This window comes from Tardisphaera saccharovorans, from assembly GCF_046635845.1.
In the GTDB taxonomy this organism is placed as follows: Archaea; Thermoproteota; Thermoprotei_A; order Marsarchaeales; family UBA168; genus UBA168.
On record NZ_JAQQXN010000002.1, the window covers coordinates 202,053 to 257,529 of the forward strand.

Annotated in this window: 64 protein-coding genes, 2 tRNA genes and 2 pseudogenes (2 of these 68 only partly in view); 48 read left to right on the forward strand and 20 right to left on the reverse strand. The window is 49.3% G+C overall.

Going from position 1 to position 55,477, the window contains the following annotated elements; translation table 11 throughout:
- Nucleotides 1–1,913: the 5' portion of an elongation factor EF-2 gene (locus PRZ02_RS04460; RefSeq protein ID WP_449464636.1), read on the reverse strand. The gene continues 292 nt to the left of window position 1, outside the view; 1,913 of the gene's 2,205 nt are visible here — the first part of the coding sequence; it begins with the start codon at nt 1,911–1,913; its stop codon lies off the left edge, out of view.
- Nucleotides 1,914–2,127: 214 nt separating this feature from the next.
- Here PRZ02_RS04460 and PRZ02_RS04465 point away from each other — a divergent pair, with 214 nt between their 5' ends.
- The 14 genes from PRZ02_RS04465 to PRZ02_RS04530 all read left to right on the forward strand — a co-directional run bounded on the left by PRZ02_RS04465 (nt 2,128) and on the right by PRZ02_RS04530 (nt 12,684).
- A complete protein-coding gene (locus tag PRZ02_RS04465; RefSeq protein ID WP_449464637.1) occupies nt 2,128–3,138 on the forward strand; it encodes a hypothetical protein in 1,011 nt (336 codons plus the stop codon).
- Nucleotides 3,139–3,208: 70 nt separating this feature from the next.
- Nucleotides 3,209–4,669, forward strand: coding sequence for an MFS transporter (locus PRZ02_RS04470; RefSeq protein ID WP_449464638.1), 1,461 nt, complete (start codon nt 3,209–3,211; stop codon nt 4,667–4,669).
- 73 nt (nt 4,670–4,742) lie between these two features.
- On the forward strand, nt 4,743–5,447 hold the full coding sequence (gene psmA, locus PRZ02_RS04475) for an archaeal proteasome endopeptidase complex subunit alpha (RefSeq protein WP_449464858.1): 705 nt from the start codon (nt 4,743–4,745) through the stop codon (nt 5,445–5,447).
- Between the two features lie 15 nt (nt 5,448–5,462).
- Nucleotides 5,463–6,158: a ribosome assembly factor SBDS gene (locus PRZ02_RS04480; protein WP_449464639.1), complete on the forward strand. Its 696-nt coding sequence runs from the start codon at nt 5,463–5,465 to the stop codon at nt 6,156–6,158.
- 10 nt (nt 6,159–6,168) lie between these two features.
- Entirely contained in the window at nt 6,169–6,870 is a 702-nt protein-coding gene (gene rrp4 / locus PRZ02_RS04485) for an exosome complex RNA-binding protein Rrp4 (RefSeq protein WP_449464640.1), read from the forward strand.
- Nucleotides 6,863–7,600 carry an exosome complex exonuclease Rrp41 gene (gene rrp41, locus PRZ02_RS04490; protein WP_449464859.1) on the forward strand — a complete coding sequence of 246 codons (738 nt, stop codon included), beginning with the start codon at nt 6,863–6,865 and terminating at the stop codon, nt 7,598–7,600. Before rrp4 ends, rrp41 begins: the two co-directional genes overlap by 8 nt.
- Nucleotides 7,601–7,603: 3 nt before the next feature.
- Complete coding sequence (rrp42, locus tag PRZ02_RS04495; RefSeq protein WP_449464641.1) at nt 7,604–8,440, forward strand: exosome complex protein Rrp42; 837 nt, start codon at nt 7,604–7,606, stop codon at nt 8,438–8,440.
- Nucleotides 8,437–8,676: a hypothetical protein gene (locus PRZ02_RS04500; protein ID WP_449464642.1), complete on the forward strand. Its 240-nt coding sequence runs from the start codon at nt 8,437–8,439 to the stop codon at nt 8,674–8,676. Before rrp42 ends, PRZ02_RS04500 begins: the two co-directional genes overlap by 4 nt.
- A gap of 1 nt (nt 8,677) precedes the next feature.
- Nucleotides 8,678–8,905, forward strand: coding sequence for a hypothetical protein (locus PRZ02_RS04505; protein WP_449464643.1), 228 nt, complete (start codon nt 8,678–8,680; stop codon nt 8,903–8,905).
- Nucleotides 8,905–9,264, forward strand: coding sequence for a prefoldin subunit (locus tag PRZ02_RS04510; protein WP_449464644.1), 360 nt, complete (start codon nt 8,905–8,907; stop codon nt 9,262–9,264). The genes PRZ02_RS04505 and PRZ02_RS04510 overlap by 1 nt, the downstream gene beginning before the upstream one ends.
- A 5-nt stretch (nt 9,265–9,269) precedes the next feature.
- A complete protein-coding gene (locus tag PRZ02_RS04515; RefSeq protein WP_449464645.1) occupies nt 9,270–10,241 on the forward strand; it encodes a DHH family phosphoesterase in 972 nt (323 codons plus the stop codon).
- Between the two features lie 45 nt (nt 10,242–10,286).
- Nucleotides 10,287–11,132, forward strand: a complete 846-nt coding sequence (locus tag PRZ02_RS04520; RefSeq protein ID WP_449464646.1) for an energy-coupling factor ABC transporter ATP-binding protein — start codon at nt 10,287–10,289, stop codon at nt 11,130–11,132.
- The gene (locus PRZ02_RS04525; RefSeq protein WP_449464647.1) at nt 11,129–11,944 is read left to right on the forward strand and encodes an energy-coupling factor ABC transporter ATP-binding protein; all 816 of its coding nucleotides are present in this window, start codon (nt 11,129–11,131) and stop codon (nt 11,942–11,944) included. The genes PRZ02_RS04520 and PRZ02_RS04525 overlap by 4 nt, the downstream gene beginning before the upstream one ends.
- On the forward strand, nt 11,941–12,684 hold the full coding sequence (locus PRZ02_RS04530; protein ID WP_449464648.1) for an energy-coupling factor transporter transmembrane component T family protein: 744 nt from the start codon (nt 11,941–11,943) through the stop codon (nt 12,682–12,684). Before PRZ02_RS04525 ends, PRZ02_RS04530 begins: the two co-directional genes overlap by 4 nt.
- Here PRZ02_RS04530 and PRZ02_RS04535 read toward each other — a convergent pair.
- Nucleotides 12,667–13,131: an NfeD family protein gene (locus PRZ02_RS04535; protein WP_449464649.1), complete on the reverse strand. Its 465-nt coding sequence runs from the start codon at nt 13,129–13,131 to the stop codon at nt 12,667–12,669. The two genes, PRZ02_RS04530 and PRZ02_RS04535, sit on opposite strands and share 18 nt — an antisense overlap.
- Nucleotides 13,124–13,609, reverse strand: coding sequence for an inorganic diphosphatase (gene ppa, locus PRZ02_RS04540; RefSeq protein ID WP_449464650.1), 486 nt, complete (start codon nt 13,607–13,609; stop codon nt 13,124–13,126). Before ppa ends, PRZ02_RS04535 begins: the two co-directional genes overlap by 8 nt.
- A 103-nt stretch (nt 13,610–13,712) precedes the next feature.
- On the opposite strand from ppa, the gene PRZ02_RS04545 reads away from it, so the two are divergent.
- Nucleotides 13,713–14,309, forward strand: coding sequence for a hypothetical protein (locus PRZ02_RS04545; RefSeq protein WP_449464651.1), 597 nt, complete (start codon nt 13,713–13,715; stop codon nt 14,307–14,309).
- Here the strand turns inward: PRZ02_RS04545 and PRZ02_RS04550 are convergent.
- Both PRZ02_RS04550 and PRZ02_RS04555 read right to left on the reverse strand, forming a co-directional pair.
- Nucleotides 14,284–14,481 (reverse strand): RNA-protein complex protein Nop10, encoded by a 198-nt coding sequence (locus PRZ02_RS04550; protein ID WP_449464652.1) that lies wholly within the window; start codon nt 14,479–14,481, stop codon nt 14,284–14,286. The two genes, PRZ02_RS04545 and PRZ02_RS04550, sit on opposite strands and share 26 nt — an antisense overlap.
- Before the next feature lies 1 nt (nt 14,482).
- Nucleotides 14,483–15,283 (reverse strand): translation initiation factor IF-2 subunit alpha, encoded by an 801-nt coding sequence (locus tag PRZ02_RS04555; protein WP_449464653.1) that lies wholly within the window; start codon nt 15,281–15,283, stop codon nt 14,483–14,485.
- Between the two features lie 203 nt (nt 15,284–15,486).
- On the opposite strand from PRZ02_RS04555, the gene PRZ02_RS04560 reads away from it, so the two are divergent.
- The 12 genes from PRZ02_RS04560 (at nt 15,487) to PRZ02_RS04615 (ending at nt 25,974) form a co-directional block, all read left to right on the forward strand.
- A complete protein-coding gene (locus PRZ02_RS04560) occupies nt 15,487–16,227 on the forward strand; it encodes a DNA polymerase sliding clamp (RefSeq protein ID WP_449464654.1) in 741 nt (246 codons plus the stop codon).
- 9 nt (nt 16,228–16,236) lie between these two features.
- On the forward strand, nt 16,237–17,286 hold the full coding sequence (locus PRZ02_RS04565) for a hypothetical protein (protein ID WP_449464655.1): 1,050 nt from the start codon (nt 16,237–16,239) through the stop codon (nt 17,284–17,286).
- A complete protein-coding gene (locus tag PRZ02_RS04570; protein ID WP_449464656.1) occupies nt 17,252–18,253 on the forward strand; it encodes a DNA primase small subunit domain-containing protein in 1,002 nt (333 codons plus the stop codon). Before PRZ02_RS04565 ends, PRZ02_RS04570 begins: the two co-directional genes overlap by 35 nt.
- 325 nt (nt 18,254–18,578) lie before the next feature.
- The gene (locus tag PRZ02_RS04575) at nt 18,579–19,034 is read left to right on the forward strand and encodes a hypothetical protein (RefSeq protein WP_449464657.1); all 456 of its coding nucleotides are present in this window, start codon (nt 18,579–18,581) and stop codon (nt 19,032–19,034) included.
- The gene (locus PRZ02_RS04580; RefSeq protein WP_449464658.1) at nt 18,994–19,251 is read left to right on the forward strand and encodes a 50S ribosomal protein L44e; all 258 of its coding nucleotides are present in this window, start codon (nt 18,994–18,996) and stop codon (nt 19,249–19,251) included. Before PRZ02_RS04575 ends, PRZ02_RS04580 begins: the two co-directional genes overlap by 41 nt.
- A 1-nt stretch (nt 19,252) precedes the next feature.
- On the forward strand, nt 19,253–19,453 hold the full coding sequence (locus tag PRZ02_RS04585) for a 30S ribosomal protein S27e (protein ID WP_449464659.1): 201 nt from the start codon (nt 19,253–19,255) through the stop codon (nt 19,451–19,453).
- Complete coding sequence (locus PRZ02_RS04590; protein ID WP_449464660.1) at nt 19,450–20,070, forward strand: exosome complex RNA-binding protein Csl4; 621 nt, start codon at nt 19,450–19,452, stop codon at nt 20,068–20,070. The genes PRZ02_RS04585 and PRZ02_RS04590 overlap by 4 nt, the downstream gene beginning before the upstream one ends.
- Nucleotides 20,071–20,204: 134 nt before the next feature.
- A complete protein-coding gene (locus PRZ02_RS04595; protein WP_449464661.1) occupies nt 20,205–22,676 on the forward strand; it encodes an STT3 domain-containing protein in 2,472 nt (823 codons plus the stop codon).
- 31 nt (nt 22,677–22,707) lie between these two features.
- Nucleotides 22,708–23,382, forward strand: a complete 675-nt coding sequence (locus PRZ02_RS04600) for a hypothetical protein (protein ID WP_449464662.1) — start codon at nt 22,708–22,710, stop codon at nt 23,380–23,382.
- A gap of 54 nt (nt 23,383–23,436) precedes the next feature.
- Nucleotides 23,437–24,123, forward strand: a complete 687-nt coding sequence (locus PRZ02_RS04605; RefSeq protein WP_449464663.1) for an ERCC4 domain-containing protein — start codon at nt 23,437–23,439, stop codon at nt 24,121–24,123.
- 37 nt (nt 24,124–24,160) lie between these two features.
- A complete protein-coding gene (locus PRZ02_RS04610; RefSeq protein ID WP_449464664.1) occupies nt 24,161–25,048 on the forward strand; it encodes a nitrilase-related carbon-nitrogen hydrolase in 888 nt (295 codons plus the stop codon).
- Nucleotides 25,045–25,974 (forward strand): NAD+ synthase, encoded by a 930-nt coding sequence (locus PRZ02_RS04615; protein ID WP_449464665.1) that lies wholly within the window; start codon nt 25,045–25,047, stop codon nt 25,972–25,974. Before PRZ02_RS04610 ends, PRZ02_RS04615 begins: the two co-directional genes overlap by 4 nt.
- On the opposite strand, the gene PRZ02_RS04620 is transcribed toward PRZ02_RS04615, so the two are convergent.
- From PRZ02_RS04620 to PRZ02_RS04630, 3 genes are all read right to left on the reverse strand, one after another.
- A complete protein-coding gene (locus PRZ02_RS04620; protein ID WP_449464666.1) occupies nt 25,948–26,340 on the reverse strand; it encodes a hypothetical protein in 393 nt (130 codons plus the stop codon). The two genes, PRZ02_RS04615 and PRZ02_RS04620, sit on opposite strands and share 27 nt — an antisense overlap.
- Nucleotides 26,341–26,390: 50 nt before the next feature.
- Nucleotides 26,391–26,885 (reverse strand): CDP-2,3-bis-(O-geranylgeranyl)-sn-glycerol synthase, encoded by a 495-nt coding sequence (locus PRZ02_RS04625; RefSeq protein ID WP_449464667.1) that lies wholly within the window; start codon nt 26,883–26,885, stop codon nt 26,391–26,393.
- Nucleotides 26,886–27,121: 236 nt separating this feature from the next.
- Complete coding sequence (locus PRZ02_RS04630; RefSeq protein WP_449464668.1) at nt 27,122–27,727, reverse strand: hypothetical protein; 606 nt, start codon at nt 27,725–27,727, stop codon at nt 27,122–27,124.
- 124 nt (nt 27,728–27,851) lie between these two features.
- Between PRZ02_RS04630 and PRZ02_RS04635 the strand changes: the two genes are divergently transcribed.
- Nucleotides 27,852–29,105: a UbiD family decarboxylase gene (locus PRZ02_RS04635; RefSeq protein WP_449464669.1), complete on the forward strand. Its 1,254-nt coding sequence runs from the start codon at nt 27,852–27,854 to the stop codon at nt 29,103–29,105.
- Nucleotides 29,102–30,685, forward strand: a complete 1,584-nt coding sequence (locus tag PRZ02_RS04640) for an aconitase X (protein WP_449464670.1) — start codon at nt 29,102–29,104, stop codon at nt 30,683–30,685. The genes PRZ02_RS04635 and PRZ02_RS04640 overlap by 4 nt, the downstream gene beginning before the upstream one ends.
- 29 nt (nt 30,686–30,714) lie before the next feature.
- Here the strand turns inward: PRZ02_RS04640 and PRZ02_RS04645 are convergent.
- The 3 genes and pseudogenes from PRZ02_RS04645 to PRZ02_RS04655 form a co-directional block, all read right to left on the reverse strand.
- A pseudogene (locus tag PRZ02_RS04645) lies at nt 30,715–31,911 on the reverse strand (HD domain-containing protein); the annotation flags it as partial.
- A gap of 65 nt (nt 31,912–31,976) precedes the next feature.
- Nucleotides 31,977–32,663 (reverse strand): ribose-5-phosphate isomerase RpiA, encoded by a 687-nt coding sequence (rpiA, locus tag PRZ02_RS04650; protein ID WP_449464671.1) that lies wholly within the window; start codon nt 32,661–32,663, stop codon nt 31,977–31,979.
- 34 nt (nt 32,664–32,697) lie between these two features.
- Complete coding sequence (locus tag PRZ02_RS04655; RefSeq protein ID WP_449464672.1) at nt 32,698–34,110, reverse strand: aminoacyl--tRNA ligase-related protein; 1,413 nt, start codon at nt 34,108–34,110, stop codon at nt 32,698–32,700.
- Nucleotides 34,111–34,203: 93 nt separating this feature from the next.
- On the opposite strand from PRZ02_RS04655, the gene PRZ02_RS04660 reads away from it, so the two are divergent.
- Genes PRZ02_RS04660 through PRZ02_RS04670 form a run of 3 tightly spaced genes read left to right on the forward strand, consistent with a single transcriptional unit; the run spans nt 34,204 to nt 36,745 of the window.
- Nucleotides 34,204–34,962: an SAM hydrolase/SAM-dependent halogenase family protein gene (locus tag PRZ02_RS04660; RefSeq protein ID WP_449464673.1), complete on the forward strand. Its 759-nt coding sequence runs from the start codon at nt 34,204–34,206 to the stop codon at nt 34,960–34,962.
- Nucleotides 34,949–35,476 carry a nicotinamide-nucleotide adenylyltransferase gene (locus PRZ02_RS04665; RefSeq protein WP_449464674.1) on the forward strand — a complete coding sequence of 176 codons (528 nt, stop codon included), beginning with the start codon at nt 34,949–34,951 and terminating at the stop codon, nt 35,474–35,476. Before PRZ02_RS04660 ends, PRZ02_RS04665 begins: the two co-directional genes overlap by 14 nt.
- Before the next feature lie 33 nt (nt 35,477–35,509).
- The gene (locus PRZ02_RS04670) at nt 35,510–36,745 is read left to right on the forward strand and encodes an MFS transporter (RefSeq protein ID WP_449464675.1); all 1,236 of its coding nucleotides are present in this window, start codon (nt 35,510–35,512) and stop codon (nt 36,743–36,745) included.
- On the opposite strand, the gene PRZ02_RS04675 is transcribed toward PRZ02_RS04670, so the two are convergent.
- The 5 genes from PRZ02_RS04675 to PRZ02_RS04695 are packed head-to-tail and all read right to left on the reverse strand — an operon-like array spanning nt 36,714 to nt 39,226.
- Nucleotides 36,714–37,520 (reverse strand): signal recognition particle-docking protein FtsY, encoded by an 807-nt coding sequence (locus PRZ02_RS04675; RefSeq protein WP_449464676.1) that lies wholly within the window; start codon nt 37,518–37,520, stop codon nt 36,714–36,716. The genes PRZ02_RS04670 and PRZ02_RS04675 overlap by 32 nt on opposite strands.
- Complete coding sequence (gene pfdA, locus PRZ02_RS04680; protein WP_449464677.1) at nt 37,502–37,927, reverse strand: prefoldin subunit alpha; 426 nt, start codon at nt 37,925–37,927, stop codon at nt 37,502–37,504. Before pfdA ends, PRZ02_RS04675 begins: the two co-directional genes overlap by 19 nt.
- Nucleotides 37,860–38,168 (reverse strand): 50S ribosomal protein L18Ae, encoded by a 309-nt coding sequence (rpl18a, locus tag PRZ02_RS04685; protein ID WP_449464678.1) that lies wholly within the window; start codon nt 38,166–38,168, stop codon nt 37,860–37,862. Before rpl18a ends, pfdA begins: the two co-directional genes overlap by 68 nt.
- On the reverse strand, nt 38,053–38,919 hold the full coding sequence (locus PRZ02_RS04690) for a translation initiation factor IF-6 (protein ID WP_449464679.1): 867 nt from the start codon (nt 38,917–38,919) through the stop codon (nt 38,053–38,055). Before PRZ02_RS04690 ends, rpl18a begins: the two co-directional genes overlap by 116 nt.
- Nucleotides 38,894–39,226, reverse strand: a complete 333-nt coding sequence (locus PRZ02_RS04695; RefSeq protein WP_449464680.1) for a hypothetical protein — start codon at nt 39,224–39,226, stop codon at nt 38,894–38,896. Before PRZ02_RS04695 ends, PRZ02_RS04690 begins: the two co-directional genes overlap by 26 nt.
- A 45-nt stretch (nt 39,227–39,271) precedes the next feature.
- On the opposite strand from PRZ02_RS04695, the gene PRZ02_RS04700 reads away from it, so the two are divergent.
- Nucleotides 39,272–39,562, forward strand: coding sequence for a zinc ribbon domain-containing protein (locus PRZ02_RS04700; RefSeq protein WP_449464681.1), 291 nt, complete (start codon nt 39,272–39,274; stop codon nt 39,560–39,562).
- A 453-nt stretch (nt 39,563–40,015) separates the two neighbouring features.
- Nucleotides 40,016–40,099 (forward strand) — tRNA-Gly (locus PRZ02_RS04705).
- Nucleotides 40,100–40,148: 49 nt separating this feature from the next.
- On the opposite strand, the gene PRZ02_RS04710 is transcribed toward PRZ02_RS04705, so the two are convergent.
- Together PRZ02_RS04710 and upp are read right to left on the reverse strand one after the other, a co-directional pair.
- Nucleotides 40,149–40,222, reverse strand: a tRNA-Val gene (locus PRZ02_RS04710).
- A gap of 36 nt (nt 40,223–40,258) precedes the next feature.
- Nucleotides 40,259–40,915: a uracil phosphoribosyltransferase gene (gene upp, locus PRZ02_RS04715; protein ID WP_449464682.1), complete on the reverse strand. Its 657-nt coding sequence runs from the start codon at nt 40,913–40,915 to the stop codon at nt 40,259–40,261.
- 371 nt (nt 40,916–41,286) lie between these two features.
- Between upp and PRZ02_RS04720 the strand changes: the two genes are divergently transcribed.
- On the forward strand, nt 41,287–41,847 hold the full coding sequence (locus PRZ02_RS04720; RefSeq protein ID WP_449464683.1) for a uracil-DNA glycosylase: 561 nt from the start codon (nt 41,287–41,289) through the stop codon (nt 41,845–41,847).
- Here PRZ02_RS04720 and PRZ02_RS04725 read toward each other — a convergent pair.
- Together PRZ02_RS04725 and PRZ02_RS04730 are read right to left on the reverse strand one after the other, a co-directional pair.
- Entirely contained in the window at nt 41,789–42,439 is a 651-nt protein-coding gene (locus PRZ02_RS04725) for an endonuclease III domain-containing protein (protein WP_449464684.1), read from the reverse strand. The two genes, PRZ02_RS04720 and PRZ02_RS04725, sit on opposite strands and share 59 nt — an antisense overlap.
- 1 nt (nt 42,440) lies before the next feature.
- On the reverse strand, nt 42,441–43,166 hold the full coding sequence (locus PRZ02_RS04730) for a HesA/MoeB/ThiF family protein (protein WP_449464685.1): 726 nt from the start codon (nt 43,164–43,166) through the stop codon (nt 42,441–42,443).
- A 791-nt stretch (nt 43,167–43,957) separates the two neighbouring features.
- Here PRZ02_RS04730 and PRZ02_RS04735 point away from each other — a divergent pair.
- The 13 genes and pseudogenes from PRZ02_RS04735 to PRZ02_RS04795 all read left to right on the forward strand — a co-directional run.
- Nucleotides 43,958–44,218 (forward strand): annotated as a pseudogene (locus tag PRZ02_RS04735) (transposase); the annotation flags it as partial.
- A gap of 380 nt (nt 44,219–44,598) precedes the next feature.
- Nucleotides 44,599–44,955, forward strand: a complete 357-nt coding sequence (gene ndhC / locus PRZ02_RS04740; protein ID WP_449464686.1) for an NADH-quinone oxidoreductase subunit A — start codon at nt 44,599–44,601, stop codon at nt 44,953–44,955.
- Between the two features lies 1 nt (nt 44,956).
- The gene (locus PRZ02_RS04745; protein ID WP_449464687.1) at nt 44,957–45,538 is read left to right on the forward strand and encodes an NADH-quinone oxidoreductase subunit B; all 582 of its coding nucleotides are present in this window, start codon (nt 44,957–44,959) and stop codon (nt 45,536–45,538) included.
- Entirely contained in the window at nt 45,507–46,004 is a 498-nt protein-coding gene (locus PRZ02_RS04750; RefSeq protein WP_449464688.1) for an NADH-quinone oxidoreductase subunit C, read from the forward strand. The genes PRZ02_RS04745 and PRZ02_RS04750 overlap by 32 nt, the downstream gene beginning before the upstream one ends.
- Complete coding sequence (locus PRZ02_RS04755) at nt 46,001–47,221, forward strand: NADH-quinone oxidoreductase subunit D (protein ID WP_449464689.1); 1,221 nt, start codon at nt 46,001–46,003, stop codon at nt 47,219–47,221. Before PRZ02_RS04750 ends, PRZ02_RS04755 begins: the two co-directional genes overlap by 4 nt.
- Nucleotides 47,221–48,246 carry an NADH-quinone oxidoreductase subunit NuoH gene (nuoH, locus tag PRZ02_RS04760; protein ID WP_449464690.1) on the forward strand — a complete coding sequence of 342 codons (1,026 nt, stop codon included), beginning with the start codon at nt 47,221–47,223 and terminating at the stop codon, nt 48,244–48,246. Before PRZ02_RS04755 ends, nuoH begins: the two co-directional genes overlap by 1 nt.
- Before the next feature lie 6 nt (nt 48,247–48,252).
- On the forward strand, nt 48,253–48,807 hold the full coding sequence (locus PRZ02_RS04765; protein WP_449464691.1) for a 4Fe-4S binding protein: 555 nt from the start codon (nt 48,253–48,255) through the stop codon (nt 48,805–48,807).
- Complete coding sequence (locus PRZ02_RS04770) at nt 48,804–49,289, forward strand: NADH-quinone oxidoreductase subunit J (protein ID WP_449464692.1); 486 nt, start codon at nt 48,804–48,806, stop codon at nt 49,287–49,289. Before PRZ02_RS04765 ends, PRZ02_RS04770 begins: the two co-directional genes overlap by 4 nt.
- On the forward strand, nt 49,286–49,606 hold the full coding sequence (locus PRZ02_RS04775) for an NADH-quinone oxidoreductase subunit NuoK (protein ID WP_449464693.1): 321 nt from the start codon (nt 49,286–49,288) through the stop codon (nt 49,604–49,606). Before PRZ02_RS04770 ends, PRZ02_RS04775 begins: the two co-directional genes overlap by 4 nt.
- Nucleotides 49,603–51,063: a complex I subunit 4 family protein gene (locus tag PRZ02_RS04780; RefSeq protein ID WP_449464694.1), complete on the forward strand. Its 1,461-nt coding sequence runs from the start codon at nt 49,603–49,605 to the stop codon at nt 51,061–51,063. The genes PRZ02_RS04775 and PRZ02_RS04780 overlap by 4 nt, the downstream gene beginning before the upstream one ends.
- A 6-nt stretch (nt 51,064–51,069) precedes the next feature.
- Nucleotides 51,070–53,073, forward strand: a complete 2,004-nt coding sequence (locus PRZ02_RS04785; RefSeq protein ID WP_449464695.1) for an NADH-quinone oxidoreductase subunit 5 family protein — start codon at nt 51,070–51,072, stop codon at nt 53,071–53,073.
- A gap of 6 nt (nt 53,074–53,079) precedes the next feature.
- Nucleotides 53,080–54,468 (forward strand): NADH-quinone oxidoreductase subunit N, encoded by a 1,389-nt coding sequence (locus tag PRZ02_RS04790; RefSeq protein WP_449464696.1) that lies wholly within the window; start codon nt 53,080–53,082, stop codon nt 54,466–54,468.
- A 382-nt stretch (nt 54,469–54,850) separates the two neighbouring features.
- Nucleotides 54,851–55,477, forward strand: partial view of a class I SAM-dependent methyltransferase gene (locus tag PRZ02_RS04795; protein WP_449464697.1) — the 5' portion only. Its footprint extends 147 nt past the window's final position; the window shows 627 of its 774 coding nt (coding positions 1–627); it begins with the start codon at nt 54,851–54,853; its stop codon lies beyond the right edge, outside the window.

Genomic DNA, 55,477 nt, shown 5'->3' on the forward strand with positions numbered 1-55,477 from the left:
TACTCTGTAGATACCCTTATGTCGACCTTCTGCCAAGGCTCAAGGAGTGTTGGGTTAGCACTTAGGAATGCTGCCATAACGGCATTCTTTATTGCCGGCATTACCTGAGCAGGTCCCCTATGAGCTGGGTCTTCGTGTATCAACGCATCGACCAGGACGGCCTTGACGCCCCTCATGGGCTCCTGCGCAAGTGGCCCCGCCTCAGTGCTCCAAAGAAATGCCTGAATAATGGTCTCCTTGATCTCCCTGAGATGCTGTAACCCCTTGGTTCTATCAACAAATATGTTCATGCGTTCATCGATGGTCCATATGTTCCTTGCCTCGTCAGCATCCCAGCCAGCCTCTTCCCTTAGGATTTTTGCCCTTTCCCTGAAGTCTTGACTGTCGTAAACCTTGCCTTCCTGTATCAGCTGAAGGGTTTTTTCAGAAAGTGGTTCTACTGCTACGTAGAAGCGGTTGTGCTTATTGGGAGACTTACCCTCTGCCGGCCCGCCGTTTGCCTGAATGGATTCCCTGTAAACCACAAGTGGCGGGCTGGTAACCACGTCAAATCCCCTTTGCTGCAAGTCCCAGAGCGCGATCTCCAGGTGAAGCTGACCCATGCCGCTGAGCAGGTACTCACCAGTGTCTTCCCTCACCTTGACTTGCAGGTTCGGGTCCTCTATGCTCATCTTATGCAGCGTGTCTATGAACTTCGGTAGATCGCTAGTGCTCTTTGGCTCTATTGCCACGGTGACCACGGGCTCACTTATGTAAGCCATCTTCTCGAAGGATCCCTCTTTCTGGTAGTTTGGATCGATTGCCGTTTCACCAGCTCTGGCCTGCTCCAACCCCAGGAGGGCTACCATGTTTCCAGCTGGTATCTTGTCCGCGACCTCCCTGGTTTGACCCATAAATAAGCCAACCTGAAGGACGGTCTGCGTGGTACCGGCGTTAACAAGGTAAAGCTGATCTCCGGTTTTGACCGTGCCAGAGAACACCCTTCCGGTAGCCACAAGGCCTGCATGTGGGTCAACCACCACGTTGTTTACGGCTACAACCGTGGGCCCTTTCTCATCACATTCCAGAAGCGACTTAGTGAGCGGCGAATCAGAGCTGCCCTGCCAGATCTTTGGAATCCTGTACTTCTGGGCTTCAACGGGTGAGGGAAGGTGATCGACGACCATGTCGAGTATGGCCTCGTAAAGCGGGACCTTTTGAACTAGCTCATCGGGAGATCCTGTAGTGTAGGCCGTTACTACATCCGAGAACTTAACGCCTCTCTCCTTCGCCATGGGGAGCGTGAATCCCCATTTGTCCTTAGCGGCTCCAAACGCGACTTGCCCCTTGTTTGGGTTTACCTTCCATGCATCCTTGTACTCAGGGTCGGCATATTCCTCTATAAGCTTGTTGAAGTCCTGAATGATCTGCAGGAGCCTGTTCTGGACCTCCTGCGGCGATAGCCTTAGCTCCTTGACTAGCCTATCAAGCTTGTTTATGTATAAAACGGGTTTTACCTTTTCTTCAAGAGCCTGCCTTACCACGGTCTCGGTTTGCGTCATGACCCCTTCAACGCAGTCAACCACAACGACCGCCCCATCCATAACCCTTAAAGAGCGCGTGACCTTTCCGGTGAAGTCTACGTGGCCAGGAGTATCTATGAGGTTTATAACGTAACTTTTGCCGTTTCTCTCGTGCAGAAGGCTCACGTTTGCCGCCTTAACGGTCATCTGTCTCTTTTGCTCTATCTCTAAATAATCCATTGCCAAAGCCGTTCCGGCAACCTTGGGCGATATTATTCCAGCAGCCATAAGGAGGCTATCGCTCATGGTTGTTTTTCCGTGGTCTACATGCGCTATTACACCGATGTTTCTTATCTGCTCCTTATTTTCCATTAATTTTAATATTTCCTCAGTTTGTCTATATTTTGGCAACTTAACACGTAAACCGTTTAAGGAGCTTTAAGCTTTTTGAGATCAAGGGGCTTTGTCCATTTGAAGTGCGCGTTATTTTCGGCGAGGAATGCTTGGCGCTTTGGCAGGGTGCGCTAGAAGCGCTTGAACGTATGCTCAATGGTACCCGCAAAGCATATCCAATTAATAAGCGTTTCAGCACAATACTTTTAAACGCGTTAGAGCAGCAATATTCATGAAAATTAGCTTTAGCATAGGCTTCTTTGCACTTATAATAATATTCTTAGTTGGGTTCGGAGCGGGCTTTGGCGCTTATTATGCGATGTATTACAGGCCGCTTGATGCCTCTTATGAGCTGGAAAAGCGGATTAACCTATCCCTATCGGAGTTAGTAACTCAGTACAGCGAAAAAATCTCGCAGCTGAACCAAAATATTTCTAGGATAAACTCAAGTTACTATAATGCCATGCAATCACTCAACGCAGTCGAAGAGGAGAACCTGAGGCTTCAACAGCTAATATTAAAACAAGTTCAGACAAATCAAGCGCTTAGCAATTACTATGAATGGAAGGCGCTGGGATTGCCGTCCCTTCTTCAGGTGTGGTACTCGCGTGCTTTATCGTTGATGCCTCAAGGAGGCAGTTACGGCTATACGCAAAGCGCCCTTTCTTCGGCGGCTTTTCTAACGACCATTGACTGCGGCAATGCTGCCTGGGCGGCCAAATCAATGTCGTACTTAGGCCTTGGGAGTTACAGCTACGATTATGCCCTTTTCTCAAACATATCTCAATGGGCTGAGCCAACGCTCTCCGTATATGATAGGCAGGTACTTAACATACCCAGCGGAGATGAGCTTTATGCGGTATCCATGGTCCTTGATGCAACTTCCTCCATGACGTTTACGAACTCCACATCTGGAGCGCTTTTGTCCCCACTGCAAACACTCATATCTGGCGGAGGCAATCAGCTTGAAGCCTGCGAGCTTGCAGCCGCCTTGCTCAAACTCGAAAATATTAACGTTGCGATTGCGCTTTTGTCAAACAAGGTCAATTCAAGTCAGTTCCTGTTTGTTGTATTGATACAGCTTCCAAACCTAACCAACGTTTACTACTTCCCGAGCCTTTTGACCTATGGGTTAATGGGAGCGTCTTGGGGTTTAATTCAGCCGCAGCTTCCCTTGCGCGCGCAGAACAGCGCGAGCTGGGCGTCGTCGTGGTCAGTTGTAAGTGTTGAGGAGGTTCAGTAAGGATACGCCAACTCTCTCGTTTAGCAGATAACTCGCGAAATCTTAAAACGCTGCAACCCGGTTTTCTGTTATGTCAGTAAATTACTCGAGGCGCTGGACCGTAGTTTCGGTCACGACCTTGGGCACGCTGATGGCTGCTATAGACTCGACCATAGTTATTCTTGGAATACCGGTCATAATGCAGGCACTTCACGCCAACCTGATAGAAATGGCTTGGGTCATAATGGGGTACATCCTCATGAGTACCGCGCTGGTCCTGACCATAGGAAGGGTTGGAGATACGTTTGGGAGGATTAGGGTTTACGAGGCCGGTTTCCTCATCTTCGCGCTCGGCTCGGCTCTCTCGGGCCTTTCCACTAGCGGTTGGGAGATCGTCATATTCAGGTTTATCCAAGGCATAGGTGGAGCCATGATGGTAGGCAATTCGTGGGCACTTATATCGGAGGCTTTCCCGGAGAACGAAAGGGGAAAGGCTTTTGGCATAAACTCCATAGCTTGGGGCATTGGAGGCGTCGTCGCGCCAGTCCTTGGCGGTCTTATAATAACGTACTTGGGATGGAGATATATATTTTATGTGAACGTTCCAATCGGCATCTTTGCGGTGCTGTGGGCGCGCATAAGGTTGAGCGGATTTGTGGAAAGCAAAAGAAGGGAGAGCTTTGATGTAGCCGGGGCAGCGCTTTTCACGGCATTTGTGGCTCTTCTGCTAGTGGCCATAACCATGAGCATTGGCGTTGGGTGGGATGCCCTAAGCCTGACCGTCTTAACGTTATCGCTCATCGCGCTGGCCGCGTTCTTTGCAGCCGAAAAAAAGGTGAGCTCTCCAATATTTAAGTTCAGCCTGTTTTCAAACAGGGTTTACTTGGCATCGACTCTTGCATCCTTCCTTCAATCGCTTGCCATGTTTGCCATAATGTTTTTGGTTATATTTTACCTAGAAGCAGTAAAGGGCTACAGCGTGATTGAATCGTCAATCCTCCTTATACCAATGCCCCTGCTTTCGAGCCTTCTTGCGCCGTTTGGAGGACTTTTGTCAGATAGAATAGGCGCCAGATTACCTGCTACCATAGGGATACTGATACAGGGAATTGCTTTGTTTCTATTGTCAGAATTAACCGTACGCTCATCTTATCTCTTTGTCGCGTTGGGTTTGGCCGTAATGGGGATAGGAAGTGGTCTCTTTTTCTCACCAAACGCGAGCGCAGTGATGTCGTCGACCCCAAGGGGGTATTACGGTGTAGGGTCAGGTATGATGACCACGCTTAGGAATACTGGCCAAGTGATAAGCATAGCCTTGGCCCTTGCGGTTGCCGCTGGTTCGATGCCGGAATCTGCTGTTTTCGCACTTTTTCTGGGTACCAGCACGAACCTTAGCAGTTCAATTTTATCATCATTTGTTGGAGGTATGGATAACGCGTTCAGGCTTTCGATAGCACTGGCGCTTGTCGCAGCCGTTGCCTCTGCTGTCAGAGGGAAAGAGCTCAGGAGATCTCTTCAACAGGAGAAGGGTATTCGAATTGAGCTTGGCTAGGAAAGCTCCTAACAGAAAAGCATATTATCGACGGCGAGGTATTTTTGATAAGAATTTGTACTCCCCTGCATCGATGGGATATGATAGGGTTCCAACCACGTTCTCTCCCGATGGAAAGCTTTACCAAGTGGATTATGCCCTAGAGGCCGTGAAGAAGGGGTGGATAACCTTAGGAATAAAGGCCTCTGACGGCATAGTCTTGGCAGTGGAAAAGAAGAGGTATACGAGGCTTATCGATCCAGCTTATACAGAGAAGATCTTCAAGATCGACGATCACATAGGTGCGGTCTTTGCCGGCTTATCTCCCGATGCTCGTTTTCTCATAGACCAGGCCAGGGTCTACGGCCAGATTTACAAGCTAGTTTACGATGAGCCAGTGGATGTGGAAACCCTTACGAGGTACATCTGCGATATAATGCACGACTACACGCTTCATGGGGGAGCTCGCCCATTTGGAGTATCTCTTATGATAGGAGGTGTGTTCAGAGGGCAACCCAAGCTTTATGGCACCGATCCAGGGGGAGCTTACGCCGGTTACTTCGCTAACGCCATAGGATCTGGTTTCAGCACGGTCATGGATTACCTGGAGAAGAACTATGATGAAAAGGCGCTGCTTGACGATGCCATAGTGCTAGCCCTCAAGGCGATGGCCCCGGTCGTTGAGGGAGGCCTAGCTTCGGGGAACTTCGAGCTTGCGGTCGTGCCAGTTAAAACCGGCCTTTTCGAAAAGCTGAGCCAGGAAAAGGTAATGAGTTACGTGGAAAAAGCTAAAAGCTGAGCGTGGTGGGCGCAGTTGGACATAGGTAAAAACACCATAGTAAGGCTTGAGTTAAAAGGGCAAAAGTTTGAGGTCGTAGTCGTTCCCGAAAAGGCGTGGAAGTACAAAGAAGGAGAACAGATCCCGCTTAAGGACGTATTTGTGACCGAGGAGGTTTTCAAGGACGTTGGAAGGGGAGAAAAGGCATCTGCGACGAATCTAGTTCAGGTTTTCGGAACTGACGACGAGTCAAAAGTGGCCCTAGAGGTGCTTAAGCGGGGAGAGTTGCTCCTCACGACGGAGCAGAGAAGGGAGATGGTGGAAGCAAAACGCAAGCAGATAATAAATCTCATAAGTAAAAGCGCCGTTGACCCAAAAACTAAACTTCCGCATCCCCCGACAAGAATAGAGCTTGCTCTCAATCAGGCGCGCTTTGCTGTTGATCCTTTCAAACCGGTGGAAGAACAGGTTAATGATGCAATTAAGGTCCTGAAACCCATATTGCCGATTAAGATTGTGCAGTTCAGTTTTAAGATAAGGGTGCCAGCGACCTATGCGTCAAAGACGTATAAGCAGATAACCTCGCTTGGCCAACTCAAGAGCTCTCAATGGGGAGATGATGGTTCCATAACCGTAACTATAACGGTACCCGGAGGGGCCAGGTCAGAAGTCATGGAGAAGATAAACAGCTTGACTCATGGCTCTGCAGAGGTCACGGTAGAGGAGGCTTAGGTGACTGTTTTTGTCAGAAAGAATAGAGAAAGTTCGTGAGGTTGTGGTCCCGGGCGAAAGGCTTTCTGATGAAGGCGCAAGGGCAGGAGAAGGTTGTTATCGTGATGACGGTAATGTCTTCTCCAGCTTCCTAGGTGTGGTAGAGAGAGACGAGCAGCGTGGCGTAAGAGTTAGGCCGCTGAGGGGTAAGTACATGCCCAAGGTCGACGATTTCGTCGTTGGAAAAATAATAGAGGTAGGCCTGACTGACTGGACCGTCGACATAAACTCTCCTTACGTCGGTAGGCTCGACTCAAGGGATGCTGGCATTGAGGTTGATCCCATAACCATCGACCTAAGGAGGTATTTTGATGTTGGAGATTATATAGGTGCTAAGGTGATAAGTTTTGACAGGGTCACTCCTCCCTCACTTACCGTTAAGGAAAGGGGGTTGGGAAAGATAAGGGGAGGCATACCCATATCCATAATACCCTCTCGCGTTCCCAGGGTCATAGGAAAGAAGGGCTCTATGATAAGCATGCTTGATAAAATGCTTAAAACCAAGTTAGTAGTTGGCCAGAACGGTTACATAATAATTCAGGGAGGGACGCCCGAGGACGTCTCCTTTACGATCTCGGTTTTGAGGAAGATCGAGGAGGAAGCCTATACCTATGGGCTTACGGATAGGATAAAGGAGCTTTTGATAAAGAGGTATGGAAATCAAAATGGCTAGACTATCACAAGAAGAGTTGCTTACGGATGAAGGGATAAGGAGCGACGGCAGAAAAATAGATGAGGCGAGGCCTTTCGAAGTTGAAGTTGGAGTGCTTACGCAAGCTGACGGCTCGGCGCTTGTAAGGCAGGGCAAAAACCTCATTTTGGCCGGTGTAATGGGCCCATATGAGGCTGAAAGGCACTCTCAGTACCTTGACAGAAGCTCGTTGAGGGTACGCTATCACATGCAGCCCTATTCTACCAACGAGAGGAAGTCACCCACTTATTCTAGAAGAGAGATAGAGCTGAGTCGCGCTATCAGGGAGGCTCTAGAACCAGCGGTCATACTTACGGAGCTGCCAAGGACGCAGATAGATGTGTTCGTGGAAGTACTTCAGGCGGATGGTGGAACGCGCTGCGCTTCGGTTAATGCCGCAAGTGTGGCTTTGGCCGATGCGGGTATTCCCATGCGCGATTTGGTAACGGCTGTGGCCATAGGCAAGGTAAGGGATACGTTGGTTGTTGACATAAATGATTTGGAAGACGAGAACGGACAGGCAGACTTTCCAATTGCCATGATGCCCAATAAGGGAAAGATAACTTTACTTCAAATGAATGGCCTTTTGACTCAAGATGAGATAAAGAGATCAGTTGATATGGCCAAGCGCGTTATTGACTCGCTTTACGCGGTTCAGGTAAACGCTTTAAAGAAGAAATATGCCCCGCTGGCGGCTCCTAACGAGGGATAGAAGATGCGTAGACCAAGTTTTCAGGGAAGTTTGGGCCAAGACTACCTGGAGTTTCTCCTTGCTAAGTTTAAGTCAAACGAAAGGGTGGATGGCAGGGCCTTGGACCAATACAGAAAGCTAGAGGTTTTGCCAGGTGTGGTACCTAAGGCAGATGGCAGCGCGCAAGTGAAACTGGGAGAAACTCAAGTGCTTGCGGGTATAAAGATAACGTCAGGAGCCCCATATGCCGACACGCCTGATGAGGGGGTGCTCACGGTTGGAATGGACTTGGCGCCCTTTGCACATCCAGATTTCCAGCCCGGTCCGCCTGATGAGCGGGGCATTGGGTGGGGGCGGGTTGTTGACAGGGGGATTAGGGAGGGCAAGGCTATAGACCTTGGGTCTCTGGTCATAGAGGAAGGAAAGAAGGTAGTCATAATATGGCTTGACATCACGGTGCTCAACCACGAAGGAAACGCTCAGGATGCCTCGTCGATAGCCGCGCTTGCCGCTCTTATGACAGCTAAGTTTCCGCCCGACATAGCGGAGTCCTTGGGTAAGGACTCGATCGAGCTAGCTCATTACCCCATATCGGTTACCGTTGGGAAGATAGGTGATTACCTCATTGTTGATCCCAGCTTAGAAGAGGAGGATTATCTCGATTCCGAGCTTTCCATAACGACTTTGGAGGATGGGCGGGTTTCATCCATGCAGAAGATATTATCGGGTGCGCTGACCGAAGACGAGGTCCTGCGCTGCGTTGAGCTCGCCAAGGAAAAAGGGGAAGAGCTAAGGGCTGCAGTCATGGACGTGGCAAAAAAGTATAAAAGCGCCGAAGAGAAGAAAGTGAACGAAGAATGAGCGCCATTAAAGAGCGTGCTGGCGGTGAGCTTGGAGTAAAGTACGGCATGAAACTTAGAAGAGATTACGTTAGGCTAAAGAGCCAGAGAAAGCAACCCATGCGTTGTCCCTCCTGCGGCAAGCATGTTGTAATGGACAGGATTGCAGCTGGGATATGGCGTTGCCCCAAGTGCGGTTATACCTTCACCGGGTCTGCGTTTAGCCCGAGGCCCTACAGCCAGGTCATAAGCGCCTAAAATGTCAGAATTCATCCGCGTCAGCATATCGGTTAGGGACAGGCTTGTGCAATACGTGGTGGAGGCGCTGAGACCTGACGATGATGATAACGTGAGTTTTGTTGTCTCTGGCGACCTTCTAACGGTGACAGCAGCCTTCAAGAGGGATGCCAAGGCTCGGGCATGGATCGAGTCTGAGGCCCGCATAATTTCGACAATCCTAAAAACTCTTAACCAAAGCTTACTATAATGGCTGAAGAAAGCGGTTCTGCGGATTATGCTGAGAGGCTGGAAAGCTTGACGGAACAGCTCAGGGCGACGACCCAAGAGCGTCAAAACATAGAGCTTGAAGTTAAAGATATAGAGCGGGTCCTAGGAGAAATCGAGGCGCTTCCAGATGGGGAGGCGGTTTATCAGCTAGTAGGCAACGTTATGATAAAGAAAGATCGCGAGACCATAAAGAAAGAGCTCGAAGAAAAAAAGGAAAGCGATAACCTGTACGTCCAGACGCTGAAGCAGCGCGAAGAAGCCCTGACAGCTGAGATAAACAAGCTTAGGAGAGACATGATACTTAAGAGTCAAGCTTTTCGCGCAACTGGAAGCTCGTGATTGATATGGAGGTAGGGAGCTTCGCCACGGCGTTAGAAGGAGCTTTGCCCGGCAAAAAGGTGGCAGTTTTTTCACATCCGCGCGTTGACCCCGATGGGTTTGCGTCAGCCTATGCCATGGTTTTTGTGGCAAAGAAGCTTGGTGCGTTTCGCGTTTACGCTTACCTTGACGACATGAATTCCTTGGCTAAACGCATGAATACCACTTTAAATTCAGAGCTTCCGCCTGAGGACTTCGTGCCCGAGGTGGCCATAGTAACAGATACATGTGGACTGAAATATAGCCACAGAGGTAGGGAGTTTTCTGGGAATGAGGTGTTCGTTATAGATCATCACGAGTGCGGTAAGCCTGAGTTGGCAACGGCTTTTGTTGATGTCAAATCATCTTCGTCGTGTGAACTCGTGCTTGACCTTATGGATGTGCTCGGAGTGCGGCCTGACCCCGTTTTGGCCACTGCGCTTCTGGGAGGAATTCTGTTCGACACGGGGGTTTTCAAGTATGCCACTCCTCATTCAATCAAGGCGGCCGCTAAGCTCATCGATTTGGGAGCCGACTATGGGACTGCCTTGAGCTTTTCCAAGAGAGAGCAGAGCAAGAACCTCAGGATGGCGCGGTTAAAAGCCGCGCAGAGGCTTAACATAGCCGAATTGGGTGATATAATTCTTGCTACATCTACCGTCGACATCTTTGAGGGTGAGGTGGCCGAAGCACTGTTATCGTTGGGTGCAGACGTGGCATTTGTGGCTGCGCCGCGGGGCAACGGCGTCAGGGTTTCTGGAAGGGCCGATGAAAAGGCCCTTTCTTATGGAGTTAACCTTGCCTCGTTTTTTGGCGAGAGCGGAGGAGGGCATGAAGGCGCCGCCGGTGCTCTTATGAGTGGTGACGCTCAGAGCGTTTTATTGAAGATAGCTCACGATTTTCTGGCACAATACGCGTACATATCATCTCATAGAAACGACTTAAAAATGAGTAGCTAAAAATCTGCGAGCCAAATGAAGCGTTGCGCGGAGGGTTGAGCCCACTTGAGGGCCATAGAAATAAGAGATCTATCGTTTGCCTACGAGGGTAGCGAGAGGCTTGCACTTGATGGCGTCAGCCTAGACGTGGAGCGCGGGGAATTCGTTGTGATCGCGGGACCCAGCGGATGCGGGAAGTCAACGCTCATTAAGGCTATTAACGGCTTAATACCCAGCTTTTACGGCGGCAGCTACAAAGGAGAGGTGAGGATAGAAGGGCACAACCCGGCGAAGGAACAACCGCACGAGCTTTTCAAGGTCGTTGGGACGGTTTTCCAGGAGCCAGATACGCAACTGCTCACCTTTTCCGTTGAGAGGGAGCTGGCTTTTCCCTTGGAGAACTCCGGAGTAAGCAGGACTGAGATGAAAGAGCTTGTTGAAGACGCGCTTAATAGGTTTGGCCTTTCTCACTTGAGGCATAGGTCACCCTCCGAGCTCAGCGGGGGAGAGCAGCAAAGGGTAGCCATAGCGGCTGCCCTTATCTCCAAGCCCAGCGTACTGCTTCTTGACGAGCCGACTTCAAGCCTTGATCCAAGGGCAGCCGTAGAGGTGCTCTCCGTGGTTCACGAGCTGAACAGATCTGGTATGACGGTTGTTATAAGTGAACATAGGTTGTCTCTGCTGTTGCCTTTTGCGCACAAGCTGGTGGTCATGAATCAAGGGCGGATAGTTGACCAGGGCCCTCCTTCAGAGGTTATATTGAGGATGGCCAATCAGGGGCTCGTAGAGGTTCCAGACGCTGTGGCGGCCTACCTTGGTCTCAAAGAGCTCGGGATCAGGTTTGATCGCGTTCCCATGGACGCGCGTCAGTTCTTGGATGAGGTGAGGTCCAGCACCGCCCTCATGAGGTGATCAGGTTATCGATAATAGAGTTCAATGAAGTAAGATATAGGTATCCTCTATCTGATTACGAGGTACTCAAGGGTGTAACGTTTAAGATAAAGCGCGGCGATAAGGTAGCCCTGATCGGCACCAATGGGTCGGGAAAGACGACAATATTAAAGCACATGAATGGCCTCCTTAAACCACATAGCGGAAGCGTCTTTATCGACGGTGTCGACACCAGGAGGGCTAAGGTGTCGGATTTAGCGAGAAAGGTGGGCATGGTTTTTCAAAACCCAAATCAGCAGCTTTTTGCCCAGACGTGCTGGGAAGAGGTTACGTTTGCCATGAGGAACTTTAATTTTCCTGAGGAAGAGATCTCCAAGAGGGCAGAGGGAGCGCTCAAGAGCTTCGGGCTTTGGGATTACAGAAACGAGTCGCCATTCCTGTTGAGTGCAGGCGAGAAAAAGCGGCTGGGCCTTGCCAGCGTTTTAGTCTATGAACCAAAAATACTTGTAATGGATGAACCTACATCAGGCCAGGATGTGGCACAGAAAAAAAAGATAGGCGAGTTGATCCAGAGCTTCAAGGGTGACGCCGTAATAGTAAGCACGCATGACCTTGACTTCGTGGCGCGTTACTTCGACAGGGTGATGATAGTAGAGAACGGAAGATTGGTTGCGGATGGCCAGGCTAGGGAGATCTTCTACAACGGTTCCTTGGAGAAGTTCGGCCTCTTAGAACCTCAAGTGGTGACGATCAGTAAAGGGCTGGGGATCGGGGGCAATCCGCTGACCGTTGAAGATCTTGTGAAGGAGTTTAAGGAGGGACAAAGAACATGAGCTGGGCAGCTGGCCTTTCGTTCGTTCATGGAAATTCTTTTTTGCATAGGTTGAATCCCATACCCAAGATAGTCATTGTTTTAGGTTTACTAGTGCTTTCAATATATGTGTTTCAAAGCATTGCTTATCTGTTGATTCTACTGACATTTACTATTGTTCTAGTGACGGCTGCCCATCAGCTGAAGAGGTGGTGGGGAACCATGAAGATGGCGATGGTTGTTGCCCTTGTGATAGGTCTTTTGGATTATGTTTTCCTTGGTAATGCGCTGTTTTCTGTAGCTATGGGGCTCAGGTTCATCGTTGTGGTGTCGGCATTCTCTGTTTTTTCCCTGACTACTGCGCCCGAAGACGTGGCGGGAGTGATGCTTACCACGGGCTTTCCCTACGCCCTAACTGTGGCCTTTATGATGTCCATAAGGTTTCTGCCATTACTTGCGCAAGAAGCTCAAAACATTATCGACGCTCAAAGTGCGAGGGGTTTTGACATGAGCACGCATAACCCCATAAAGATGGTGAAAAACTACGTGCCAATACTGGTGCCTTTGATAGTCATATCGTTGATGAAGGCAGATTCCGCCGGACAAGCGCTTGAGACAAGAGGTTTTGGGTACACGAAAGACGTGACCAGCTATAATGACGTTAAGCCGTCGGCCGTGGATTTGGTGCTCGTAATTATTACGTGCATAATAACTGGTTACCTCGTTTACCTCAAGTTGATAGGCCTAGGTTTTGGAGTTTGACTTGTCCCCTTTCTTGTGCGGCTTCACCTTGAGCTTCAATCCATCATAGCCTGTCACAATCACTCTCTCTCCAGCGGATATGTCCTCTGGTGAATCGGATATCGCAGACCAGAGCTCGCTCTCTAGGAATATTACGCCCTCTCCCCCGGCCTTTATACTTGTCCTGGCTTCACCTACTAGGCCTACCATGTACTGCGGTAACCTGTAGGTCGGCCTCCTCTTCCTGACGGTTGTCGCAGCGAACCCGATCCCCAAGATCACCCCTATCGTGATAATTATGACGCCTATGGTGGTCTCCAGCAGGTCGCCTGTAAGCAGACCGTTTACTGCTATGAAAAGACCGACCAGATTTATAATAACAACCAATATTAGTGGTCTTATCCCATATATCAAAATCCTGTCAGCGAGCCCGTTTAGCGTGCCCTTTCCCGGTTGTTCGTTAGACAACTCGGGCCACGCTACATTTCTTTATGGTCTCTTCAGCCTCTTTCTTGTTCATCCATCCCAGTACCTTTACGAATTTTTCGGGTTCCAGTTCTTTATAGTGATTGAAGAAGTGCTCGATCTCGTTCCTTATGGGGCTTGAAATTTGAGTTATATCATCTATATCTGAGTAAAAAGGATCGATGTTGCCATAAGGCACGGCTATTATCTTTGTGTCCTCACCTTTTTCATCTACGGTCTTTAGCGCTCCCACGGGTTTGCTTCTTACTATGGTACCGGGTGTGACGGCTTCACGGCTTATCACCAGGCAGTCGAGAGGATCACCATCAGGCGCTGCAGTTCCTTCAATGAAGCCATAGTTGAAGGGATAGTGGGCAGCCGCGTAAAGGAACCTGTCGACGTAGATTTTCCCCGTTTTATGATCTATTTCGTATTTTACGTCGCTGCCCTGAGGGATCTCTATTACGACGTTGACCTGCATAAATAAACACGGCTGCGCACTTTTAACCCTGACGCTATCAAGCATTTTTGATTATCTAACAAAAAATAGGTAGGCTTAAATCCAGTTAGCCCTTTAGCACGAATTGCCAACGCAACCGCGCTCGAAGCTGGTGGCAAGGGTAGGAGCTCTCGTAGCTCTCTCGGTCATGGCTGATCTGTTTCCCATGCCAAGGGTGTTCTTTGGAATGAAGTTGGACCTAGTTGGTACGGTTTGGGTGAGCGGCTTCTTGCTTTTTGGCTTTGAAACTGCCACTTATACGTCGTTGGGTACCTTTCTGCTCATGACCGCCTATGGACCAACTGGTTTCGTGGGCGCTGCCATGAAGTTTGCTGCAACTTACCCCATGATATTGATGCCGTGGCTCATTACGAGAAAGGTCCCAAAGAAATTGCTCGTAACGCCCTCATCTAGGGGTGCGCTGTTGTATGGGTTTGCATCAGGGATTGCCATAGCGGTTAGGGTTGTTTTGACATTTGTACTGAACTACTATTGGGCGATACCAACTTTCATGGGTTTACCCACTCAGGAGGTTATCCAGAGGTTCTTTGCGGGTTCCTTTCTGAGCTTTTTTGCTTTCGTGGCAGGGTTGAACGTCGCCCAGGGAGTGCTGGATGCGGCTTTGCCATGGATCCTGGTTGTAAGGTCTGGACTTGTTAGGGTTTTGGGTTATGGGCGCTAGAATTTCTTTCCTCTCTTATTGCTCTTATTTTATAATCTAGGTATGGATCGTCGGGAGAGAACTTTGCCGGCGCGGCCTGTACGGTCGCCGCCCCGCACCTTGGGCACCTTGGCTTTAACGTGTAGGTTCCGCACCTTGGGCACCTCATTATTTGATGCTTCAGCGTGCCCACCCTAAGACTTCATTCTCTCTATCGAGAGCGAGCCACCGCTTTTCTTGACGTATTCAGCGAAGGCTCCATTTAGTTCTTGGGAGCGTGCTTCGAGCTCCTTGTAGTTAGTGTCGCTGATTTTTACAAGGTAAGATGGTGCGCTCAGATAAGATACCTTAACCTTTAAGCCAGCCTCCTTTGCGAGGTCTTCGAAGCGAGAAAACGCCACTTTTACCTTATTTATACCGCCCTTTCCTTCAAAAAACAGATTGAACCTAAACGATATGGCCACGGTCTCAGCCTTGACGTGCCTTTCTATTAGGGGATAAAGCGTGGAAACCCATTGATCGGGTATGCCCGCTTTCTTAAGAACATCGCTACCGGTCTCAAGCGTCGTGGTCAGCGCCGCGTAAGCGTCACCGTACTTTTCCTCTAATGGCCAAATCACTTCCCTATAAGCGTCTTCCTTGCTCTTTCCAAGGGCCTTTGCAGCAACCATTACCACTGCCTCTACTTTTTTCTCCTTATTCCACTGGGATAGCGTCTTCTCTTGCTCTCCTGCGCTTATCTTTTTCAGCGAAAGAACTATTTGGTTTTTTGAGGGATCAACCATTATAACCTTGAGAGGCATCTTTCTTCCCTCCTTCACGTAATCATGTATGTTTTTCACCCAGCCGCTAGCGATCTCGTTTATGGGAAGGTAGCCGTGAAGCCCGTTAAAAGAGTCCAAGGTCACGTATGCGCCATGCTCCTCAAGCTTGTCAATGGTAACAACGACGTTCATACCAACGTAGGGGAATTTCTCCCTTCTAAGTATGACCATGGTTAACCCTCCTTTATCCGCATAAAATCTTTTCTTTTTTAGCATCCGTTAGTGGGCATGGCGTTTGTTCTCAGTGGCAGGCCCGCGCCTGCCGCGTGAGCGGGGATGGTTATCACGCGGGTCTCGACTGGATCGCTTATCTCAAGGTGGAGGTGATATTTTTAGGCTATAACTTTAATACTGAATAAGCCTAGTAAATTAGCTTGGCTAAACTGGTCTTAAAGGATCCAAGAGAATTCAGGGATATAATTCAAAACGCGTCGAGCGTGGTATCGGAGGGTGTTTTTAGGGTATCAAGCGACGGGCTTACCATGAAGGAGCTTGATCCAAGCAGAATAGCCATGGTGGAGTTTAGTTTTCCACCATCGTGTTTTGAAGCGCTGAATAGCGAGGGTGAGGAAAAGCTTGGGGTAAACTTGGAAGAGTTGCTAAACGTGCTCAAACGGTTGAGACCAGACGATTCCATGGCGTTGGAAAGCGATAAGGGCAGACTTACGGTTTCCCTTTCGGTGAATAAGTACACGAGATCTTTCAAGATACCCTTGCTTGATCTAGGAGGTCAAGAAACACCTACGATCAACGTCCAGTACACGAGTAGGTACAACATACTTGCGGACGGCCTTGCTTCAAGCATAAAGGACGCTGCGACCGTTGCGGATGAGGTTACCTTCAGTTCATCTAAGGACGAGTCCCTTCTGATATCTGCTAGCAGCGATAAGGGTTCCGTTGAGCAAAGGCTAACCAGAGAAAGTGGGATGATATTGGATGCTAAGGTATTGGAGGAGGCCACTGCTAAGTATAGCTTACAATACCTGGAGATGATAACTTCTTTTAAGGGATCTCCGAGCGTTCTCCTGGAGTTTGCTCAAGATAAACCACTTCACTTGGAGTATAAAATGCCAGATGGGGCCTCCTTCCAGTTCATACTGGCTCCGCGCTTATAGCGAGCAACTATGCCCGCAGGATCCGAAGTCCTGAAAAAATATCCTTTTCTAAGGGGAGCAGAAGAGCTTGTCGAGGGCTTATCGCTTACAAATCTCTCCGATTTCCCTAGAGTTCTGGAGCTTGCTGAGAAAAAAATACGCTACATGCTTGGGCTCTCAGGGGAAAGGGACTATCCAATGGATAAGAGAGATGCGGTTGCGGCTTTCAGCGCATCGCTGGCGATGGCCTCGGCTACGGGCAGTCGTCGCCTGATAAGGTCTTATGCATCAGCGCTTTCTAGGGAGCTTGAGAAGGAGCTCTCGACGGATGCTCCAGATATCTATGAGGAGGTCGCTGCGTCTTTAGGCGTGAAGGCGCAGCTCGATGGAAAGGAGTTCAAGATGTCGTTACTGGACTACCTTTCGCTTAAGGGGATAGATAATGAACCCGACCTTTTGCTCCCACAGCTTAAGGTGGAGCATGGGGTCGTTTACTTCCAGGTAAACGTTTTCAGGAAGCTCGTCTCAACGGTTTTCAGGAGGACTCTTGTGGAGAAAATGGAATCACAGATGAGAGAGCTTTCCGCGGCAGCCATAGACCCCAAGGTGAAGGATGCAATAGCCTCGATATCAGCTGAGTTCTCAAAACGGAGGGGCGAGGAAGTCGATATATCATCGCTTTCGCCTATTGAATCCTTGTTCCCTCCATGCGTGAAGTTCTGGATATCCCAGATGAACAAGGGCATAAACATCCCACATCAGGCTAGGTTCTTAGTTGCGACGTTTCTTCTTTCGATAGATATGAGCGTTGACGACGTATTGAAGTACTTCAGCCATACGCCTGATTACGATGAGCACATAGCCCGCTATCAGATAGAGGACTTGGCAGGGCAAAGGGGATCAGGAAAAAAGTACTCCGTACCTAGGTGCGAAACGCTTCGCACGTCTGGCGTTTGCACGTGCAGACAGGGGCTGTGCCAGCACATGACGCATCCCCTGCTTTACTACAAGATATCCATACAGAAGAGATTGAATGGGGATCCCAATGCAGGAAGAGATTGTGCGGGCTCATTTTCATGAGTATTACGCTGGGATTGATGCTGAAAAGCTCTTCATCCCAGATCTTCCCAAGAGGGAATTTGGATTTCTCAGGCCAGACAAGCGCGAGATGATTAGGCACCTTTCGTTTTATGATGTGAGTTCATTGAAAAGCTACCTTATGTCTATACCGATTTCTCATGTTTACTCTTCAACAGCAATTTACAGAGATCCAAGCAATAAAGACATGAACGCTAAGGGATGGGAAGGGAGCGATATGGTCTTTGAGTTCGACGCCGATCACGTTAAGCAGTTGAAGGATAAGCCGAACGTGAGATCTGGTGTGCTTGATGGGTCAGATTGGTCCCTTATAAAGGACCACACGTGGCGCCTCGTAAACGATTTTTTACTAGATGACTTCGGTTTTAGCCAAAATGACATATCGATAAACTTCTCCGGAAACAGGGGGTTTCACGTGAGAGTTTCTTCAAAGCCTTACCTGCAGTTGAGCCAAGAGGGCAGAAGAAGGCTTGCATCTTACATAAACGGGGCGGATTTAGATGTCGACCTAATTTATTCAAAACTAAAGCAGCGCGGGCGCGCGAAGATAATAGCATTATCTCAGCCAGGGTGGATGAGCAAGGTAGCTAAGGTAATAGGAGATGGTCAAAACTCGGTTGAGGAAGCCATAGATTCAATAGCTCTTGATATCGATGAGAATGTCTTGCTCGATTTGCATAGGTTGATCAGGCACGTTAATACGCTTCATGCCTCTACGGGAATGATTGTTATGCCAGTAAGGGACCTGGAAAGTTTCGTACCTTATGAGGATGCGCTGGTGCCATGCGATGAAGAAGTGCGCGTAAAGTTCGGAGACCTTAGGCCTTACTCCGGCATAAGTGTCGGTGGTCTTACCCTGTCAGAAGGTCTCAGTGGCAAGGATATGCGCGTTAACAGGAGCGTTGCCGTTTTCCTGGTTTTAAAGGGATTAGCTAAGGGTAATAACTGAAAGGTAAAATAATCCCTTAAGGGGCTTGTCAATTCAACGATCGGCATATCTAAGCGTAGCTCATGCAACCTCTGATTACAATCTTCGCAATCGTGAGCTCGGGTCGGATTAGCCTTATCATCTATTATGCCCATTACGCGGAACGCTGATAACTGCATCAGGACCCTTATTCCGATTAAATCGTAAGTACCGCATCAGTAAACCTTGTCGAAGAACTTTGTACTGCATTTAACGAGGGAAAACGGATTATTAGTTCCCTCCTTTTGCAGATTGGTGTGTTCAGCTCTAATCCCAATAGGATTAAAAGAAGTAGTCTGGGCTTATTATGGATGACATGGCAGAGCTTGCGTCGTTACTAGAGGCCGAGCTTTCGTCAAATAGCGCCCTGCCGCTCTCCAAAAGGCAGGCTCAGCTCATAAAGCGGTCCTTAAGGCGCAGCGACTCGAACTACGCTAGGGTACTTAACAAGTTGGCAATTGAAATCGAGAAGACGAGAGTTGAGAAGATAGTACAGGGATCAGGAGGCGAGCTCACGGAAGACGAATTGAGGCTTTCGAGCGAGGTGGACTCTCTTTTTGGACGCGGCGTTTGGATAGTTCAGGCGCTCGACGATTTAGCAGCCAACGGCCTGAAGTTTGCCGCGGGAAGCTTAATAGCGCTGGAGGAACAAACTGCACAATCCTTAATAAGTCAGAGAAAGGTGAAACTAGTAATTAAAATTGGAGATACCGGCAACGATCATGAAGTATTGCCCGAAGTGCAAGACATACACCCCTCATAAGGTCAGCATATATAAAGCTGGGAAGAGAAGTCCGCTGAAAGAGGGAGAAAGAAGGCACGCTAGGCGCCTTAAGGGTTACGGAGGATCAAGGAAGCCGGTTCAGAAGAGGTTTGCAAAGACAACGAAGAAGGTGGCGTTGAAGCTGGAGTGCACGAAGTGCGGAATGGTCTTGATGACTAAAGGCATTAGATTGAGAAAGGCGGAGGTGGCGCGCTGAAGTGAAGCTTAAGGAACTACCGAAGCCTTCCTCGACTTACATCCGCGTTAAGTGCAGGGATTGTGGGGCTGAAGCGCTGATCTATTCTCACGTGGGTAGCGTTATAAAGTGCAAGGTCTGCGGGGCAGTATTAGCTGAACCGACTGGTGGAAAGGCCAGGATACTCGCGGAGATAGTTAAGGAGCCAAGCAGCGCGTCTTGAGGTATGGTTTCGCCATGCCGCGCGCTAAAAAGAAGAGATCCCTAGCTAAGGGTCTCCTCGTACCGGGATTTTACATATCTACCATAGAGGAGTTCTCGGCAAAGAGCGGGGCTTATGAGGATAACGGCGGAGTTTACTCGTCTAAGGTTGGTCTCCCGGAGTATGATAAGATAGATCATTATGTCTCCGTTAAACCCTTCAAGGTTTCTGCATCCGAGAGGCTAGTTTTAGGAGCTAGTTACGTTGGGTTAGTCTCAGATGTGCATAAAAACTTCGCGCAGGTGACCATATTTTTAAAGGACCAGCTTGAAAGGCCATCACCATTTTCCGCGTTGCTTCACGTCTCTAGAGGCGGTGTGAGGCGTGCTAGGACGGCCACCGAGCTCGTGAAACCGGGAGACGTGGTCGTGGTGAAGCTCATAACTGATTGGGTTCCGCTGCAGGTGTCAATGGAAGGATCTGAGCTTGGCGTGGTAAGGGCGAGCTGTTCTAAGTGCGGCGGCCCGTTGACGTGGGATCATGACGGTGTCCTCAAATGTCATGCCTGTGGTCACAGGGAAATCAGGAAGGTCTCCGTAGATTACGGAAGGAAGTTGCATTCCATATTTAGTGGCTAGAAAGCTGCGCGCTTCATGTGGAGAGGTTGGGGTCAGCAAATAGTTAAGGAGCTTAGAAGTTCATTCGTTTGTGCATGTTTATTGTACTTTCTTGAGAGCTAAGGTTTTTAAGTCGTGAATATATCATGATTAATTTGAAAGGACCTTACAGCAGTTGGAGCTATGGGCTAAAGCGCGTGCTTGGTTCTCCAGTTGTGGACGTGCTCTTGCTAATCCTAGTGTTCTTCATAGGCCTCGCGGAAAGGCTGGAACCTCTGGCTTACTTGCAAAGTAACGGCATACCCATAGGCTTTCCGTGGGCTATCGCGACGCTTGACCCGTTCTTTCACTACCTTGTAACGCTTAGGATAGTTGAGTACGGCCCCTTGTCTTTCTTTAACTCGTTATATCCCACGCTTCATTACCCATACTGGAACGATACGACGACGTGGTTCCCTGGAAGAGACGTCACGTCCGACTACATGGTCGGAATAGCGTATTTCTCAGCATTTACGTATTGGGTGGCTCGTTTCTTTGACCTGTATCCGTCCGTCGGACAGATCATAGTCTATATGCCTGCCATTCTGGGTGCATTGACCGTCGTTTTGCTCTACCCATTAGGCAAGGTGCTGTTTAACAGAAAGGTTGGGCTGCTGGCAGCCGTTTTGGGGTTGCTGGCGCCTGCTTTCATTAATAGAAGCATGGCTGGCCATATAGATGGAGAGCCAATAGATCTCTTCCTATGGGTTGTGGCGCTTACGCTCTTCGTAAAGAGCTACAAGGAGGGCAAGCCCATTTACGGCCTAATAGCCGGCCTCATCATAGGCTTTTCTGGCTCGGTTTGGGGTGGGTACCTTTACATAATGAATGGCATAGCGCTATTTGCGGTTGCCATGGTTTTGTTGGAAAGGATAGACGATGTTAAAGGACAGGTTCTGGTTGCGACCATTGTGCCCTCGGCGGTACTTCCAGCTATGCTGTTGCCCGAAGGTGCCTCGTGGCTTCGTAGCTTTTCGGCAATAGTCATGCCTGTCCTGGCCGTTTTACTGGTATCTATTTACACGTTATGGGGAAGGTCCCAGAAGGAGAGACTTCATATCTTGTCCGTTGGGACGCTGGCCGTTATAGTGGTCAGTTTCGTTATAATGTTTGTGGGAGCGGAAGTCCCGGCACTTTCTCATATATTTCCATCTGGTAGGCTTGCAACTGTAATAAATCCGTTTGCGGCTTCTGGAATTGAGACGACCGTGGGTGAGCAAGAACTCAGCAGTTGGACCGCTTTTTATCAAGATTACTTGTTCATGTTGCCATTAATACCGTTTGCTATATATCTTTTGCTGAAGAGCAGAACCGACCTTAACCTCCTGCTGGCTTTGCTGGTTTTGATGGGTATATATGCGGAAGCATCGATGGTGAGGTTGGATCAACTTCTTGCAATTCCGGCTGTCATAGCAAGCGGTTACGCCCTAGAGCGCTTGCTTGCTAACAGCATGCATTCGTCGGCGATTAACAACAGGGGATTTGGGGCCACGGTCGTGTTGGGGCTTGTGATCGCTGGAGCAGCCTTTTACTCCGTTAAGCCAGCCTATTACGATGCCTCGCTTCCACCGATGATCGATACAGGGCTTGGCACCGCATCGCTGGATACCAGTTGGCTTCAGGCATTGGAATGGCTCAAGACGAACACTCCCCAGAACGCGGTGGTTGCGTCTTGGTGGGATTACGGCTACTGGCTAAACGTGGTAGCTGGTAAGACGACGCTTAACGACGGTGCTACAATAAGCACAGCTAGGATAAGACAGGTTGCGGACGCGTTTTTGGGTAACCAGACCGAGGCTTATGACATACTTTACAAACTTGGCGCGCAATATGTGGTTGCTACCGAGGCGTTTGGATTTTGGACATATAATGGCCAGATATATCCTGGCACCCTTCTCCCCATAGGGATTGGCGACATAGGAAAAAGCACGGCGATGATGACCATAGCGGGTTGGAACAACAGCAAGATGTCGCTGTACTTGAATAGTACTTACGTGCAGATAGCCTCTAATTTCGGCTACGATTTTGAGATCCCGATGGGTAATCCATACGTAACGAACTACGGAAATCAGGCAGTTGCCAACCTCTCCGACGGTGCCCTCGTCTTCTTCATGAAGAACGACGTGGTTTACCAGACCAAAATAATAAATGCCACTGCCATAAGCCAGATCGCGAGCAAGGCCAACGAAAGCAGTACCACGGCATCCGAGTGGATAGCCAATAATCAAAAGTACAACGGCATCTATTGGACGAAGCCCACGGAAGTACCTTATTATAACACTTTCTTATACCAAATGCTTATGGATCCCTTTATATATCCTAACCAATTCGTACCATATTACATGAATTATGGTTACATAGCATCGCTTATGGAGAGCTATGCCTCCTCCTCATCGCAACTGGCCCAATACGCGGTGCTTTACAGCAACCTCCAGAACTACGCCCCGCTAACTAAGTTCCAGCTCGTTTACGCAGCGCTTCAGCCAAAAGAAGGCGGTTTTGTCTTGGTCGTGGTGTATAAGCTGAACCCTGCGCCGCCACTCAGCAACTTGCCCTTAGAACAGGCTCCATTAGTAGATATAGCTTGAAAGCTAACCTTGCTTTTTTTAGTGAGCAATTATGGGAAAGAACCTTTTGGTGTTATCAAACGCATCGCTAGAGCTAATTCCAAGGGAACTTTGGGGTGGAAAGCAGGTGAGTGCAAGCGCCAGAAAAAGACACAAAAACCCAGGTGAGATGCTTCTAGACGTGTCGCTTCATGGATGGGATATGGAGAAGCTGGTGGGCAAGGAGTCGAGAGGAAGGCCCGACATAGTTCATCAATGCCTTTTAGACGTGATCGACTCGCCTGCCCATCTGCTTGGCCTGCTGGATGTCGTCGTGGAGTTGAGAGGTGAGGGAGGTCTTATGTTTTTTAGACCCGACGTCAGGCTTCCGAGAAATTACGACCAGTTCAAGGGGCTTATGGAGCAGGTTTTGGTGCATGGCAGAGCGCCTCTTGGTGGCGACCCGCTCATATGGATAGAGCACAGGGATCTGGGAGACTATCTTAAGGAGTTAGGTTATGAGGTATACGTCATGGAGTCCGAGGGGTCTTTCCTGGACGTTTCATCTATCCCTGCCGAGGGGGCTGCGTATATCGTAGGGGCGTTTCAGGAGGGTGAAATGCCTAAGAAAACTCTAGCGTTGGGTCACATTTATTCGCTTGGACAGCTCAAGCTTACAGCTAATGCAGTCGTATCGCTCATAAGCTGTTCACTTTATATGAAGCATTTAGGCCTCTTTTCGCGCTAAGGGACGTCTACTGTTGAACGCTAATAGATAAAAGTTTGGTGGGATCGTAGAGTTATGGAAGAGGTCGTCCAGAAGATAGTCATAGACACGAGGGAGCCAGAGGAAATCGCCGATTTATTGCATGGGGCGGGGATCGGCGTAGAGAAAAGGCAGCTAAGCGTAGGAGATTACGTAATAGATAGCGAGACCGCAGTTGAGAGGAAAACGGCCAGCGACTTCGTGCGCTCCCTTTTTGATGGTAGGCTTCTCGATCAGTGCTCGAGGCTTAGCTCAGCGTACCCTAACGCGCTTTTGATCGTGGAAGGAAATTTTGGAGAAGAAGTCATTTGGAGAGAGAATCCAAGGGCATTTTGGGGAGCTCTAGTCGCCCTTTACATGGAAAAACGGGTTATCCCCTTCTTCACACCCAGCAAAGAACAGACGGCCAACTTCCTGGTTGTGCTCGCTAAGAGGAGATGGGAGAGGCGTGAGGTGAAGCTGCAGATCAGGCAAAAGCCTAGGGTGTTATCTTTGAGAGAAAAGCAGCTTTACGTGGTACAGGGGTTGCCCAGCGTTGGAACGGAGCTGGCAGAGAGGTTGCTTAGGCACTTTGGTTCGGTTCGTTCTGTTATGAAGGCATCTGAAAGTGAGCTCATGGCGGTTGATGGAATTGGAAAGACAAAGGCGTCCACCATATCCTCCCTGCTTGATGCCCCCTTTGAGGGTTGGTCGTCGGAGCAAAAGAAGTTGTTGGAAGTTTGAGCGCGCTCAGGTTTTTATGCCGGATTGAGCTATCCATATGGCTGTAGCTGAGACAGTAAGGGTAGCGCTGGCACAGATAGGCCCAAAGATGGGTGATGTGAAGGGAAACTTCGAAAAGATAAGGGCCTATACGGAGAAAGCAATGGCCGCTGGGGCCGACGTAGTTGTTTTCCCAGAGCTTGCAACGGCCGGTTACCTATCGCAGGGCATATTTTTTGACGTTGCTGAAAAGCTGAACTCTGGCCTCAAGGCACTGGCCGACGTTGCCAACGGTATAAGCGTTGTGCTTGGATTGGTAGAGGAAGACGAAATGGGAATCCTGTACAACTCGGCCATGATCCTTAGGAATGGCGAGGTGGTGAAAGGGACATGGCAAGGCAGGAAGGTGAGTTCTTACAGAAAGCTCTATCTTCCGACATATGGAATGTTCGAGGAAAGCCGGTGGTTCACTCCTGGGTCAGGCGTTCCGGTCTATGAGCTGGACTCGAAGGCGGGAAGCTTCAAGGGCGCGATCGTCATATGTGAGGATTATTGGCAGCCCCTTACAGTTAGAATAGCTGCTTTGAGGGGTGCCCAAGTAATTTTTGCCATAGCAAGTTCGCCGAAGACTTTGCAGAAACCAAAGATGACCCACTCGCTGCTTGTTGCAAGGGCTATCGAGAACACGTCTTACGTTGTGTTTGTAAATCAAGCCGGAAGCCAAGACATGGTCAATTTCTGGGGGGGAAGCGAAATAATAGACTTTGAAGGCAATACCGTGGTATCAGCCCCTTTGAGGGAAGAGGCTCTCGTAATCGGAGATGTGGACCTTTACAGGGAGAGAAAGTACAGGGAGATAAACCCGATGCTAAAGGAGGAAAGGGCGGAGGTGATAGAGGATTACGAAAGCGCCTTCGCCGAAATGAGGAGGAGTTACCAAAGTTGACCGCAGAAGGAAGACCGCCCGAAGGCGAGGAGTACCCTCTGCCGCCTGAGCTGAGCTTCGATTGGAGGGAGGCTCACGACGATATAGTTAACGAGATAAGGTGGCACCTAAAGAACACGGGAGCCGACAAGATAGTGATCGGGCTTTCAGGAGGTGTTGACAGTTCCCTCAGCCTTTATCTGGCAGTGAAGTCCGTGGGATTGGAAAACGTAATTGCGATGTTCTTGCCGGAAGCCGGTGTTACCCCGGATTATGACGAAGAGGACGCAAAAGCGGTGGCCGGCCTCCTGGGAGTTAAGCTGATAATTAAGGAGATATCGCCGCTCGTCGAGGCTTTTTCGCAGGCGATCAACGAGCTTCGCGCCAACTCCTTGGCGCTGGCTAACGTCAAGGCACGCATAAGGATGATCTTGTTATATGCCGAAGCTAACTTGATTGGGCGGGCTCAGGTATTGGGCACTAGCGATAAGTCCGAGCTCCTGCTTGGATATACCACTAAATATGGAGATAGTGGGGCAGATTTCATGCCCATAGGCGACCTGTATAAATCGCAAGTGAGATATATGGCGTCAAAGGTAGGCCTGCCAAAGAGGGTTTGGCTTAAACCTCCATCTCCTCAACTCATAAAAGGCAAGAGCGCTCAATCCGAGCTTGGGCTACCATACGAGGTTTTGGATAGGCTTCTCTACTATCGCGTCGACCAACGGTACCCCGAAGAGAAGATAGCAAAGATCCTTTCTTTGCCCGTTGAGACTGTGAATCGTTACTCGATGATGATCGTTAAGTCGGATCATAAGAGAAAGGCGCCACCCATAGGAAAGATCGGAGGGGCGACGATCAACATGGATTGGCGCATGCCCATAGAGCGAAGGGTCATTAAGAAACGGGCCTTAATTAGCTTATTTTGCAGCGGCAAACGCGAATAGCGCTATGAACGATATGAACACGAGCACGACGCCGATGTAAAGCATCTGTTGGTAAAGCTCTGGGTCCTCCACGGTCGTCGTGGCCCTGTAGACCAAGTAAAATCCTGCTGCGCCCATCATGAGAAGCACCGCTATTATTATTACCTCGGCCCCAACTTGAATGCTGCCGGGATATATATAGTATATCTGTCCGGTGCTGGTATATATGACGAACGGGTAGCCATAATAAAGGACGTATATTCCGCCTCCTATCAGGAAGGCTATTGCAAGTATGGCTATTATGGTCGCCGCATTCCAAAAGTTATCAGAATTATCTGGAGAATACAGGTATTCTATGGCACTCCGCAGCTTATCCCTTATGCTCATGAGATCTTTATGGCTATGGTTAAAAACCTTTTTGGAGCTTAACTGCCAACCTACCATGGTACCGACTTCAGCCCAAACAGATGAGCTAAGTAGTTGGTCATAAGGTGTAGGAAGGGTGTGATTATGACCACGATTATTATGACTTCAGCGCTGAAGTAATGGCCCGTGAGCCACGCTAGCGCGAGACCGCCCGCCACAAAGTCGAGCTGATCTAGACCGGGCGCGGGTTCCCCTCTCTTTAGTCCCATCCTCCTCTTTATGAAAGCCGCTACTAGGTCACCGAAGAGCGCACCGAAGGCCATGAAGAAGGCGAGGGCTACTTGCATGAGCTCGGGCCACAGGGTCGCTTCTAGGGACCCGGCAAGCGTTCCAATTGCAACCCCACCCAAGAAGCCCTCCCAGGTCTTGCCATCACCGAAGATCCTGTGTCCGTCGCGCGCGTTGTACCCAAAATCAATTGGCCTTTTACCCTTTATTAGTACGGGCGAGCCGTTTGCCGCATACATTGGTATTGCAAGTGCAAAAGCCACGTATAACGGGTTCATCGCCACGAAAGACCCCATCCATTAGGACAGGGAGATAAAAAGGGTATAGATATAGATCAGCATATTGATATTTCAAGGAACATCCCGAAAGCCGAGGGCACCTCGGCAGCGCTCGATCGCGATTTAAACGCGGTCCAGTGACTTAACGAGAGGTGTGGCTCGGCTGCGCAACCCTAAGGGAGGTTAAGGCGGCCGCGCTATTTGAAGTCCCAAAGTCCCTACTATGACGTGGTAGTTCACACGACCTCCGTGCCGGTACCGGTTATCTTGAAATATACCTCCCTATCGTTTAGCGTTGCTTTTCTAGTCCCATCAGGTAGCTTCATAACGTGAACGCGGTTATCGCACCAGAATTTCAAGGAGGCCTCAGCTGATGGGCGTTCTTCGCCAGTGGGCTTGGTTTGTGCGTCAGCTATCAATATTGCTCCATCGCTGGGGCTCGACGAAATCATCAAGCCGATTATTTCTGTTAGTACCCTTCCGGTCTCCATGCCTCTTTTGCCAAGTGATATGGAAGCGCGGTACCCAGAGGTGGCGGTATCAACCACGAAGTAGTCGGGCGGTTTCGATAAAAATAACATGGCTACCTCGCGGAGCTCATCCAGAGTTTCTGCCTTTATAAATATGACGTTCTTGGGGATTTCATTTTCCCCGAAACCGCGGGCTATTTCAATCCCTCTGCTTATAAAAGAATACGGTGCTGAAAACGTGTAAACTACCGTCTTGCCACTTATTGCTTTAGCCACAGAGGCCTCCAGCCCTATGGTCGTTTTTCCCGTCCCACCGGTTCCATAAATCAGCGTGCATCCATTCATCGGGATAACGTCAATAAGGCGAGCCATCTAGTTCTGAAGATGGTCGATTTTAACCCTTGCGAGAAGCCGGCTGCTGCCTGAGCTTAAGAAGGGGCGTCGTGTTTGATGGGTTTAGCAATAAGCTTTTTTGTGGCAACTGGCGTTTACCAAATTGGAGTTTAGGCAAGTATTAGCCTGGCTTCGCTCAAAAGGTGAGTTGGTTGAGGTCGATCAGGATAGCTTTATCTCTGATCTGAAGCGGTACGATGGGCAGAGATGCGTTTTGGAAAGGGGCGAGGGCGAGGTCAGACGCGTTGGAAACGCGATAATAAGTAGGGAGGAGCTTATCGAGCTCTTGAACCTCAGAAGTGTGATGGACCTTCATCATAAGGTGACTTGGGCCATCAGGAACCCAAGCCCCTTGCATGAGGCCGCTCAATCGGCTAGCGAGGAGGTTTCTGAGAACGGCGTGTCGTTCCTTAATGTGCCGGACTTTCAGGGAAAGCGTTACGTGACCGCCGGCGTTTTCATAGCCAGCGATGGAAAGAGACTTAACTCTTCGTTTCACAGGATGCTTTACCTAGGCAACGACAAGTTCGCCGTAAGGGTGGTGCCGAGGCACCTTTACAGAATGCTTGAAGAAGCCAGGCAGAGAAGAGAGAAGTTAGACGTGGCCGTGGTGATTGGAGGTCCCCTAGAGTTCTTGATAGCCTCATCATCATCCCCTCCTTTTGGTGTTTTCGAGTTAGAAGTTGCTAATTCCTTATCTGGAGGATCTATTGCTTACAAGAGGAGCCCTGAGCATGGTATACCGTATCCCGCAGACTCGGAGATATTGCTTGAAGGATACATAGACCCGGAGGAATTGGCACCAGAGGGCCCGTTCTTTGATGTACTGCGTACGTTTGACACCGTGAGGGCGCAACCCGTGTTTACCGTGGAGAAGGCCTATCACAGGAAAGAAGCGCTTTTTCACGTGATATGGCCAGGCGGAGTGGAGCACCAGATGCTGATGGGTCTTCCAAAGGAGGCAAAGATAAGGGAAGCGGTCGAAAACGTTGTGCCCGAGGTCAATGACGTTTACTTAACTCCAGGAGGGGGAACATGGGTTCATGCGGCCATCTCCATATCGAAGCAAAGGGACGGAGATCCTAAGAACGTCATAATGGCCGCCTTTGGGGCGCATCCAAGCCTTAAGCACGTAATAGTAGTAGACGAAGACGTCGACGTGAGAGACCCCGCGTCGCTTGAGTGGGCCTTAGCGACAAGATTTCGCGCTGATAGGGGATTGGTTGTTATCCCATCAGCATCTGGATCGACGCTTGATCCCTCTGCTGGAGCTGATGGTGAGACGGCAAAAGTCGGGGTGGATGCCACAGCTCCTATAAGGGAACGGGACAGGTTTAAGAGAGCTGACGTGTCTTGAAGGCTTATGAGCTTGCCTCGGGGGTTCTCAGAGCGCTTTCCGAGGCCAAGGAAGCGCGCGGGATGATAAGCGTGGTCAATGCGCACGTCTCGGGGATATCATACATGAATTTGGGAGATTATGGGCTTGAGTTTTTGGAGGATCTGGCCGCTACTGGCGAAAGAGTCAGGGTTCCAACTAGCTCAAACCCATGCGGAATGGACAGGGAATTGTGGAGGGAACAAGGCATAAGCGAGGACTTTGCTGCCAAGCAAGCGAGGGTAAATGCTGCGTTGGAAAAAATGGGCATAGCTCCCACTTATTCATGTACGTTTCCTTACGAAGGCCAGTGGTCATCAAAGCTCAAGCCTGGTGATCACGTTGCTTGGGCAGAATCATCGGCGGTCGTATATGGAAACTCGGTGCTAGGCTTAAGGAGTAATAGGGAAGGCGGTCCATCGGCCCTTTTTTCGGGAATAACAGGGCTAACGCCAAACTACGGCATGCACTTGGATGAAAACAGGAAACCGACCGTGCTCATAAAGGTCGAGCAACCTATCCCAAGGGGTCCTCTTGAATGGGGTTTGCTTGGGAAGAAGATAGCCGAGCTTGGAGAGAAGGCAAAGGTGCCTTATATATACGGTCTTGGCCGGATTGCGACCAAAGGAGAGCTGAAGGCCCTTTCTGCGGCTCTGGCGACCTTTGGTCCCACCGACATGTTCCTTGCGCCCTACCTATCGCCCGAGGCCTCTAAGGAACCTCCAAAACTGGAGGAAGTTACCATCGATGGAAGAGAGCTTGAAGAGCAATCAAGGGAAGCTCTAGATAAGGCGGTTAGCGGAGAGACGCCAAAGGCCTTCTTTCTTGGCTGCCCTCAATACGGCGTTGAGGAGCTGGTCTACATTGCTAGATTACTAAGTGACGTTAAGAAGGTAAAGGGTGATATTTTCATCTACACTTCGCGTCACGCAATTTCAGATCAAGCTGGGTTTCAGGCGGTTAATTCGCTCAGGGAAAAAGGCGTAAAGGTGTTCCGCGATACCTGCCCCGTATTTTCACCAGCTCCCTCTTTCTCTGGAGGCGTTATGACGGACTCCGTTAAATCTTCATTTTACATGCCTCAATCAAAGAGCATTAGACCAACCCTGGAGCCTACCGTTGCCTCGTTTATGCTTGCGAGCGGGGAACTGGAGGGAAAGCGATTGACCACGTACATTGGAAAGGCCGTAGTTGCGGGCACTGCCTCTGGGGAAGCCATTGTCTCTTATAAACCTTTATCGTTTCTAGGAGGCATTAATCCCTCAACTGGCATTGTAATTGATGAAGAAAGCGAGTTGAAGGGAGAATCGGTGAAGGGTAAAGTGTTGGTGTATCCCACGGGAAAGGGCAGCACCGTTGGATCCTATATCATATACGCGATGAAGAAGATGGGCACTTCACCAGCTGCCATAATCATGAGAGAAGCTGACACGGTGACGATAATCGGTTGCGTTTTGGCTGGAATCCCGTTAGTGCACAGGGTAAACCCTGATCCGCTTGAGATTAAGGCTGGATCTATGGTCAGGGTTGCCGATGGGACAATTGAAGTTACTGATCGGTAGTGCAGCTCCGATCCCTCTCCTAGGATCCTGCTGGATACCTTATTTACGATCTCTCTGTGTTCCTTGAACGTGTAAACGCGCAGAGGTTCATAGTATCCCATCAGTGACTTGCTTATGTTCGATAAGTTGGAAAGGGGCTCGGGATGGGCAGAGCCCTCGTCCCATACATCGATCTCTATACGGTTTGAAGCTGAAAGGGGGATCACCGTGAGATAGGGGGTGTCAACGAAAACACTACCCTCATCGAGCCCTGATTCCTGACATATCTCGGCCTCCATATCTTGGGGTCTGCTTATTATTGCCTCCTTGCCGCCCATTATGCGCTTTTCGTACGCCATCTTGAGGAGGTCGCGCCTTGCCAACCCAAAGAAAAGCCTTGAGCCAGTTGAGTTCGGCTTTCCCTGGGCCGCTGACTTTAGTTTCGAGTAGGCGGTGTAGTCGTCAAGCTCTAAGTAGCGCTCAGGGTTCTTCTTAGGGTCGAAGGAGTCCATGTCGAGCGAATCCCAAAGCTCAAAGATCGCCCTTTCCAACATGAGGTCGGCCGCGCGCACGGTTTTGTGATAGTAGACCGCTCTAAACATCTGGAAGCGAGCTATCAAGAAAGATTCAAGCGCGTAAAGCGAGTTTGTGCTCACGTAAACGTTTTTTTCTTGCACGTAAAAAGACCTTATTAGCCTTTGCCAATCAAACCTCCCATAATCAACGCCGGCGTGCAGCGAATCCCTCAATAGAAAATCTATTTTGTCAGCGTCGATCTGACCTGCCACAAACGCGCTGAGCAACTGGTCATGACCTTGCACTACATCTGCTATTTCTTCAGGTTTAAAGCCGAGCGCATTTAGGATGTCCGCTATTTCGGTTCCCTTTACGAGCTCAGCGGTTATTTCCTCGTGGTTCAGATTCTTCTTCCTCTTCAGCGCGTACTCGAAGGAGTGAGAAAAGGGACCGTGCCCTAAATCATGCAAGAGGCCCGAGAACCTGATCTTTTTCGCGTCGTCTGGGGTAAGCCCATCGTTTTTCAGTGCTTCTGCCATCATGGTGGCGACGTGCATTACCCCTATCGAGTGCTCGAATCTCGTGTGAGTTGCGCCTGGATAAGCCACGTAAGCGGCCGCTAGCTGAAGTATTCTGTGAAGTCTTTGGACCTCGGGTGTGTCTATTAACTTCTTATCATCGTCATCAAATGTAACGTAGCCATATATTGGGTCCCTTATTTCATACTGCATAATTGATGTCAAAGGGATGCTTTAACGCTTATGGACGTGGAACAGCTCGATGTCCCGTCTTTTAGCTATTTGCTCGCGTTACGCGTTAGCCTTATGACGCCTTGGGTTGTTCCTATTAATGCCTCATCAGCGATGCCGATGAAAAGGCCGACTTCAACAACGCCCGTCAGCGTCCTCAAAATGTAATAGAGGTCGCTTGCACCCCTATCGAATGATGAGGCATCGACGTCGACTATCCAGTTTCCGTTATCGGTGACGGCAGGACCGTTCTTGCAGTTGCAGGACCTGAGCCTCCACTTTATAGCCATTGAGTCAAGTTCAGATGCCAAGTTGTGATAGGCTATGGGCTCCACCTCTACCGGGACTGGGAAATCCGAGCCTAAGCGGTTAGTTAGCTTTGAGCTATCAGCTATTATCACGTATCTCGATGACCTCTCTGCCAGAACCCTTTCGCCTAGGAGCGCTGCCCCTCCACCCTTAATGAGGTTTAGGTTACGGTCTACGCGATCAGCACCATCGATGGTGAGTTCCGGATTTTCAGGAGAATCGAGGAACAGGCAATCTATTCCCTTCGCTTGAAGTGCCAGCTGGGTTGCCCTAGACGCCGCTATTATCTTCAGCTTAAAGCGAGGAAGGAATTTGTTGATCAGGACTTCTACGGTGGATCCTGAGCCCAAACCGAGTATCATGTGGTCGTGAATTAATTTTGAGGCCTCAGACGCTGCAGCCTCCTTCTCGCTTTCGGCTGGCATTATAAGTTACACGTACCCTTGAATAAAAACGCTTTCAGAATTTGGGCACCAAGGAAAGCCTAACTGGTCCTTCCGCCTGCCGCTTGGGAAAGCCCCGGCTCTCTTCTTCCAGCGCGCTTATGAGGTCTTCCAGCTTCATGGTCTTGACGAAGGCACGTTCAAGCGATGACAGCGACCTTATCGTAACGCTGAGCACGTTCTGCTCTTGCTCTTTTTTACCTATTACGATCGTGTAAGGGGTCCAGTGAGTGGCAGCTTCTCTTATCTTCTTGTTGAACGAGGATTCAGAGTCATCCACGTATGCCCTAAAACCCTTCTCGCGGAGCTTTACCGCCACTTCAGTTGCCCTGTCGTAGTTCTCCTGTGATACGGGGATTACCCTAACCTGTATCGGGCTAAGCCAAAGAGGTAACATCGGCAGCTTATTGGACTTAAAGGCCTGCTCTATCATCGACGAGAATAGCCTCTCTATGGCGCCTAGGCTTGAGTGTACTATGACGTAATTACCTCTGGTTCCATCCCTCTTGGCGTATGTGAGTCCGTACCTTTCGCTGTTCTTTACGTCAAGCTGAACCGTTGACAGCTGAAGGTTATTACCCGTCGAGTCTATGAACTGAAACTCGTCCTTTATTTCCCAGTAGTACTTCATGGCTGGTATTACCTCAGCTATGACGGGTCTCTTTAGCTCAGAAGCTATCGATGACATGAACTCTATACCCTCCTTTTCGAAGGGCTTTGTGACCCTTGCTACGAGAGCGTAGGGCAAGCCAAGGTTACTTAAAAGCTCGTGATATTTCTTGGTAAGGTACCTGAACTCCTCTTTTCCCTGCTCATGGTCTTTACAGAATGAGTGAACGTCCGGCATGGTAAAGCTCCTTAACCTTCTCATACCAACGCACTCGCTTCTGCGCTCCAGCCTGAAGCTATTTGATATCTCGTACATCCTTACGGGCAGGGCGTCTTCCCTAATGGAGGCATCTTTCATCATTCTGAACAGGCCGAAGTCGCTGGCAAACCTAAGCAAGAAAGTCCTGTTGCCGACCCTGAGGTGATAGTCCTTTTGTCTAAACTCCTTTGCCTGTTCGTGTATGTCGGGAAGCGAATAGTCGTAAAGTATTGGCGTGACTATCTCATACGCGCCAAACTCCCTTAGCACGACGTCTCTTATGTAGTCCTCTAGAAGGCCCTTTATCATAGCGCCAAAGGGATAGTACCTGTAGTTGCCAACATCACTTGCTGGCTCGAGGCTTGCCAGCTGGAGTTTTGTGAGAGCACTTATGTGAGGAGGAGTTTGATGTGCTGCGTTCTTCATTTCCTCACTTACGAAGTATTTGTAGTAGTCTGGCCTGTCCTTAAATCCCTCTATCACATCCGTGTCCTCAAGGCCGAATGCCTTGGCGTTTCCTGCCTCGTCTATAAAGTAGTAAGCCTTGTTCAAGGGGCTCACACCTTCTGGGAGCAGTGAGTTATAAGATTTCTTTATCAACTGAGTTGTTTGTCTCGACGGTAAAGCTAAATATTGTGAACTGAGGTTAACTTCATGGCTCAGCTGATAGCACTTCTCACGGATTTCGGTTATAGGGATTACTACGTCGGCGCCCTTAAGGGAGTTATAAAACAAGAGGCGCCTGAAGCAGAGATCGTTGATATAACTCATGGCATTACGCCTTTCTCTATATGGGAGGGAGCGTTTTCGCTTTACTTTGCCTTCAATTATTTCCCGCCCGGAACGGTTTTTCTGGGCGTGGTCGATCCTGGGGTTGGAACCAGAAGGAGGATTTTGTTCGCTGAGGTTGAGGGAAAACGTCTTGTGGGACCTGACAACGGCCTATTTTACCCCATACTTAAAGAAAGGAAAGCGACGTTCATCAAGGCTGTTGACACGTCGAAATTCAGTAGTAGCTACACTTTTCAGGGACGGGATGTAATGGCGCGGGTGGCAGCGAGGCTTGCCAGCGGCATTCCCGTGGATGGCTTTCTCGTAAGTCGCGTATCCCCCTTGCGTGGCTGGAGCTTCATAAGGTCGTGCAGGGGCTCATGCGAAGCAAAGGTCCTCTACGTAGATGTTTTTGGAAACATTATAACCAACATATGGTCAGATGCTTTCCGTATTGGGAAAGCTAAAATTAGGCTTAACGGCCAGGAGGCCGAAGCGGTGCTTTCCAAAAACTACTCGAAGGAGGGTGTGCTTCTTGTTCCAGGAGGGTATGGCTTAATAGAGATATCCATAGGAAAGGGCAGCGCAGAAAAGCGCTTTGGAGCAAAAATAGGTTCGGTGGTTACGATTGAAAAAATATAGAAAAGGGATAATCATTGGTAGGTTTCAGCCGTTTCACTTAGGTCATCTGAAAGCCGTCGAGTACGCATCATCTCTCTGCGAGAGGCTCGTCATAGGCATAGGGAGCGCTCAGGAGAGCGGTACGGTAAGAAACCCATTTGACGCTGATACGAGGGAGGCCATGATAAGGGAAAGCCTAAAGGACGCGGGTCTTGACCTGAAGGTAATCGAGTTCCTTAGGATTCCCGACTTCATGGATGACGAGAAGTGGTTTAACTACATAATTCAGCACGTTCCAGACATAGAAGTCGTATTCTCGGGGAACGGATGGGTTAGAAGGATATTTAAAGCCAGGGGGATGAAGGTCGTGGTCCCACCGTGGTACAACAGGGGCGAGATATCGGGAACCAAGGTCAGACAGCTCATAAGAAGCGATCAGAAATGGGAGGGCCTTGTCCCGAGAGCGGTCATAAGCATAATAAATCGGCATAGGTCAGACTTAATTGGGTCATCTGCTGATCTATCTCAGCAATAGCTTTTGAAACATGAAGGTGACGCTGCCCCCTTGTTGGAAAAAAAGAAAATTTCCGAGCCGCTGAGGATCCTATACATAAGGCAGATAGTTACAGCTTTCAGCAACGGCTTTGCGTCGCCCTTCGTAAGCATATTGATGGTGCAATTGAACGCATCGGCCTTCATGCTGGGGCTGCTTTCCTCCCTCACTAACTTCATATCGAACTTCTTCCAGTTTATGTGGGGCGCGGTCACCGATGCGGTCGGCAGAAAGGTGCCCTTCATAGTTATCGGAGGGTTAAGTACGTCATTCATATGGCTTCTGGCAATAGGCACCAAACAGGCGCAGTTTCTTCTGCTACTTGTTGCGCTTCAATCATTTATGAATTCTATGGTTACGCCCGCGCTTTCAGCGCTTATCGGGGATCTGGCCCCTCCCATGAGGAGGGGAAGGATTTCGGCCTCGCTTAACATATTCTCATCGCTGGGCTCTCTAGTTGCGACGCTGATATCGGGATACATAATGATGGTTGACGACAAGAGTCTAACCCTCATGTATCTGTTTCCGTTTTTGCTGGCCGCAATAACTGGTTTTGTTGGTAACTTGGTCATATTAAAGATAAGAGAAAAACCGACAAGGCGTAAGGTGAGCGCAAGACCTTCTGAGCTAATTAAGCCGCTTAGGGAGAACCCCACCTTCAGAAAGTTCGCGGAGATCTCCTTTGCCTCAATGATAATACAATCGCTGCCTTGGGGGGTATTTCCCTTTGTTATAGTGGACGTAGTTAAGGCTAACATGATTCAGGTCGCGCTGATATCCGTTATAAACGGCCTCTTTGTTCTTTCCGTTCAGAGGATAGCGGGCAACCTTGTGGATAGGGTTGGGAGGAAACCGTTCATACTGGCTGGGAAGTTCGGACTTGCGACGTTTCCCCTTTTCTATGCCTTTGCGACAAGTGTTACGTATCTTTACCTGGGGAACGTCGTTGGAGGCGCGTTTAACGGCCTTCTCATGGTTGCGAGCTTCGCTTACATGCTAGATGTCTCACCTAATGACATGAGGGGAGAGTACTTCGGCGTGTACAACTCGCTCATGGGGATCGGTACTGGTATAGGCGCTCTCATAGGGGGCTCGCTAGCCGACATTTTCATGTCTCACCTTGGTTTGGTGATGGGGCTGAGATACGTGCTGCTCATATTTGCTATAGGTAGGTTTTCCGTAAACTTTTTGTTCTTTAAGATGAAAGAGCCTTCAAGGCTCATTGAAGATAAGCGCCGATCCACTCTTTAGCTCTGAACGGCTGTAGTGAGTCGTAATCTTGCCCATTTGACACGAAGAGCACCGGTCTCTTGTACTTTGATAACGATAGGAAAACCCCGCCCTTATTATCGGCGTCGACCTTGGTTACTATAAACGCATCAACGCCGACCGCTTGATCATATCCTTCGACCTGCCTTATGACGGCGTTTCCAGTTAAGGCGTCAACTACGAGCACTTTTAAGTTGGGCTGCGCGACCCTGACTATCTTCTTCATCTGGTCCATGAGGTTTTTATCCATCTCTACCCTTCCCGCGGTATCTATAAGGACAACGCTATTCTCTTTACCCATGTTCGTTTTTTTTGCCTCATATGCTATGGAAGCCGGGTCAGCTCCATATCTGGACTGAACGAATGGCACTCCCAGCTTCGTTGCGTGCGCTGTTAGCTGTTCGATGGCTCCTGCCCTGTACGTATCAGCAGGGACCAGCGTCGGCTTAAAACCCTTTAAAACGAGCAGCTTGCATACCTTAGCCACCGCCGTCGTCTTTCCGACGCCATTTACGCCGAAGAATACCATGACGTAAGGCCAGCTCCTCCCTTGGTTTATCATGGCTTCCAGATCCGGCGACTCAAGGAGCTTCAGCCTCTCGTAAATTACATCCGAAAGTTCTCTATCTTTAGCTTCGAGCTGGATCTGCTCGACGACCTCGAGCGCGACTCCGGCCTCTAGCAGGAGTTGTCTTGCCTCATCGTCTTTGTGCTCCCTGAGCTTCGCAAAAGCTTTCTTTATTCCCTCAAAAACCATCGCGCGAGACCTAGCTTGCTGGCAAGTTCCCTCAATCTCGGCTCCATGGACTGCATGGCCCCAACCGTTTGCCTTTCCCTTATCTGCGTGGCCTGAATGCTCTTCTGCAACTCATCGCGCCTTTTCTCCAGATACGTCACGACTTCCTCCTTGGGCCTTTCTGCAAAGACCGATTGACCAAGGGAGACGAATACCTTTTGATCTGCTGTTGCCGCCTGAACGAAAACGCCTGCTCCTAGGTTTGCCAGAAAGCCACCATTTAAAGACTTAAGCGCTGCCAGCGCTCCCTCGGTTTCCTGAAGGTAGGCGGCTATTAGTCTCTCTTGGTCGCTTAAGGCCTTAAGCACGGATTCCAGATACACGTACTGATCGCTTAGATTTTGAAACTCTTCTCTTTCTTCGCTCAAGTTGCATCATCTGCTTTATTATGGGATCATCGATCTTATCTGGATCTTTAACTTCCTTTATGCTTTCTATTCTTATTTCTCCCCGTTTGACATGGTGTTTGCTTCCTACCTCGGACATAACTCTGTCAGTGGCACGTTTTTCGTTGGTTGCCACCACGTATTTTACGAAAACATGGCCGTAAAACCCATCTGCCACTTTTCCTTTTACCTCGTAAATGCGAGGTTGTTGCTCGGAGCTCATTTGTGATGAATCGGCTGCTAAGACTTAAGCCTAAGCTCGGCAAGCCTCGTTGTTGGTTTAGCGCCAAGGCGCGTTCTATGCTTACCAGTTCAGGTCCTGTGCTCGCTTCACCTGCCAGCGCTCCAAAGGAGTTAGCTACTAGTCCAAGCCTTAAGTAGTTGAACCCAATGTTAACTGTTGCCGTGTCACCTCTTACCTTGAACTTTTGTTCTAGTTCCTTGGCTTCCTCATCGGATACTGAGGGAGGGAGTGCCAACCCTCTGTCAGTTACTACCGCCAACGAGCCAACTGTTGTGTACTGCCCTATGCGCCCCCTTTCAACCTCTACGCCAAGGACATCAGATATCTGTCTCACGGTTTCGCGGTCGAAGCCCTCGTATACAAGGGCGAAAAACGAGTTTGCCAATATTAGGTTTCCAAGGGCGGTGTAGTTGGTTTGGAGCTGCCCTACGTTAAGATCATAACTTTTTTTTACTTCTAACAGATCATCATCATCGACGTTCCAAGGAAAAAGCACACCTTTGTTATTGCCAGCTATCATAACGCCATGAAGCTCTGAAGATATTACGTCCACTGGAAGCGTTTCAACCCCAAGGGCGCTCTTCACGAGACTCAAAGACTTTTCGTCGAATGAAGGGGATACGAGAGCAACCTTATCGTTGGCAAAAACCTTAACGCCAACCCAATTGCTTCCCATCAAACGACCTCTTGTAACTCCTACCGTGCTAATTGCCCTGTGCAATAGACTCACCTGAAGCCCCTTTTCCTTTTGCCTCTTCCTTATCTTTTGGGGCTTCGGCCCTTTGAGTTTTGAGCTTCACGATCCATGGTTCATCGCCCTTCTCTCTTTCCGCGATTACCTCTACTTTTTTTGGGAAATTTCTAATGCCTTTGCTCCATACAAAAGAGTTCAAATCTGGATCAAGCTTGACTTCTCCCTCTTTTATCCTTCTCCTTATGGCTTCTTGAAGTATCCTGATCGCGTGCGGTGCCCTCTTTTTACCGCGCTTGAACTTGGTCGACTTAAGCGATATCACGTATTCTTTTTGCTCAGGCATACTATATTTAATGTCGTGTAGATTAAGCTTTATCTTTTGCGGGGTGTGCAGCTTGTACGGCGGAAAGCCAAGCTGGTGAAGATAGGAAGGTTCGATGCTTCCTCCAAAGCGCGCTCCAGGAGCGGTAGCGTGAAGCACGACCTAGCTCTTTCCGACCGCGTATTTCGCTGCGATGCCTGCGGGCTTACCATGGACCACGGCCTGAACGCCGCCATCAGCATCTTAAACATGGACTTTATCAAGGTAGGTCGGGGCACGCCCGAATCCACGCCTGCGGAGACGCCTCTGGCGGAATACCTTCAGCGGGAAGGAATCAGCTACGCGTCGTTGAACTAGGAGCCTCAATTCCTTAAGAGATGAGAGGATGTCAGCTTGGCGCGCGCGATTCCTGCATATGCATACGGTCGGCGTTGTTTCAATTTCGCGTGAAGGCTTTCTCGTGAAAGCGCGAATTAAAGAACCTCAGGGTACTTTGATGCTAATTATCTGCGACCTACCCCGCTCTTTCGGGCCGGACTTTGGAGTTTCGGGTAGTGTAGTGCGCTTTTGTCTCTCATTTCTGTTTACTTGCCCCCAACTCACACCTCTCGTTAAGTCGCTGGGCCGCGTTTAAATCGCGATCGCGCGTTGCCAGTGCCTTCTGCTTTCGGGGGTATTTCTAAAACACTTTTTGTATTGAACTGCATCATTTTATTTTCCGCTCTAACCGACGACGTCTTCAGTAATATGGGTAAAAGAGATCACATGCACCGATAAAATCTTAAGGTAGTGCAGAAAGAAAAGTGGTAGGCGGTCGTAGTCTAGCCTGGTAGGACGGTGCCCTGCCAAATCAGCAGAGCGGCACTGACCCGGGTTCAAATCCCGGCGGCCGCATACCGATTTTTGCAATTAATATTGCAGTGGTAACTGCATAGAAGTTTAGTGGGCCGAAGGAGACTTGAACTCCTGACCTCTGCCATGTCAAGGCAGCGTCCTACCAGACTAGACGATCGGCCCAAGAATTCTTGGCAAGGGCTCTTTAACCTTATCGCTTCAGCTAAACGACCTATCCCCCGCGTCTCCCAGTCCAGGTATTATAAATCCATTTTGATCGAGGGATGGGTCCACGGCTGCGGTGAAGAGTTGAGCGTCGGGAAATTCCCTCCTTATGGCTGACAGGCCATATTCCGACGCTATAAGCGTCATGATGACAACCTTTGAGGGCTTACCTTTTTCCAGCACTCTGGGTAGTACGCGCTTGATCGTGGAGCCAGTGGCCAGCATCGGGTCCGCCAATATCACGAGCTTGTTATCGGTACTGGGGACGTTGACGTAATAAATTTCGGTGTCTATCGTTGATGGCCCCGCGTCGGCCTCGCGCCTCTTGGCGACCACGAAGCCAACCTTTGCCGACGAAAATACCTCAAGCAGACCGTCAGTCATTGGCAACGATGCCCTTAGTACCGAGATCAAAACGGTATTTTTGAGCTCAGGTATGTCAACCCCCTTAGCCTTGACCCGCATGGGGGTTTCGACTTCTACGTCGCGCGTTTCAAGAAACCGACAAAGCTCATAACCCATAAACACACCTATCCTTCTTAACTGTTGTCTGAAGCTTTCCTGGTTGGTGTTCTTGTCACGAAGTTCCGTTAAAAGCTTTTGCAGAAATGGGTTGTCCAGAACCGTGACGCCGTCTATGAATTTCGTCACTATGTACCGGTAAGAACTTGGGGTAGCTAAAAAAAATTTCGTAAGCCTGAGTTTCGTAAGTTTGAATTACACTGTTACCAATGCGATAACTTCGCGGTCAGGCTGCAATCCTCTTCCGTTCGCGTAATAGCTTCTAGGATCCTGATCGGGTTTTTCGCTAGAAGTTGATGCCGATTTTTTACCTTGTTCTCCGAGTTGGTCTCCGTAAGGAACGCGTTACGGCGGAATGCTTACCCTCGAAGATGGATTTTCCAACTTGCCGAAATTGCCTGTTCTTGCTGATTTAAAATAGCTAATCCGTCGCCGTTGCTGGAAGCGACCAGTTCGTCCATCAAGGGTCTTCACTTAAATAGAGCGTGATACCTCCGATTATGTATGGTAGTTTAGGAGAAATCAGGTACAACATCGAGACATGCAAGTTGTGCCCACTTTGGCAGACCAGAACAAAAGCCGTTCCAGGAGAAGGTGCAATCAGCGGATTGATGCTTATCGGCGAGGCTCCTGGAAAAGATGAAGACATGCAGGGCAGGCCTTTTGTGGGCAGGGCTGGCAAGTTGCTTGAAAGCTGTTTGTCAGCAGTTGGTCTTTCAAGAGAGAGCGTTTACATAACGAACGTGGTTAAGTGCCGTCCTCCCGGCAACAGAAGGCCACATCCCAAAGAAATCGCAGCTTGCAGGCCATATTTGTTGGAGGAAATCAGGTTGGTTCGGCCCCTAGCCATTCTATTGATGGGGAACAGCGCCGCTTACGCTCTTCTTGGGAAGCGCTCTGTGGTTTCTCTTAGGAAGCGGGAGTTCGCGGTTCAGGGCGTACCTACAATGGTTACGTTTCACCCAGCTGCCATGCTGAGGAACCCTGCTCTACGGTCTTCCTTTACGGAAGACCTGCTTGCGATTTTGCAGTTGATAAGTACCAAAGGCATACGGAGTTAAGGGGACATTCACGGCACCTTGGTTCCCTTGCCTTGCAAACCTCGCGTCCAAACCTTATCATCGAAAGATGCGTTGCCTTTCTTTTGTCTTCAGGAACCAGCTTATGTAGGTCCGCTTGTATTTCGTCATAATTTCTTGACTTAGTTAGTCCAAGCCTTTGGCTTACTCTTTTCACGTGAACATCAATGGGCAGTACTGGGGCATTTAGGTAAATCATGCAGAAAACGTCGGCTGTCTTTGTACCTACTCCTTTTATGGCCCTTAGGTTATCCCTTGCTTTTTTCCAAGGCATACTCAGAGATCTGGAGATCAATCCATCCAGAAGTTCACGGGATGCAAGCTCGCGTATTATGACTGCTTTTTCATGTTGCATGCCAGCTTGCCTTATCGCGTTGGCAATGTCGGTCACGCTGGCCTTTGCAAGATCAGCAGCACTGCCGTAAAGCCGCTCGAGATTCATTTCTGCGGTCCAAGCGTTTTTGTCATTGGTGTGTTGGCTCAAGACAATCCCTATTAGGCCAAAAAGAGGGTCCCTTGCAACTGGAGGGCCCTGCCAAGGGTACATTCTTCTGATTACTTCGAGCGGGTCCATCCTAATCACCACAAACGGGACAGCTTGGATTTCTCTTGAGGTTTGTCACATCGAAAACGTATGAGGAAGCATCAAATACGAGGAGCTTACCTGCAAGCGGCGAGGTCCCATTAACTATAATGGATATGGTCTCCGAGCTCTCGATTGTAGAGGCCATGAAGACGGCTGGAGGATATATCCCGTGGGCGCAGGCTTTCTCATCGCCCCTTCCTGACTTCATGAAACATCTTAGGCACGCCGTCTTCCCAGGTAGGATTGTTGAAACGTTGCCGTAGTATCCCTCGACCGACGCAAAAACGTAGGGTATTTTGAGTTTCACCGCAAAAGCGTTAAGTAATAAACGAGCACTTATCGAATCTAGTCCATCAACTATCACGTCGACGTTTTCTATGCGGTATGTGTTTTGCTCAAAGCGCCCAACAATTGGGACGACCTCGATTTTAGAGTTGATCTTCATTAGTTTTTGAGAAGCTGCTATGGCTTTGGGTTTTTTCACATCACTTTCATCGTAAAGGGGTTGCCTGTTTATGTTCGTCAGTTCAACCTCGTCGAAGTCCACGAGCGTTAGGTGGCCAACGCCCATGGCGGCAAGCTGCATGGCCACGTTGGATCCCAGTCCACCCATGCCCACAATCGCGACTCTGGAATCCCTGAGCTTAAGCTGTGCCTCTCTCCCGATGACAAGGAGTTGTCTGTCGAAGCGCAGTAGATCAGGCCCATAGTACATGAGTAATCTGCGCGTTAGCGCTTATGTCTTTATCCCTAAGAAGTTGAGTGCGTGCGGAAATTAGGTAATACCTTTTCCTTTGGGATGGGGCTAGCCGGACTTTCCTCCAACCGGGCGTTTTAATGCCATCATACAATCTAACGCATAGATGCTAAGGTCTCTTAAAGTGCTCTTATACCCAGACGAGGATCAGAAAGTGATGTGGGGGAAGCACTTTGGTTCCTGTATGTTCATCTTTTCTCGCCAGAGACCCCGCCCGTAAGGACGGGGTAGTTTACCTGGAACTACTACCTAGAACTAAGAATTAAGAAGCACCAAGATCAAAGGAAGTCGATGAGTGCGTTCGATATGATAAATGTTCTAATGTAGTGAAGGAAGCAATCCTTGCCTTCGAGAGGTTGACTTACGGAACCCACAGTAGGTGCCCTTAAAAACTGGATCTGGCGTTTGAGGCTTTTTTATCACGACGCAGGTTGCCCCAAGTTCAAGTCGAGGAAGGATAACCAGTGCTTTATGGTGCCTGCGGATTCAAGGACATAGGGAGTGGGCTCGATGCTCCAAGGTTTCTAGAGGGCATCTGATTCAGAGGCCGCGCAATAATTCCAGATATCATGCAGCAGATTACTGTCACGAGATAGGGTGATTGTCATTATGCTGCATAAATTATGCGTTACCGAAATATTACCGAAGGAAAAAGGTAGTAAACCTTGACAAGGGTATAGTTAACTTTATCATGACTTCCAATTGGCATAACGAGAGCATCAGTCGATGCCTAGAGAAAGCTAGAAAAGAGCGTGAAAAGAGAGCACAAGAACCGTTCCAGAAAGAAGAAAGGTTCCTACAGCCTTAGAAAGCAGGTTCGTAGGTTAAGGAGGGTCTATGAGCGCGTTAAGGATGCCCGTAAAGACTTCCTCCACAAGGTATCTATGGCGATAGCCAAGTCGTACGATACCGTGATCGCGGAGGGTCTAAACTTGCAGGGAATTATGCAGAACCACCCATACCTGAAATCGATAGGAGATCAGGAATGGTATCAGTTTAAGCAGATGTAGCCATGTGCGTGAAGAAGCAGGAGAGCACAACGGGTAAAGATGGGCAGGCTTGATCCCTCTTCAAAGGCGTGTTCAAGGTGCGGGCCATAAATCACGAAGCACTACCCGAGGCTTTCCGACAGGGTTTACAGCTGCGATGTCTGGGGCTTGTTATCGGCAGGGATCTAAATATCGCGATTAATATCTGCGATATTGGGTTAATTAAGGTAAGGTGAAGCATGCCCGAATTCGCCCGTGGAGACGCCTCTGGCGGGATACCTTCAGCGGGAAGGCATTATCAACGCGTCGTTGAGTAAGAACTCCATACTTTTTTATGGGTTGGAGGATGCCAGTAATCGATAACATATGAAAAAGCTTAACTAATGAATCATCATCATCATATGCCGAGTTGGGCTGATTCCGTTCTGGGGGTCGGTATCATCTTGGTTATAGGTCTCGTAGCCCCTGTCCTCGTCCTCTTGGTAGGGAAGGCTTTGGCAGGGCCAGAGCACCCCATGAAGAGGAAGAGGTTTGAAAGCGGAAATGCACCTGTTGGTAAGTCAAGGGGATTCTTCTCGATGCAATACTACCCTTATTTACTCATGTTTATAATTGCCGAGCCCTTTGCCATTTTCTTGTTCATAGTTTCAATGTCCTCGTCCTCGGTTACCTCGGCCTGGATTGCAACATTTTTGGCTGGAATCATTATAATAGCGCTTGCCGTGCGCGGCGCTCGTTCGCTTGCCGAAGGCGATTAACTTGGAAGAAGAGGGAAGCTTCTATTTGGGGAATTTGGATCAGGTTGCCAAAAAGGCTGCCCAGTTTATCAAAAGCAATAAGATCGCCAACAAGATGATCACGTGGGGTTACTCGTATTCTCTTTGGCCCGCGTATTTGGTTACCGCCTGTTGCGGAACTGAGCTGGCTGCGGCTTCGGGCCCGAGATTTGACCTTGAAAGGTTAGGATTTCTCTCGTATGGTAATCCGCGCCAATCAAATTTGGTCGTCATAGATGGCACTTTGAGTATTAAGATGGCGAAGGTGGTGCGTACCGTGTGGGAGCAGATGCCAGAGCCCAAATGGGTCATAGCCATGGGGGCTTGCGTTCTTGACGGAGGGATTTTTTGGAATAGCTATAGTACGATGCTTGCAAGGGATGTGATACCAGTGGATGTTTACGTGCCAGGCTGCCCACCTAGACCCGAGGCCTTGGCGAGGTCCGTGATGATGCTTAAAGAGAAGATAAAGAAGCAGCAGGCCAAGTACCTGCAGAAAGGTCTCAGCGGAGAGGCGAAGGAGGAGGCAAGTGTTGAGCAACGAGCAATTAGAAGGCCTCGGTAAGCTTTTGGCCGATAAGGCCAAGGTCGCATATAATGCAAGGTCAAACCTCATAAGGATTGACGTACAGCCGGAAGCGCTTAAAGAGGTAGCTCTCCGGCTAAGGGACTACGGCTTCGATCACTGTTCCTCGGTAACTGCCGTCGACTATCCGAAAGAAAACCGGATGGAGATCGTGTGGCATCTATCTAGCTATTCGAAGCCTGAGCTTTCTAGGTATACCGCTGGGCTGGTTGCCAGCGTTTCAAGGGATAAGCCTGAAGTTGCCTCGCTAGTGAGCGTTTGGGAAGGCGTGATCTTTCTTGAAAGGGAGACACATGAGATGTTTGGTGTCAGTTTTGTTGGTCATCCTGATCAGAGGCCCCTTCTATTACCGGAGGAACTTATGGGAATATGGCCTCTAAGGAAGGATTATCAATTGAAAAAGAGAAGGGAGGACTTATTTAAGAAAGGAGGGGCTGCTTCATGACGCAGGAAATAAAAACCGTACCGTTTACTTATGAGGCGCTTTCGCAGCTAGAGATGAAAGAGGGGATCCTCGAGCTTCAGATCGGTCCTGCGCACGCCGGCTCCGGACACATGAGGATTTTGGCTTGGGTAGAGGGAGATACCGTGGTTAAGGTAGATCCTGATGTAGGCTTCGTGCACAGAGGGGTAGAGAAGCTAAGCGAGGATAGGCTTTACATAAAGGCTATCCCAATGGTCGAAAGGCCATCGCTTGTTGATACGGTGAACGCCAACCTTGGCTACGTTATAGCGCTGGAAAGGCTTCTGGGGCTTGAACCCCCTCCTAGAGCACAATACATACGGGTCATAACCGCAGAGATAAGCCGCATAATGAGCCACCTCTACGGCATTGCCATATACGGAATTTTCATGGGAAGTTCTACCGTTTTTATGTGGGCGGTTGCGGATAGGGAGCCCTTTATAGATTTGCTGCAGGAGCTCACTGGTGCTAGGATAACTTACTCGCATATAATACCAGGAGGTGTAAGGTGGGATCTGCCAAAGGGCTTCGCAGATAAGGTTGAGGTGGCACTTAGGTACTTGGAAAACCGCATGAAGGACTACGAAAAAGTGTGGATAAATAACCCGGTTGTCGTGGCCAGAAGTGCTGGGGTAGGGAAGCTCGGTGCTGAGGATGCCATTAGGCTCGGGGTAGTTGGACCGAACCTTCGCGCCTCAGGCGTCAAATACGACGTGAGAAAAAACGACCCGTATGCGGCTTACGCGGACTTCGATTTTGAAGTTCCCACTTTTAAGGAGGGCGACTCTTACTCACGCCTACTGATAAGAGTTGAAGAGATTAAGCAGAGCATGTCGATCATTAGACAAGCCTTGAAGAGGCTTCCAGAAGGAAAGGTCATATATGAAGATTACTATAAGCGGATGAGCCCGCTTATGAAGGAAATATATGACAAGACCGGAAGGGTTAAGTTCACTCTTATGTTGACATCCCTCAGCCCTCCAAAGGGAGAGGCGATATCAAGAGTAGAAGGTGGAAGGGGTGAGATGTTCTATTACTTAGTTAGTGATGGAGGCAAGAACCCGTATAGGTTCAGGCTTGTAACGCCCTCCTTTAGAAACTTGCCCTATTTCACTCACGTGATGCCCGGACACAAGCTGGCCGATATACCAGTCATCTACGGTAGCATAGATTATTTCCCACCGGAGGCCGATAGATGATGAGCTTCCTATACTTTATCCCAAACTCTTGGTTACCTTTGCTGGAGTCCGCGTTTTACGCGTTGATATTTCCCGGTTTCATCGCGATTCTTCTGCTGGCTTTCTTCATAATATGGTTTGAAAGAAAGGCAGCAGCAAGGGTGCAGATGAGATACGGGCCACTTTGGGTTTCCAAGAGAACTGGTGGCATAATACAGCTCTTAGCCGATATGATAAGGTTCAGCTTCCAAGAGTTCATAGTGCCTCAGGGCGCAGATTTCATTCCTTTTGTGTTTTTGCCAGGGCTTCTGCTGGCCTTTTCTGTTTTGCCTACCGTATTCATACCAATTGGCCCCGATTACTCTCGCATATTTCCTTCAAACTATACACTTCTCTTGGCGGTTGCGTTCACGTTGGTGATTCCAGTTTACTTAGTTGTGTTGGGTTGGGCTGCTGACAATAAGTTCTCGTTTATAGGGGCACTTAGGGAAGCGTACCTTCTCATCTCTTACGAGGTTCCCTTCATCCTAGCGATTACCTCAGCGTTTCTGCTTTATGGCACTCTTGACTTGGTAAAGATAGTTGGAATTCAGGAGAGCACGCTTCCAGGAATTATATTAAACCCAATTGCAGCTATAGTTTACGTGATAGCTGTAATAAGGGCGACGGGAAGGGTTCCTTATGACATCGTAGAAGCCGATAGCGAGCTTGTCTTTGGTCCGTATACGGAGTACAGTTCACTGATGTTTGGGTTTGTAATGGGCGTTCCTTACATAGAGCTTTACAGTTATAGCCTTCTCTTTTCCGTGCTCTTCTTGAGTGGGTGGGCTCCAGTCACCGGCATTGGCTTCCTTGGAGGGTTGATTCTCCCAGGCATAGTGACCTTCGTCAAGTCGGTTATAGTTATGTGTTTTTTGGTTTTCCTTAGGGCGGTATATCCCAGGTACAAACTCGATAAAGCTGTGAAGGCCGGTTGGAGTTGGGTGTTTTACCTGGCGCTAATATCGCTGTTCCTATCGGCCGTCGTTTCAAGGATTTTGTGGTGATGGATAATGAGCAATCAAAAAACGTCGAGAAAATCAGCGTTTGGTGAGGTTAAGGGCCATATCGACGCGTTGGCAACTGGTTTCAAGTACTTCGTAGACCCTCACCGCATGACCTTGGACTATCCCGCTGAGGCCATGGAGCTTCCGAAAAACTATAGGGGGTTCTTCAGGCTCGTTGATGAGAAGTGCATAGGCTGTAGCTTATGCGAGATCGTTTGCCCTTCGAACGCGATTGTCATGATGCAGTTGCCAGCCACCCAGCCGCCTACCCCTCAGGCCGGCGCACAGGCACCAGCCCGTCCAGTTCCCAGGGTAAAGAAGAGGCCCTTGGTGGACTGGGGTATGTGCATCTTCTGCTACTTCTGCGTTGACGTCTGCCCAACGGAGGCCTTTGAACGTTCAAACATTCACGACCTGTCTTACTTCGAGGAATCGGAGTACAGACCCACGTTTGACGGATTTCTCAAGCTTCCCGAGAGTCCCTCTCAGAATTCTAAGAAGGTCGTGGCGAAGCTTGACGAGAAGAATGGCATAAAGTATGAGGAGGGTGGCAAAGAATGAGGGTTTTATTGGAAGTGGGCATGTACGCTTCCACGGTACTGCTGATCGCGTTTGCAGCGTTGGCCGTATCTCATAAATCTATGATATATTCTGCTCTCTTCTTGGCCTTTCTTGGGCTTACAAATGCGGCGCTTTTCTTCGCGCTAGGTTACGCGTTTGTGGCTTTTGTTCAGGTGGTCGTTTACGTGGGGGCGAGCGTCTTGTTCCTAATAATATCTGTATCCATGCTCAGGGAGCCCAAGCAAAGCGGGATATCTTACGCTTATCCCATAACGGGCGCTGTAGCCGTTCTCGCCTTGGGCCTTCTCTTTATATATGTGTTTGGTTCTGCGGTTGAAATCGTTCCGCATGTTATCAGTTACTCTCTTATGGCATCTGAAATATTGCACAAGGGCGGCACAGCTGTCTACGTGCTTTTCTTGCTGCTTGCCCTTGGCTTGATAACGTCCGTTACCGTTTCTCTCAAAGGTGAAAAAAAGTGATAGCGACGCCTTATCCTTTCATCTTCATTGGTTCAATCGCTGTTATGGTTATAGGGATGTTTGGCCTTTTGAGGCATAGGAATCCCATAAGGATGTTATTATCGCTTGAGGTAAGCTTCAATGGGGTGCTCTTGCTGCTATTATACATGGGTTGGGTGCTGAGCAGCCCGCTTGCTGGCTCGAGCATGGCGCTTTTCGCCATAGGGGTTTCCTCGTCGGAACTTGCACTGATGGTGAGTATAATGATGGCGATGTTTAAGGAAGGTTACCTGAAGACCCTTGACCAGGAAGAGTTAAAAGAGGTTGAAGAGTCATGAGTGCTATCGGCGTTTACCTTTTGATAGTCCCATTTGTGGTAGCCTTGCTGGCTCCGCTACTTCAACGCGTTCTAACGCCCAAGTGGTTGGCAGCGCTCACGGCCCTGTCCCTTGTTATACCGGCCTCGTTTGCGGCATACATCATAATGTCTGGCAGTGAATACGCCTATGAATTTACCTCGGCACCGGCGCTTGGTTCCTTCATGGTTATCGTAGACGGTCTAAACTGGCCCATAATATTGGGCGTAGCCGTGGTTAGTTCTGCTATAGCTTTTTACTCCGTGCCGTACATGAGCAAGCGGTTTGAGGAGGAGAAAAGAGGAGATTGGGGAGCGTACTTTATGCTTTACGGATTATTCGCTGCGTCGATGATAGGTATGGCGGAGGCCAACAATTTCATATTGTTCTACGTGTTCCTAGAACTTGCCCTCATACCGTCGTTTGTGCTTATAGCGCTTTACGGCTATGGTGACAGGGGAAGGATATCCAGCCTTTACTTCATTTGGACTCATGTGGGTGCGTTGACGTTCCTAACGGGAGCCTTTATTTACGGCATAGAGCTGCGGACCTTTAACTTCTATCCCATTCCAGCAAGCACTCCTCTTCTTGCTCCTTATGCCGCGATTATTGTCACGTTGCTCATGGTCGGGCTCTTCATAAAGATGGCTGTGTTTGGAGTTCACGCGTGGCTTCCTTACGCTCATGCAGAAGCCCCTACTCCAATATCGGCGCTTTTATCACCTAACCTCATAGGTATAGCTGGCTACGCCATAGTCAGAATAGTCTATGGGGTATTTCCATCGTATCTGATGGGAGCTCAATGGGTGATGGTTGCGTTTGCGCTGGCGACCATATTTTACGGCGGCCTGCTGGTATTCCGTCAGTGGGATCTCAAGAGACTCTTGGCGTATTCAAGTATAGCCCAGATGGGTTACGTGCTTCTCGGCATCGCTTCTCTTAATCCGTTGGGAATAGCTGGGGCTATCCTTCAGTTCTACGCGCATGCCATAGGAAAATCTCTTCTATTCTCTTCGGCGGGGGTCATGATAACGGAAAACGACGGGTTAAGAGATGTGAACAAGATGGGTGGGCTTGCCAAGAAGATGCCATATACCGCATCTTTGTCGCTTTGGGGTTTCATGAACATATCTGGCTTACCTCCGTCGATTGGGTTCTTCAGCAAGCTCTTCATACTCATGGGAGTAGCGTCGGCGTTTGTGTCAAGGGGAAGCTGGGGCGTACTCGTGTTCGCCCTTTCCCTGGTAAGTTTGGGTATAACCCCTGCGTATTCTTTTGTGACGATGAAAAAAGTGTTCTTCGGTCCCTTGGGCAACCAAGGCGTGAAGGAGGGCACGTTGATGCTTTTGATTCCTATGGTCGTCATAGCGATATTTGGTCTGCTATTTTTCGTGTTCCCTGGCGTGCTGCTAACCCCTCTTTACGCTTACTTGAGGTGATAGCAAGTGAGTTATGCATACTTTAACGCGATCTGGATCATTCCTTTCATTGCCTCGGTTATAGCACTTCCCCTAGGCCTGAAGCAGAAGCGCTCAGCCTCGTTGGCTTCTGCCCTCTTCCTAGCTGTTCCAGCCCTTCTGTCAACTTACTTGGTTTACGTGATATCTGCGACCGGTTTTAAGCCGTTTACGACTTCGGTTGCCTGGTTCGGGTTTGGCAGTACCTCAGTTACGGTGGGAATACTGGGCGATGGATTGTCGGCCATAATGGCACTTGTTGTTTCGTGGATTTCTTTTTTGATCTCAGTTTACAGTTACGAGTACATGGAAGGGGATCCGGGAACGCATAGGTATTGGTTCTTCTTCGACTTCTTCGTGGGCTCCATGCTTTTGTTAGTCCTCTCAAACAACTTAGTGCTTTTGTTAGTGGGCTGGGAAGGAACTACTCTTTCGTCTTATGCTTTGATCGGGCATTGGTACACGGACGATGAAGAACGGTGGGTTGGCGATAAGGGGAGGTACGCCCTTGGGGTACCTAACTGGTCTACCCCAAGTAGTTCGGGTGTGAGGGCCATCGTGTTTACGAGTTTTGCCGACATTGGTTTCATAATAGGCGTTAGCATGCTTTACAACGCTTCCGGAACGTTTAGCCTTTACGCGATTTCCCAAAATATGCCCGCCATACTTTCGGCGCTAAACAGGCAAGGGATGCTAATCCCATTCTTAGTTCTATTTTCAATGGGGGCTTTTGCCAAGAGCGCCCAGTTCCCGTTTCACGAGTGGCTTGTAACCGCCATGACAGGTCCTACCAGCGTCAGCGCTCTTATACATGCGGCAACCATGGTTAATGCTGGCGTCTACTTCATGCTGAGGTTCATGCCCATGATAATAACGGGGGCAAGCGAGGATAGATTGCTTGGTGCGGTATCTCCGTTCTTCCTTTACGTTGCTGTCATAGGCGCTTTTACGGCATTTATGCTAGCATCACAGGCTGTGGTATCCAGAGAACTGAAGCTCATACTGGCGTTCTCAACGGCATCTCAATTAGGATACATGTTTCTGTCCATTGGACTAGCGGCTTATGTTGAGCCATCTGTGGCCTTCTTTGCGGCTTTTTCACACATGATAAGTCAGGCCCTGTTTAAGGCTGCGTTATTCTTGGCAGCTGGTGCCCTTATACATGAGTTCTCGTCGCGCTACATTAGCGATATGAAGGGAGCGTGGCACGGAATGAAATGGACCACAGTCGCTTTTGCGCTAGCATCCCTTTCTCTTGCCGGTATCCCTCCGTTTTCAGGGTTCTGGGATAAGGACTTGATATTGGATCTAACACTCCAGTCTGGCCTTTGGTACCTATACGCTTTAGCTCTAGCTGGCGCATTTATGACGGCTTTTTATATATTCAGAGCGTTTACTCTGATATTTGCAGGAAAACCAGAAAGAGAAGTCAGAGAGCCGGGGCACGCGATGTTGCTACCGTACGCGGTGCTTGGGATTGTGACGTTGGCCTTTGGACTGATATGGCCCTCACCAGTTGGTGCCTCAACCTGGATTTACAAGGCCATTACAGTTGATAGCTACGCTAAGCTGCAGCTGACGTCGCTGCCACCGTTTAACCTTAGTTCGCTTGCGGCCTCTCTAATAGTGGCGTTTTTCGGACTAGGTATAGCCATTTACATTTACTCCGAAAAGAGGCAATTATATTCACCCATCGGAAAATCCGGAGTGTTGCCGGCGCTTCACTCCTTCTTGTACGATAGGTGGTTCATAAACTCGGCCTACTATCGGGTGATCGTGGGTGGTTTCGCGGCAGCTTCTCGTGGCCTCGATGCGGTGGAGCACGGTGGTTTCGACAAGTTTTACCACTCATTGCTTCCCTCCGCGTTTTCCTTGGCTAGCGTGAAGCTTAGAAGGGTTCAGACGGGTGTGATATCCAAGTACTTGACCGCTCTCTTCGCCGGTCTGCTAATTATGGTGGTGATCTACGTGGCATTTCTCTTGATTGGGTGAACGAAAATGCAAGCAGAGATGTACTCGTTGATTGTGCTGGGGGTTTCGGCAATGGCGTTAACGCTATTGCCTAGGAACCGCGGAAAGCTCGGTGTAGTTATTGGTGAGATTGCCCTAGCGATTTCAGTTGCCTTGTGGTTAATTTACTGGTATCCGTTCAGGGTCCCAATGGTATCAATGGCTTCAGCTTCGAGCTTTCATTCAGATGAGCTATCCTACTTGGTTTCCGTAACAGCTGCGTTCGTGGGGGCGCTTGTACTTCCGCTCTCAAAAAGAGTAGAAGGAAGCTCTTGGCAGTTTCCGTTCGCTATAATCCTCGGCGTAGCGGGCACTTCCGCTCTTGCCTCTACGACAAATCCCCTAATGATATTGGCGAGCTGGGGCCTGGTATCCTTAGCTAGCTATTCGATGGTCTCGCTAAGCGGAGATAAGGACTCCCTAATCGGGTCCATAAAGTACGCATTTATGAGTGCCCTCTCTTTCCAGTTCTTGCTTATAGGCGTCTACATGGTCATCTTTTCGCCGGCCGGATCTAGGGTCATAGCGCTTGGAGTGCTTCTCTTCTTGGTTGCGCTTGGGTTTAAGGCAGGCATTCCGCCATTCCACATGTGGTTACCTGACGTCTATGGCTTTTCGGATCCAATCCCAATATCAATGTTGTCATCGACAATGAAGCTTGGGGCGCTAGCCCTAGCCATTAGGCTACTGGCGCAAGTTATGCCATCCATAGGGCCACGGTTTGGGCTCTCCCTGGTAACGGTACTTGTGATATTATCTTCAGCAGCGATGGTGCTCGGTAACCTGGGTGCCCTAACCCAGACAGACGTGCAGAGAATGATGGCGTACTCGAGCATAGCCCACGTCGGCTACATGACAATGGCTCTCTCGGCTTTTGCGGCGTCTGTGGTATATAAGGCACCTCAGGCAGGTTACTTCGCGCTGCTTGGCTTGCTAGTATACTTCGCTTCGTATGCGCTTTCTAAGGCGTCGGTGTTCTCCTTCATATCGGGAGTTAGGAGTCAGGGTAGGGCAAGCATGTTCAAGTTCCAAGGTCTGGGAACCGCTAATAAGGCGTCTTCAGCGTCCGTCTCGGTGATACTTCTCAACTTGATAGGCATGCCACCCCTGCTCGGGTTCTGGGGCAAGTTTTTCATATTCCTATCAACCGCAAGTCCATCCATCTCACCTTTTTACGTTGCGGGAATTCCATGGTTTACGCTTCTTGGAGTCGCTAATAGTGCCTTATCCGTGTTCTACTACGCTAAGGTCATAAGAACGATGTACACAAGCGGCCCATCGGGCATGGGCTCAAAGGTCATTGCAATTCCGCTGATTTCATCGGTTCTTCTTGCTGCTTTCGGGCTGGCGATGCCGTTTTTGATCTCCCTCCCGTAGAGAAGTTTGCAAGGGTCCTGTTGTCGAGGCGTGCCGCTCGTGTCTCTTTGAGATGGGCAGATTTACGTGGTTAAGTTCGATGTGGGATTTACCCGGGCGTTCGTGTTCTCTTTTTGCTATTTGTCTTCTTGCCGCGAGCTTCCAAGGAGGACGAGCTGCACTAGCCTACATCGATAACTTTTAAGGCCCATACATCGTTCTTCGACTTTGGTTTTGATTTAGCTCTTTTGCTTATATTTACTTGTAGATTCTAACTGGCAGTTGAGATCACACGCCGCAAGAGGCCTCCTCTTAAATACTCGCTATGCATGGAGTGATGCTAGTGCTTCGGAAAGCCTTTTTGGTTGAACGGAAGCGGGTGCTATGAGGTGTTCCCGCGCCTATGAAGAGCGGTTTGGGGCGTCTTTGGTTTTATTTGAGCCAAGTATACGAGCAGGTGCCCCGCGTTTATGATAGGGGCAGCAACGCAATAAGTCTATGGCAGGTTAGAAGATGGAGAATGGAGGTTCTTAAGCTTCCGCTGAGGCCGGGCGATTTGGTCCTTGACGCGGGTTCAGGAAAGGGAGCTATGAGCAATTTGTTGAGGTGCTTTGGTATTGATACTGTGATGCTTGATGCGAGCTTTAACATGTTGGCGCAGGGCACAGGAGATAGGGTGCAGGGCGTTTTTGAGCGTCTTCCTTTCAGGAAAGGAGTATTTGACCATGTGGTGATGGGTTTCTCCCTGCACGCATCTATAGATTATGAGCTCACCCTTGATAATCTAAAAGGATCTATAAAGAGTGGTGGAAGGATATTTATAGTGAGCATAGGAAGACCATCATCTAGTGTGAAGTACACCTTGTGTCTTGCGTACTTCGAGTTCGTGGTCCCCATTTTGGCTTTGCTTTCTACGGGGAAGGAGTTTCCGTTGTTTTTTGGTCTGAAAACGATTTACAAGAACAATCCTGATAATGAGTCGGTAAGGCATCAGCTTGATGGGCTATTTGAAACGGTTGAGTTCAGGGAG

Excerpts from the sequence above, each read along its gene's own strand:
- PRZ02_RS04695 (WP_449464680.1), bottom strand. The coding sequence starts at position 39,226 with ATGCCTGAGCAAAAAGAATACGTGATATCGCTTAAGTCGACCAAGTTC.
- PRZ02_RS04630 (WP_449464668.1), bottom strand. The coding sequence starts at position 27,727 with ATGGCTCGCCTTATTGACGTTATCCCGATGAATGGATGCACGCTGATT.
- PRZ02_RS04765 (WP_449464691.1), top strand. The coding sequence starts at position 48,253 with ATGAGCAATCAAAAAACGTCGAGAAAATCAGCGTTTGGTGAGGTTAAG.
- PRZ02_RS04470 (WP_449464638.1), top strand. The coding sequence starts at position 3,209 with ATGTCAGTAAATTACTCGAGGCGCTGGACCGTAGTTTCGGTCACGACC.
- PRZ02_RS04500 (WP_449464642.1), top strand. The coding sequence starts at position 8,437 with ATGAGCGCCATTAAAGAGCGTGCTGGCGGTGAGCTTGGAGTAAAGTAC.
- PRZ02_RS04620 (WP_449464666.1), bottom strand. The coding sequence starts at position 26,340 with ATGAGCATAAGGGATAAGCTGCGGAGTGCCATAGAATACCTGTATTCT.
- PRZ02_RS04515 (WP_449464645.1), top strand. The coding sequence starts at position 9,270 with ATGGAGGTAGGGAGCTTCGCCACGGCGTTAGAAGGAGCTTTGCCCGGC.
- PRZ02_RS04660 (WP_449464673.1), top strand. The coding sequence starts at position 34,204 with ATGGCTCAGCTGATAGCACTTCTCACGGATTTCGGTTATAGGGATTAC.
- PRZ02_RS04790 (WP_449464696.1), top strand. The coding sequence starts at position 53,080 with ATGCAAGCAGAGATGTACTCGTTGATTGTGCTGGGGGTTTCGGCAATG.
- rrp42 (WP_449464641.1), top strand. The coding sequence starts at position 7,604 with ATGCGTAGACCAAGTTTTCAGGGAAGTTTGGGCCAAGACTACCTGGAG.
- PRZ02_RS04770 (WP_449464692.1), top strand. The coding sequence starts at position 48,804 with ATGAGGGTTTTATTGGAAGTGGGCATGTACGCTTCCACGGTACTGCTG.
- PRZ02_RS04675 (WP_449464676.1), bottom strand. The coding sequence starts at position 37,520 with ATGGTTTTTGAGGGAATAAAGAAAGCTTTTGCGAAGCTCAGGGAGCAC.
- PRZ02_RS04570 (WP_449464656.1), top strand. The coding sequence starts at position 17,252 with ATGCAGGAAGAGATTGTGCGGGCTCATTTTCATGAGTATTACGCTGGG.
- PRZ02_RS04755 (WP_449464689.1), top strand. The coding sequence starts at position 46,001 with ATGACGCAGGAAATAAAAACCGTACCGTTTACTTATGAGGCGCTTTCG.
- PRZ02_RS04465 (WP_449464637.1), top strand. The coding sequence starts at position 2,128 with ATGAAAATTAGCTTTAGCATAGGCTTCTTTGCACTTATAATAATATTC.
- rrp41 (WP_449464859.1), top strand. The coding sequence starts at position 6,863 with ATGGCTAGACTATCACAAGAAGAGTTGCTTACGGATGAAGGGATAAGG.
- PRZ02_RS04530 (WP_449464648.1), top strand. The coding sequence starts at position 11,941 with ATGAGCTGGGCAGCTGGCCTTTCGTTCGTTCATGGAAATTCTTTTTTG.
- psmA (WP_449464858.1), top strand. The coding sequence starts at position 4,743 with ATGGGATATGATAGGGTTCCAACCACGTTCTCTCCCGATGGAAAGCTT.
- PRZ02_RS04575 (WP_449464657.1), top strand. The coding sequence starts at position 18,579 with ATGGATGACATGGCAGAGCTTGCGTCGTTACTAGAGGCCGAGCTTTCG.
- PRZ02_RS04780 (WP_449464694.1), top strand. The coding sequence starts at position 49,603 with ATGAGTGCTATCGGCGTTTACCTTTTGATAGTCCCATTTGTGGTAGCC.
- PRZ02_RS04610 (WP_449464664.1), top strand. The coding sequence starts at position 24,161 with ATGGCTGTAGCTGAGACAGTAAGGGTAGCGCTGGCACAGATAGGCCCA.
- rpl18a (WP_449464678.1), bottom strand. The coding sequence starts at position 38,168 with ATGAGCTCCGAGCAACAACCTCGCATTTACGAGGTAAAAGGAAAAGTG.
- PRZ02_RS04725 (WP_449464684.1), bottom strand. The coding sequence starts at position 42,439 with ATGGACCCGCTCGAAGTAATCAGAAGAATGTACCCTTGGCAGGGCCCT.
- PRZ02_RS04730 (WP_449464685.1), bottom strand. The coding sequence starts at position 43,166 with ATGTACTATGGGCCTGATCTACTGCGCTTCGACAGACAACTCCTTGTC.
- rpiA (WP_449464671.1), bottom strand. The coding sequence starts at position 32,663 with ATGCCAGCCGAAAGCGAGAAGGAGGCTGCAGCGTCTGAGGCCTCAAAA.
- ppa (WP_449464650.1), bottom strand. The coding sequence starts at position 13,609 with ATGCAGGTCAACGTCGTAATAGAGATCCCTCAGGGCAGCGACGTAAAA.
- PRZ02_RS04580 (WP_449464658.1), top strand. The coding sequence starts at position 18,994 with ATGAAGTATTGCCCGAAGTGCAAGACATACACCCCTCATAAGGTCAGC.
- PRZ02_RS04600 (WP_449464662.1), top strand. The coding sequence starts at position 22,708 with ATGGGAAAGAACCTTTTGGTGTTATCAAACGCATCGCTAGAGCTAATT.
- nuoH (WP_449464690.1), top strand. The coding sequence starts at position 47,221 with ATGAGCTTCCTATACTTTATCCCAAACTCTTGGTTACCTTTGCTGGAG.
- PRZ02_RS04505 (WP_449464643.1), top strand. The coding sequence starts at position 8,678 with ATGTCAGAATTCATCCGCGTCAGCATATCGGTTAGGGACAGGCTTGTG.
- PRZ02_RS04565 (WP_449464655.1), top strand. The coding sequence starts at position 16,237 with ATGCCCGCAGGATCCGAAGTCCTGAAAAAATATCCTTTTCTAAGGGGA.
- PRZ02_RS04625 (WP_449464667.1), bottom strand. The coding sequence starts at position 26,885 with ATGAACCCGTTATACGTGGCTTTTGCACTTGCAATACCAATGTATGCG.
- PRZ02_RS04605 (WP_449464663.1), top strand. The coding sequence starts at position 23,437 with ATGGAAGAGGTCGTCCAGAAGATAGTCATAGACACGAGGGAGCCAGAG.
- PRZ02_RS04720 (WP_449464683.1), top strand. The coding sequence starts at position 41,287 with ATGTATGGTAGTTTAGGAGAAATCAGGTACAACATCGAGACATGCAAG.
- PRZ02_RS04510 (WP_449464644.1), top strand. The coding sequence starts at position 8,905 with ATGGCTGAAGAAAGCGGTTCTGCGGATTATGCTGAGAGGCTGGAAAGC.
- ndhC (WP_449464686.1), top strand. The coding sequence starts at position 44,599 with ATGCCGAGTTGGGCTGATTCCGTTCTGGGGGTCGGTATCATCTTGGTT.
- PRZ02_RS04555 (WP_449464653.1), bottom strand. The coding sequence starts at position 15,283 with ATGGTCATACTTAGAAGGGAGAAATTCCCCTACGTTGGTATGAACGTC.